This window comes from Actinomadura sp. 7K507 (assembly GCF_004348425.1).
In the GTDB taxonomy this organism is placed as follows: Bacteria; Actinomycetota; Actinomycetes; order Streptosporangiales; family Streptosporangiaceae; genus Spirillospora.
The window spans coordinates 1-57,671 of record NZ_SMKK01000013.1; the positions used below are offsets into that span (position 1 = coordinate 1).

The following is a 57,671-nucleotide window of genomic DNA, read 5'->3' on the forward strand; positions in this document are numbered from 1 at the left end:
AAGTCGATGAGGGCTTTCGCGCCTTCAAGAGACGGCGTGATCTGCCACATGGGGTTGTGGTCGCGGTCGAAGAGGCCCGCGGCGACGGGGGACGCCTTGGCCATCACCTTGAGACCTTCTTCGATCCATTCGCGGTCGGTCTTGCTGGCGTTGTCCGGCTGCTCGAAGTACAGCTGCTGACGTTCCTTGGCCAGGTCGAGGCGCTCGCCGCGGCCGGAGAGGAACACGTCCTCGATGAGGCCGTTGTCCTCGCAGAAGCGCAGGAAGACCGTGTTCAGCACCCAGGCTACGGCGGACTGGGTGACCTGATCCTCCAGCCACGTCTCATACGTCGCGGCGGCGCGGGAACGGCGGACGGCGTCGTTCCACTCCCGGTCGAGCGGCACGGCGAACCGGGGTTCCCCCGCCCGCTCGCGTAGATCGTTCTCCAGCGCCCTGACCCGTGGCTTCAGGTCGTTGAGCAGGGCGTCCGGGTCGATCATGAAGCACTCCTCGTGTCTTGCAGGGCGAACCCGCCGGGGACGGCGAGCTGCTCATTCTCTCCCATGGCGCGGACGACCGTGTGGTCCAAGGCCGCCTCGCGGCTGGGGTCGAACATCGGGCAGAACAGCCACAACGCGTGCGGTCCCTCGTCCGGCGCGTGGGCGGCGAGCTTGAGGCGGGTCAGCAGCTCCATCCCGCCCGCGTAACGGGCGAGGGGAGTGGCGTCGTGCAGGAGCACCGCCCCGGGTGAGGTCCGGACCTCGTCCTCCATGCGGTCCCAGACGAGGGCGACGAGCTTCTCGAAACCGGCGCGGGCGGTGGGAGAGGCGTTGGGCGAGTCCGCCGCGAGGACCGTCTCCCAACGGGGCTTGCCGCGTTCGGTGACGATGCCCCGGAGCGTCGTGAGGAACGCCCGGTTCACATTGATCGCGGTGACCTCGGGCATCCTGGTCAGGACGCTCAGCACGGACGTCGACTCGTCCATCCACGCCTTCACGGCCAGGAACCCGCCTTCCTCGGCCGCGCCGGCGAGGCGCGCCCAGGTCTCCGCACTCGGCGAGGCGGTCCCGAGCCTGGTCTTCGCACCGGGCCTGCCGCGTCCGCTGAGCGGGGTGAGCAGGGAACGGCTCGGCAGGACGTAGCGGGGCTCGCCGTCCTCGTCCCGGGTGACGTTGACGGTGATGTTCAGGTCGCGCTGGAGCAGCATGCGAAGCTCATCCGGCTCGGGGAGCGCCGCGATCTCGGGGAAGCGGGCCAGGACGCGGCCGCGCAGCTCGGCGGGGCGCAGGCCGGGCGGCCCCAGGTAGCTCGCGGCCTGCGCGAGCTGGAGCGCCTTGCGGGGCGCCAGGTCGCGCGGATACAGCTCCAGCCGCGCGGTCATCGCGGCGTTGCGGGACGCGTCCGCGGCGAGCGACACCAGGTCCAGGTCCGACAGCGGCGCCATGCCCTCCGGGCGCGGGACGCCGTTCAGCTCACCGAGCACCGACGCCGTCGCGGGCAGGGGCGCCGCGTCGGGCAGGTCGACGACCGCGTCGGCGCGGCGGCCGATGTCGACGGCGTAGTCGAGCAGCTCCTCCTCGGTCGGGGCGGACGTGTCGCCCTCCGCGACGGCGGCGATGATGACGCGGTCGCCGACGCGGCGGCGGGCCAGGCGCGGATTGTCGAGATGCTCCTCGGCCTCCACGGCGGCGCGCAGGCACGCGCCCGCCAGGGCGCGGCGGGCGGCGGGATCGTCCAGTTCGGAGCCCCGGCCGCCGAGGAGCGCGGCGCCGAGCCGGTGCGCCTCCATGATCCGGCCGTGCGCCTGGAGCACCTCGAGCACGGTGGCGCGCAACGCGGTGACGGCCGGGACGCTCTTGATCCACCGCTTGCGAGCGCTGCCGAGGAGGCGGGCGACGTGCGGCTGGCTGAGCTCCACCTCCGCCGCGACCGCCGCCTGCGACGACCACTGCGGGACGGGGGCGGCCTCCCCGTCCTCCGGCAGGCCGAGGACCGCCCTGATCACGCGGATCTCGGTGCTGGTGCGCCCCACGTCCTTCGGCACGAGCTGCTCGGCGACTTCGTCCAGGCTCAGCGTGCGCAGATTGGCGGTCGTGGGGGCGCGCTCGTCGCGTTCGGCGTCCCCGGCCTTCTCCGCGATCGCGAGCTGCCGCCGCCACTCGCGGGCCCGCTTCACCAGCTCGTTGCGCGGCCCGAGCCCCACCCCGCGAAGCTTCTGGATCCGCGCGGACGGGACCTTGCTCAGTTCCCCTACCGTCGACACCTCGAGCTGCTGCAACGCCGTGGACAGCGCCCGGGACGTCAGGCCGGCGGCGACGAGCGGGGTGTCGGCGGTCACGGCGGTCGCGGCCTGCTCGCGGGCCGACTCCGGGTCGTGCGACTGGTGGTGGACGGTATGCGGCGTCGTCGGGGGGAGCGTCTCGTCCAGCGCCTGGAACACGTCCAGCCAGGCGAACTGCATCTCCCGCAGCGACGCGTGGCGCTGGGCGGCGTCCCGGTGCAGCGCCTTGCGGAAGAAGTCGACCAGGCGCTCGCGCAGTAGCGGGTCGAAACTGTCCTCGGCGAGCTGCGGAACCTCCTCGCTCGCGTCCAGCAGGTGCGGCGCCGCGACACCGTCGCCCCACGACGGAAGCTCCGTGCTCGCCATCTCGTGGAGCGTCACCGCCACCGCGTACCGTTCCGCCGCGTCGTCGTACTCGGGGCGGCGTTCGGTGCCGAGGAAAGGGTCCAGGTACGGGGGCGTCCCGACACCGGTGTCGCGGGCGGCCGCGCCGGCGAGGGAGAAGTCGAACAGGACAAGGCGGCGGCCCTTCTTCGGCAGCTCCCTGATGGCCAGGTTGTCCGGCTTGATGTCGCGGTGCCAGACGCCTTCCTCTCCCAGGTAGCCGACCGCGTCGAACAGGTGGCCGCCGAGGTTCTGCAGGTCGTCGATCGTCAGCCGGCCCTGGCTGCGCAGGAACTGCGACAGCGTCCGCTGCCCGGCCTGCTCCAGGACCAGGACGTGCCGGTCGCCGATCTCGATCGGGCCGCTGATCCACCGGACGATGCGGGCGTCGGTGAGGCGCCGGAGCTGGGTCGCCTCATGCTCCAGGCGTTCGCGGCTCGCCTCGTTCAACGCGACCTTGAGGACATGCTCGTGGCCGTCCCGCTCGACCAGCAGCGCTTTCGCCGTCGAGCCCTTCCCGAGGATCCGGACGACCTCCCAGCCCTGGACGACCGTGCCCTTCACCGCGTCCAGGAGGTCGGGGATCTCCGCCTCGTCCGGTGCGGTGATCTCCTCCTCGACCTGTTCCAGCCAGTCGAGGAACTCCCGCACCGTCTCGTGCCGGTCCACCGGCTGCACCTCGGTCGCGCCCCGGACGAGCTGGTCCATCGTCGGAGTGATGGCGTCCGACACCGACGAGGGCGCGAGCACCCCCTCGTCCGACAGGCGCGCGGCGAGGGCCGCGCGGTCCCGGGCCGGGGGCTGCGCCGTCAGGATCAGGTAGGTGAGCGCGCCCAGGCCGAACACGTCGAGCGGCGTGCCCTGCGCGTCGGCGTTGCCGAACTCCGGCGCCAGGTAGGGGCCGGACGAGCCCTCGATGTGCGCAGCCAGCGGCATCCCGCCCGCGGAACCGGACAGGGTGCTCGGCGTCTGGCCCGCGAGCGCTGTCGGCCGTCCTGACGAACCCGACCCGGGACGCGCGGACACCTGCCAGTCGCAGATCCGCAGCCTCGGATAGCGGCCGTCCATCTCCACGTAGACGCTCCGCGCCGCGAGCGCCCGGTGGAACAGGTGCCGGCGGTGCGCGTGATCGAGGGCGTCGGCGAGTTGCCGGACCATCTCCACCCGCGTCTCGATCGGGAGGTCACCGCCGCGCTCGGCGATGAAGTGGTCGAGCCGCGTCCAGCCCGCGCCGTGCCGGAAGATGACGGCCGGGCCCGCCTCGTGCTCGTCGCTGAACTGCTCCGCCTGGACGATGCCCTCGTGCGAGATCCCCTGCAATGCCAGGTACTCGCGGCGTGCGGCCCTGCGCGTCGACTCCCGCTCCTCCCGGTCGGCCCTCAGCTCCGACAGGTAGATGCGGATGCGGCGCGGCTGGTCGCCCGGCAGCGCCGTGTTCTCGGCGAGGTAGTCCTCCCAGGTGGGGCCCGCGTCGAACGACTGCGGCGCCAGCTCGAAGGGCCCCACCTTGCGGTGCTTGCGCAGGCCCGAGATGCCGACTTTGGTGAGGAGCTTGTGGAGCTGCTTGGAGAGGGCGGGTTCCACGATGTCCCGGTTGTTGCGGGGCCGGCCCCCGAGAAGGCCCTTCCAGATACCGGGCAGGCCCGTCTGCTCCTCCAGGCCGTCCCGCCCGTACACGTTGATCTTCTGCGAGTCGGCGAACAGGCAGCGCAGGTCGGGCGCCGACAGGAACACCGCGGGGCGGACGAACGGGATGCGCAGGTTGCGCATTCCCGGAAACTGGTCGCGGGCCCATTCGAGCTGCTGCCGGAGCTGCTTGCACTTCAGGTCGGTGGTGAACAGCGGGTTCTCGAACGTCCGGGTGCGGTCGTCGCCGTGGAAGATCCACGTGCTGCCGCTGTTGACCGCCCGCCCCGGATGGCTCTTGATCTCCACCAGGAACAGCCCGGCGCGAGTCGCGATCAGCAGGTCCACCTGCGGGACGTGCCCCGACTGCGCCGCGAACGCGAACGTCTGCCACGCCCGGTAGGGCTCCGTGTCCGGCATCTGCGCCCGGACGTGCTGGAGGGCCTCCTCCTCCCAGGTGAAATCGGACCGTGGCCCCCACCACCGGTTGGACAACCCGCGCCACCTCTTCGTCTATGACCCGTACCGCTGACCCGTACGGCACTGACCCGTGGCGGTCAGCATACGACCGCGCGACCACCCCCGTGTGCCCGCTCGAAAAGCTCTGCACTGACCGGTTCTGACTAGGTACCGTTCGGCCATGGCACTGGACAGCCGTCCGCTGAGTAAAATGCTCGCCGCAGTCGCCGAGGGGCACATCCAGCTACCCGATTTCCAAAGGGAGTGGAAGTGGGACGACGAGCACATCATCTCGATCCTCGCGACCGTGACGATGGACTATCCGATGGGCGTCGTCATGACGCTCGCGACCGGTGGCCCCGGCGCACGGTTCAAAACGCGTCCGCTGCAGGGCGTGGTCCCGGGCGACGAGGTCAAACCGGAACGGCTCCTCCTGGACGGGCAGCAGCGGATGACCGCGCTGTACCAGGCGCTCAAATCCGGACGTCCCGTCGACACGGTCGACCAGCGGGATGAGCCGAAAGACCTCTGGTACTACATTCACATCGAGACGGCCATCGACCCGAAGGCCGACCGCGAGTCGGCGATCCGGTCCCTTCCGCACAACAAGATCATTAAGCCGCTGGGGCGGCGTCCCGGCCTTGACCTGTCCACGACCGGCCTCGAATACGAGCACGGCTACTTCCCGCTGTGGTATGTCTTCGATAGCGACAAGATCGAAGAGTGGCAGTGGGGTTACATTCGCGACGACGAGGACCGCCGCAAGCCGCTCTGGAAACAGTTCCGGAAGGTCGTTCTGGAAAACGTCATCGGCTACTCTGTGCCGCTGATCAATCTGGAGAAGGACACGCCCCGCGACGCCGTCTGCACGGTGTTCGAGAAGGTCAACACCAAGGGCGTCCAGCTCACCGTGTTCGAGCTGCTCACGGCGACGTTCGCGGGGGACGAGGACTATACAGCGCGGCACGGGGAGTTCCACCTGCCCGAACACTGGAAGGCCACCCGGGACGAGTTGACCACCGCCTACCCGGTGCTGGCGGGGCTCCAGAACACCGACTTCCTCCAGGCGGTCTGCCTCGCGTCCACTCACCACAGGCAGGGCGCGCCCATCAGCTGCAAGCGGCGCGACATGCTCGACCTGGAGCTTGCGGACTACCTGACATGGGCGCCCCGCATCGCCGACGCTCTGCACTGGGTGGGGGAGTTCCTGACCGACCAGTGCATCTTCCGTTCCGATGACCTGCCGTATCGGACCCAGCTTCCGCCTCTCGCCGCGATCCGGACCGTCCTCGGACGGGAGACCGAGACCCCGGAAGCGCGCGAGAAGCTCGCGCGCTGGTACTGGTGCGGCGTGCTCGGCGAGCAGTACGGCGGAACCGCGGACAGCCGCTTCCCCCGTGATGTCGAGCAGGTCACGGCCTGGCTCCGGGATGGCCGGGAGCCGGAGTCCATCGCGGAGGCCCGTTTCGCCCAACAGCGGCTGTTCACCATGACGAGCCGCAACAGCGCCGCCTACAAGGGGGTCTTCGCCCTGCTCCTTCAGCAGGGATGCATCGACTGGTACTACACCGACAAGCCGATCACCGGCGACCAGATCGCGGACGGCACCGTCGACATCCACCGCATCTTCCCTGCGGCCTGGTGCGACAAGCAGGGGATCAGCACTCAGCGCCGCGACAGCATCGTCAACAAGACGCTCCTGTCGGGTCGCGCGGCGAAGACGCTCGGGAACAACGCGCCCAGCAACGGCCTCACGATGCTGGAGCGCGAGACGGGTATCCGGTCCAACTGGCTGGACGACGCGCTGATGTCTCATCTCCTTTACCCCGAGCATCTGCGAGCCGACGACTTCGCAACGTTCTTTGAGCGGCGTTCGATCGAATTGCTCACCCTCATCGAAACCGTCATGCGGAAATCGACGGTGCCTCCCGGCGAGGAGCCCGCATGACCGGGTTTCTGGAGGAGACCGCCAAGCGCTGCCGCTCGTCCGACCGGGTGGAGATCGGTGTGCGCGAGCTGCTCGGGCACTGGGGGCGCGCCGCGCGCAGCGACGCCGTGGTGGAAGAGATCACGGCCGGGCTGGCATCGCACGGGCTGACCACGGTCCCGGACCTCGCCGACGCGGGCCGGACCGTCGAAATCGCCCTCGTCCCGGAAACGGCGGAACCACGGCAGCAGAGCGAACCCGTGGTGGACGACGAGGCGCCCGTCCGGGTGTCACTGCGCGTGCGGGAGCTGCCGAGTGCGACGGGCGGTGTCACGTCCGTGAGCATCGGGGACACGCTGTCGCAGGCGGAGACCACGATGCTGAGCGACGACTTCTCGCAGCTCGCCGTTCTCGAAGAGGGACGTTTGCGCGGCGCGGTCACATGGGTTTCCATCCATCTCGCCAAAGCGCGCGGCGAGCGTGACGTACGGTCCGCGCTCGACCCGCTGCCAGAGGTACTGAAGTGCGATGACGACCTGCTCAAGCAGGCGCCGCGCATCTGGGGCAGCGGGTTCGCCTTCGTCGAGAACGAGGAGCGCGATCCCGTCGGCATCGTCACGCTCGCCGACCTCGCCGAGCAGTTCGTCGGGCTGGCCAACCCCTTCGTGCTGCTCAGCGAGATCGAGCAGCGGCTCCGGAGGCTGGTTCGCAAGATCTGCACCGTGGAGGAGATGCGGGGGAAGGCGCGCTACCCGAGACGGACACACGGTGCCGACGACCTCATGTTCGGCGACTACAAGAACATCTTCGAGGACGAGGCCCTCTTCGGACGCTGCGGGTGGACGGACATCGACCGGATCGTCTTCGTCGGCAAGCTCGACCGGGTGCGGATCATCCGCAACGAGGTCATGCACTTCAGCCCGGAGGGCGTCCGGGACGAGCACACGCGGGCCCTGAACGCCTTCATCAAGTTCATCAAGGGATTGGACGGCGGCGTATGACCGTTCCCCCGCGGGTGCCGGAGGGGATGTTCCAGTTCACCGCCACCGAGCGGGCCGATCTGCACACGGCGGTCATGTACGCGTTCGGGGAGGCGAACGAGCGGCTGGAGACGTCGCTGACGTTCGACCAGGTACGTGAGCGGCTGCGGGCGGTCGGTTTCTACGCGCCCGTGGACGACGCCGGGCTGGCGCGGGCGCTCGGGCAGCTCGCCACGTGGAAGCTCCTCGACGTCGTCCAGAACCACGCCGGCAGCTACGCGACGGCCGAGGAGTACGAGCGGAAGAACCTCCAGTACTCACTGACGCGGCGCGGTGAAGCGGCGTTCGCGGGGGTGCAGCATGCGCTGGCCGTGCTCAGCTCGTCGGGGGCGTTGCAGACGGCCGTGCTGGACGCCATCGCCGACCGGCTCGGGGAACTGGGCGAGCTGCTCAAGGACGATGACCCAGGCGTCAACCGCAGGATCTTCACGACGCTGCAAGAGCTGGAAGGGCACCTCGACGCGCTGCGCAACAACACCAAGTCGTTCAACGGTGAGCTGCAGCGGCTGATGCGTGCGGAGGGCGCCGACCTCACGACGTTCAACGACGTCAAGAGCGCGACGGTCGCCTATCTCCAGGAGTTCGTGACCAACCTGGACGTGCGCGCCGACGCGATCAACGCTGCTCTGGAAGAGGTGGAGCAGCGTGGCGTGAGCGTTCTGCACAGCCGGGCGCTGGAGGGGGCGGAACTGCCGCCGTTGCAGGGCGCCGAACCGGCGGTGGCGTGGCTTGCCGCACGCAGGGCCAAGTGGGACGGGCTTCTCCTGTGGTTCCGGCCGGAGGAGGGCACGCCGCGTGTGCGGCAACTCCATGATGTGGCCCGTAGGGCGATCGTTTCGCTGCTCCAGGTACTCGACCGGATCACCGAGTCGCGGCGGCGTTCCTCCAGCGCCGCGTCCGACTTCCGGACCCTTGCCCGGTGGTTCGCCAACGCGCCGTCCGAGGACGACGCCCACCGGCTGTGGGGGACGGCGTTCGGGCTGACCCCCGCGCGGCACGCCCACCTCACCCACGTGGACTCCGAGCCCATCCCCACGGCCGCGAGCTGGGCCGAGACGCCGTCCGTGGAGGTGTCTGCTTTGCTCCGCACCAGCGGCCGCACGGAGCGGATGGGGCGGACGGCCAAGGTCCGCGACGTCCAGGCGTTGCGTGCCGAGCGGCGTGAGCGTGCCCGGCGGGAGCGGGCGGAACTGGAGGCGGCCTGGCAGTGGCTCGCCACGGACGGCACGCTGCGGCTCTCCTCGTTCGGGCGGCTCGAACACGACACGCTGCGGCGGCTCCTCGACCTGATCGGGCGGGCCCTGGCGGCGCGTCCCGGCTCGGAGGGGCTGCGGCGGGCGCTCACCTCGGACGGCCGCATCGAGGTGAGACTGTGGCCGCCGCCGGACGGGCGTGTCGCGGAACTGCGCACGGCGAGGGGGCGCTTCCAAGGCCCCGACTACCTGGTGGACATCCGGTTCCTCGCGGCCGGGCCGTCGCGCAAGGTGTCGGGCGCATGAGCAGGCTGGCGAACCAGCTTGTCCAGGCGGAGAAGGAGGAACTGGCGCGCGCGATCCGGCTGCTGCTCGGCCGCCCGCTGATCTCCCTCCACGCCGATCCGGACGACTTCGACCTGATCCGGCGCCGGCACGCGTCCCTCGCGCCGTGGTTCGACTACTTCTGCGGCTGGCGGCTGTTCCTGGAGCCCCGGCTCGGCTACGCCCGGCTGGTCAAGGTGCGGGGCGACGCGGACCCGTCCCGTCCCGCGAGGAGGAGGCGTTCGGCACGCGCGCCGTTCGACCGGCGCCGGTACACGCTGCTGTGCCTGGTCGCCGCCGAGGCGCTCGCGGCGCCGGTCACCACCATCGGCATGCTCGCGCAGCGGGTCGTGCAGGCGGCCGCCGCCGACGACGGCGTCCCCGCCTTCGACCCCGTCCGCGGGGACGAGCGGGCCGCCTTCGTGGACGCACTGAAGCTGCTGGAGCACCACGGCGCGGTGATGGCGGTCGACGGTGCGACCGACGCCTACCTCGACAGCTCCGAGGCCAAGGTCCTCTACCGGGTGGACGCGCCACGGGTCATCCGGCTGCTGTCCGCACCGGTCGCGCCGTCTAGCCTCCCGGAAACGGGCTGGCCCGACCTCGGGGAACTCACCGCCGAGCGGCGCTACGGCTCGGACGAATCCACCGAGACGCAGCGGAACCTGTGGGCGAGGCATTCGCTGCTGCGCAAACTGCTGGACGACCCGGTCGTCTACCGGGAGGATCTCAGCGAGGCCGAAATCGCCTACGCGGCGTCGCCGACCGGCCGGCAGATCCTTCGCCGGGCGGCAGAGGAGGCCGGGCTCGAGTTCGAGGAACGGGCCGAGGGCTACCTGCTCGCCGACCCCGACGCGCTCGCCACGGATTCCAAGTTCCCCGACGACGGAAGCCACGCGAAGGTCGCTGCCCTCCTGCTTCTGGACCAGCTCATGCACAAGGGGCCGCTGCCCTCGGCAGAGCTTGCGGAGGAAGCGGGGCGGCTCCTCGCGAGCCGTCCGCGCTGGGCCATGGCCTACCAGTCCGATGGCGGCGCCGGGCGGCTGGCCGACGACGCCTTCGCCGTCCTGTCCGGGTTCGGGCTGGCGAGGCTCGAAGACGGCGCCGTCCGCGCCATGCCCGCCGCCCACCGCTACACCGTCGACCGCGAGGAGCCATGACCGTCACCGAACTCGTCCCCGCGGAGGCCCCGGCTCCGCGCTGGCGGCCGACGCGCGCCGGGATCCTCAACGTCTGGCGCTACTACGACGAGGTCTTCGAGTTCCACAAGGGACGGCTGCTGCTGCGTGGCCCCAACGGCAGCGGCAAGTCCAAGGTGCTCGAACTGCTGCTGCCCTACCTGCTGGACGCGAGCCTGAAGCCCAGCCGGCTGTCCACGTTCGGCGGCAGCGAACGCACCATGCACTGGAACCTCATGGGGGACGGCCACACCGGCAAGACCCGCGTCGGCTACGTCTGGCTGGAATTCGCCGACGGCCCCCGCCGGTTCACGTGCGGCGCCCGGTTGCAGGCCACCACCAACACCAAGAACGTCACGGTCGCGTACTTCACGACGGAACGGCGCATCGGCGTCCCCAGCGGTCTGACCCTCACCGGCGACGGAGGCCAGCCCCTGACCCGCGCCCACCTCATCGAGGCCATCGGCCAGAACGGGCAGGTGCACGAGTCGGCGGACGCCTACCGCACCACCGTCCGGCGGACCCTCTACAGCGGCCTGACCGAGCAGCGCTACGACTCCCTCCTCACCGCGCTGCGGCAGCTCCGCACCCCCAAGCTGTCCGAACGCCTCGACCCCGGCCTCCTGTCGGACCTGCTGTCCAGCGCGCTTCCGCCGCTCGGCGAAGGGGAGATCCACGAGATCGCCGAGGGCTTCGAGCGGCTCGACCGGCAGCGCGAGGAACTGCGGAGACTGGACGGGCACGTCCAGGAGGCCGACCGCCTGGCCAACCGCCAGCGCACCTACGCCCAGCGCGTCCTCCGCGCCGCCTCCGCCCGCGTCATCTCCGCGACGAGCGCGATGGACGGCCTCACCGCGAAGGCCCGGACGGGCAAGGAGAACCACGAGAAGGTGTGCGCCGAGCGCGATACCACTGTGGCGAGCCTTGAGAAGGAAACGGAACGAGGACGCGCGCTCGGTGCCCGCATCGACGGGCTGAAGGAGAGCGACGCCTACCGCAAGGGCCGTGAGCTGGCCGATCTGCGCGAGCGCGCCCGCAGGGCGGGGCAGGCGGCGGCGAACGCGCGCAAGACCGCCGACCGGCACACCGAGGACGCGGCGCGCAGGCGGAAGGAGGCCGGCGACGCGCGTTCGGATGCGGCCACCCAGCGGTCGCTGACCGGCCAGGCCCGCGCGGACACGTGGCGCGCGGCGGAGCGCGCGGGCCTCACGGCGGTGCACGAGGAGGCCGCGGCGGCGGTCGAGGCGGGCGGCATGGACGGCGTCCAGCGGGCACGGGGGCTGCTGCGCGCGGCAGTGGCGAGCCGGGAAGGGCAGATCGGCAAGCTGCGGGCGGCGCTCCGGGACCATCGCGCGGCTGTGGAGCGCCGTGCCGAGGCCGAGGCCGACCGCGACGAGAGCAGCACCCGGCTCGACGAGGCGATCGCCGAACGCGACGCCGCCGCCACGGCGTACGAGGGGCGGCTCAACGCACTCGCGGTGAAGATCGAGACGTGGGCGCGCTCCTGCGCACAGCTTTCCTCCCTCGATGCGGACGCGCTGGTCGGGTCTGTGGAGGACGAGCGCGAGTGCGACGAGCTGATCCTCGAAGCGCGGATGCGGGCGATGGACGCGTTCGCCGCCGAGGAGGCGGTGCTGCGCACCCGGCGCGACGCCCTGACGGAGCGGGCCGCCGAACGGAAACGCCGGCGTGACGACCTCGCCCGGAAGAAGGCGCTCGAACCCGACGCCCCCGGCACCCGTCCCGCCGACCGCACCGGACGGCCCGGCGGTCCTCTCTGGCGCCTCGTCGCGTTCGCCGGCGACATCGCCCCGGACGTGCAGGCCGGAGTCGAGGCGGCGCTGCAGGCCGCCGGCCTTCTCGACGTGTGGGTGATGCCCGACGGTGGTCTCCTGCGCGAGGAGCACGACGCCTTCGCCGCGATACTTATCGCTCGTCCCGCGCCCGGCGCGAGCCTCGCAGGGGTGCTCGCCCCGGAGCCCGGGACCGGCGTCCCGCCGGAAGTGCTGCGTGCCGTGCTGTCGGGCATCGCAGTCGCCGGGAACGCTCTGGAGACCGACCACCCGGCCGTCATCGGCATCGACGGGTCCTGGCGCCTCGGCACCGTGACCGGCCGCTGGGCCAAGCCGGAGCCGGCCTACATCGGCGCCACCGCCCAGGAGCGCGCCCGGCAGAGGCGCATCGCCGAACTGGACGAGGAGATCGCCGGGCTGGAGGGCGAGCAGGCGGCGTGCGAGGAGGAGTTCGCGCGTGTCCAGGCCGCCCGGGGCGTGCTCGACGCCGAGCTGGGCGACCGTCCGCCGCACCGCCCCCTCATCGAGGCGGCGGACCTCCTGGACGCCGCGCGCCGCAAGACCGGGCAACGCGGTGACGAGCTGGAGCGCGACGTAAAGCGGCTGCGCGACCGTGAGGCGGCCGTGTCCACCGCGCTGCGCGCCCTTACCGCGCTCGGCGCCGAACACGGGCTCCCGGTGAGCGAACCCGCCCTGGACGCCTTGGCGGACGCCGTACGCGACGTCCGGGAGAACGGGAACGTGTGGGTCCAGCACTGCGAGGCTCTGCTGTCCGCTGAGTCGCGGGCCGCGTCCGCGGAAGGTGTGGCGGCGGACTACGAAGCGACCGCCGCCGAGTCCGCTGACCGTGCGCGGGAGGAGTCCGAGGCGGCCTCGGAGCTCGCTGAGAAGGTCACCGCCATCGACGCCTCGCTCGGTGCCGAACACCGGGAGGTCCTGGAGAACCTGCGCGCTGCCAGAGAAGAGGCCGAGCAGTGCAGGCTGCGTGGCGAGTCGCTCCGCAAGGAACTGATCAAACTGGAGAAGAGCATCGGGGGCCTGGAGGAGGCCGTGCGTACCGCGGAGGAGGTGCGGGACGAGGCGGTCGCCGGCCGGGACCGGGCCGCGGCACGGTTCCGTCATCTGGTGGCAGGACACCTGCCGGACGACGCCGGTGTCGGGGTGACGCTCGCCGCCGAAGACGGTGTCAAAGCCACGCTGGAGTGTGCTCGGGCGGTCGGGACGTCCTTGGAGAAGACACCGCATGAGCCGAAGAACGTCCGCGACGCGGAGGCCAGGCTTTCGGAGGCGATGCACCATGCGCGGGACGTCCTCGCTGACCAGGCCGACCTCGAACTCGTTCAGGACGATGACGTCCAGGTGCTCACCGCCACGATGAACGGGGTGCGCGTCGGCGCGGCGGAGCTGAGCGCGGCCCTGCGCGAGGAACGCGACCAGCGCCGCCGGGACATCACGGACAAGGAACGCGACCTGTTCGACCGGACGCTCGCCGGGGACACCCGCAGGCATCTCGCCGACCGCATCCGGCAGGCGACCGACCTCGTGGACGGGATGAACCGCCGGCTCGAACGCGTCCGGACGGCGTCGCGGGTGGCGGTGCGGCTGGTCTGGCAGGTCGATCCGCAGCAGAGCGCCGGGATACGCGCCGCCCGCGACCTGCTGCTGCGCGACCCCACCGGGCTCAACGACGAGGACCGGGAGGCCCTCTACCGGTTCTTCCGCGACCGAGTGGAGGAGGCGCGGGCCGCGAACACGGCGGCGAGCTGGGAGGAGCAGCTCATGGAGGTGCTGGACTACACGGCCTGGCACCGCTTCACCGTCCGGCTCGAACGCGGCGACGGGAAGGGATGGCAGGACCTCACCCGCAAGCTCCACGGCGCGCTGTCCGGAGGCGAGAAGGCCATAGCGCTGCACCTTCCGCTGTTCGCGGCCGTCGCCGCGCACTACCAGACCGACCCCGGCTGCCCCCGGTTCATCCTGCTCGACGAGGTGTTCGTGGGCGTGGACACCGCCAACCGCGGACAGGTCTTCGACCTGCTCGTGAACCTGGAACTCGACCTCGTGCTGACGTCCGACCACGAATGGTGCGACTACCGGGAACTCGACGGCATCGCCATCCACCAGCTCATCACCGGCGACGGCGACGACGCCGTGACGACCGCGCGCTTCGTCTGGGACGGGCACCGCACCGAAGCCGCGGACGAGGAAGCGCTGATATGACCGTCCCCGGAAGGCTTCGTGCCGCCGACCTGAAACCGCTGTGGACGGAGCTGCACCGGCGCTTCTCCGCCGGCGCCCACGTCAGCCGCGTCACGCTCAGGGGATTGGACGACGACCAGCGCGCCGCCCTCGCCGACCTGCTCGGGATGGACCGCTATCCGCCGTCCACCGTCCCGGTCGCCGTGGCACGCCTCGACGCCGTCCTGCTGGAACTCACCGGCTCCGATACGAGGACGGTCACCGAGGAGATATGCGGGCCGATCGGCGACCGCGCACGCGACAGGAGGAACCAGGAACGCGAACGGAACGCGCTCTGGAAGTGGCTGGAACGGCATCCCGTGGTCACGGCCGAGCCGGCCCTGCTCGGGTGGGTCGCGGACGTCCGCCGCCAAGGGCTCGTCGCGGCTTCGGTTCCGTCCACGCGCGCTCTGCTCGAACAGGCCCTCGGCGTGCTCGCCGCGCTGCCGTCGGACGGCAGGCCGCTCGCCTCCTTCGCCACCGGCGTGCTGGGTGATTCGCATGCGCTGGACGACGGGCGGCGGCTGCCGGGTCTCGTTCTTCGCGCTCAGGCGGCGCTCCACGGGGCCGAGCCGCCGAGAGACGCTCGGGAGCGCAGAGCGCTGTGGGAAAGCGCGGGCGTCGAGTGCGACGCGCTGTCCACGACCGTCCTGGTCGCGGGCTTGAGGCCGCTCGGAGGCGGCGTCCTAGCGCGGGCGCTCCGGTTGTGGGCGGACGCGGGCCGGGCATGCGTGGTGACCCTCCAGCAGCTCCGTGACCCGCCCGATGTGCGCTTGGACGCGCCGGAAGTCTGGGTGACGGAGAACCCGACCGTGATCGCTCTGGCCGTGCGGCGGTTCGGTGACCGGTGCCCGCCGCTGGTGTGCTCGTCGGGCTGGCCGAACAGCGCCGTCATCGAGCTGCTGCGCGAGATCGGCCGGTCCGGGACGGCGCTCCGCTACCACGGCGACTTCGACGGCGAGGGACTGCGGATCGCCGCCTACGTCATGGCCAAGACCGGCGCCCGTCCATGGCGGATGTCGTGCGGCGACTATCTCGCGGCACTGGACGCGGCGCCGAAGCCGCATCCGCCGCCGGGCCGGGTGACCGAGGCGCCCTGGGACGATGGTCTGGCGCAGGCGCTGCGGACCCATGACGCGGCGGTCCTTGAGGAGGCCGTGGCCGGTGCGCTCCTCGACGATCTGAAGGCGGCCTCTCCAACCGGTTAACTCTGTGTCACTGATTGATTGCTCTACGGGGTTTGCGGGGAAGGACCCTTCGCGGTGCTGATTCGAGGCGCGCGGAGGCGGTGCTCCCCATGGGCGAGATCCCGACACTTCCCACGACTGTCGTCCGGCCTGGCGACAAGCGGTATCCGGCGCTCAGCCGGGGGTTCAACCAGCGGTGGATCGCCGCGCCGGAGTACGTGCGGCTGGTGCGGACGCCGGAAGAGGCCCGGGCGGCACTGGCCGAGGCCGTGAACGAGGTCCCCGCGGACCCGGCGCGGACGCGGATCACGGTGAAGGCCGGCGGGCACTGCTACGAGGACTTCGTCTGCGGCGCGGACGTGCGGGTGATCCTCGACGTCAGCCCGATGTGCGGGGTGTCCTACGACAGCGCCATGCAGGCCTACTGCGTGGAGGCCGGGGCGACGAACTGGCACGTCTACAGCCACCTGTATCCGGTCAGCGGGAAGGCGCTGCCCGGTGGGTCGTGCTATTCGGTGGGGCTCGGCGGGCACATTCCGGCGGGCGGGTTCGGGCTCCTGTCGCGGCAGCACGGGCTCACCGTCGACTACCTCTACGCCGTGGAGGTGGCGGTGGTGAACGCCGATAAGACCGTCAGACTCGTCGTGGCCAGACGAGACGACGAGGACGAGCGCCTGGCCGAGTTGCTGTGGGCGCACACCGGGGGAGGCGGCGGGAACTTCGGCGTCGTGACCCGTTTCTGGTTCCGGGGGTTGCCCGAGCCGCCGAAACAGGTGCTCCTGACCGCGCTCGCATGGGACTGGAAGGACTTCACCAAGGACGAGTTCGCCGGACTCGTGACCGCGTACGGGGAGTACTTCCACCGGCACCAGGACGCGGCCTCGGCGTCGGGAAAGCTGTTCGGGCTGCTCAAACTCAACCATGTGAGCAACGGCCAGATCGGGCTTCTGGCCCAGGTCGACGTGGACGACCCCGACGGGCCGCAGGCGATGACCGACTTCATCCAGGCCGTCGATGGCCGGATCGGGCCGCCGGCGACGAAGATGAGGTCGGTGATGGGCGAGCATTTCGTCCACATGGACATCCCCCGGGTGATGCCCTGGCTGACGGCCGCCCAGGCGCTGAACGCCAGCGGGGAGAACCGCTGCGGGAAGTACAAGTCGGCCTACCTGAGGAAACCGTTCACGGAACAGCAGATCAGCGCGATGTGGGCCTACCTCGGCAAGGAGGAGTACACCGGCTACGTGAACAAGCAGGCGCTGATCCAGGTCGACTCGTACGGCAGCGCCATCAACAGGCCCTTGCACGACACGGCGGTACGTCAGCGCGATTCCGTTCTGAAGCTCCAGTACCAGGTCTACTGGACGAGGCAGGACGCCGACGAGGACACGCACATCGCATGGATCCGCGACACCTACAAGGCGACGTTCGCCGAGACGGGCGGCGTGCCCGTGGCGGGCGGCGACGCCACGGACGGCTGCTACATCGGGTATCCCGACGCCGACCTGAACGACGGCCGGTGGAACGAGTCGGAACAGTCCTGGGAGACGCTCTACTACAAGGACGCCTACGCGAAGCTGCAGGGGATCAAGCGGCACTGGGACCCGCTGAACGTGTTCCGGCACGCGCAGTCGATCCGGCCCGGACCGGAATCTTGACCGGAACCCCGTGACGCGGAGTCACGGTTCATCTCACCTTTATTGCATTCGTTGACAATACTTGCGGGTGTGACTGCGGGGACAGTAGCTTCGTCGAGCGAGTGGATGGAGTGCCGGGCCCAGGCGGCCTGAGCCGGCTGGGGAGTCCATGAAGAAGCGTACCGACCGGAAGATCGCCATCGCGGGCACCGCGGCGGCGGCCGTGCTGCTGCCCGCCGTCATGGTGGGCCTGGCGCAGGCCGGCGTAGGGGTGCCGAAGGGCAACTCGGAGGCCGCCGGCAACTCCGATCCGGTGCCCTCGTTCGGCCCCGCGACGCAGCCTTCGGCGCCCGGGGCGTCGGCGTCGCCCTCGAAGCGGGCGAAGCCGGCGAGCCTGCCCGAGGTGCCGGCGGGCACCGACCCGTTCGGGACGGGCGGCTCGCCCGCGCCCAACGACCCCGACCGCAACGCCGCCAACCACGGCAAGAAGCCGAAGCTGCCGCCGGGCAGCGGGTCCGGCAAGTACGACAAGGCGCCGAACGGCGCCACCATCACCGGTATCAAGAAGCTCAACCCGCGGATCTTCGACGTCACCATCGCCTCTCCCGCGCTGGGCGCGAAGGTGAAGACCCGGGTGATGACTCCGAAGGGCTGGAAGGCCGGCTCCGCCAAGACGTGGCCGACCGTGTACGCCTACCACGGCGGCAGGAACAACTCCTCGTCCTGGATCAAGGACTCCGACATCGAGCAGGTCGTCGGCCCGTACAACGCGCTGGTCATCATGCCCGAAGGCGGCTCGAACGGCTCGTACGCCAACTGGTACAACGGCGGCAAGGGCGGCATCCCCGAGTGGGAGACCCACCACATCCGCGAGGTCATCCCGCTGATGGAACGCAACTTCGGCGCCGGGTCGACCCGCGCGGCGATCGGCCTGTCGTCGGGCGGGCAGGGCGCGATCATCTACGCCGAGCGGCACCGCGGGCTGTTCAAGTACGCCGCGTCCTACAGCGGCGCCCTCAACATCAGTGCTCTCGGCATGCCGGCCATCCTCACGAGCATGAACGGGGACGCGGGTACCGCGATCTGGGGAGACCCGATCACCGCGCGGGCCAACTGGCGCGCCCACGACGCGACCGTGAACGTGGCCAAGCTCAAGGGCGTCGGCGTCTACGTCTCGTCCGGCAACGGGCAGCCCGGCCCCTTCGACGACCCCAACACGCCGCCCCACCATGCGGGCCGCATCGGCGAGCAACTCTCCGGTGTGATGACCCAGAACTTCGTCGCGGCGGCGAAGAGGGCGGGCGTCCCGGTCACCTCCAACCTGTACGGGCCGGGCATGCACAACTGGAAGTACTGGAAGCGTGAGCTGAGGCGCAGCTGGCCCACCATCGCCTCCGCCATCGGGGCCCGCAAGTCCTGACGCCGCCGGGCCCGGCCAGTAGCGTGTCCGGCGATGAAGGGATTCGCGCGGCGGGAGTTCCAGCTCGTGCTGCTCCGCCGGATGGCCGACTACCAGCCGGGCCTCGTCGAGGACGCGATGCGCGAACTGGGCGCGTCCCGGACCGAGATGCGGGAGGTCAACGCCCGCTGGCAGCGCATCCTGCGGTCCCGTTCGTTCCCGCGCGGCCTGCGCCGCTACGAGGCCGTCCTCGGGCCGCCCGCCGGGACGCGGGAGCAGCGGATCGGCGACGTGGCCTGCGACGTCGCCTGGTGGCCGCCGCTGCCCCTGTGGCCCGGTCTGCGCTTCGAGATCATGATGGCGCCGGGCGGGCCGGTCCTGCACGAGTGGCTCGTCCGCGGCGAGGGCGTCCCCGCACCTCGGCTGGACACCGTCGGCGACCTCGTTCCGTGGTCCTGCGTGGTCGGCGACGTCGACGGGCGTTTCGGGACGGTGGCCCAGCAGGACGGCGACGTGCCGAGCCGCTGGCACGCGACCCTCACCACGCCCGACGGCACCTTCGCGGCGCACTTCGTCTGGGGCCTGCTACAGACCGTCACCAGCATCTGAAACATTGAGGCGGGCTTGGCGGTTTCCGAAAACGGAGATTGCGCACATGTCCCTAGCGTGAAAGGCATGCGAGCTTCGAGGGGTCTGCCATGCCCGAGATGAACGGATTTCCCCCGGGTTACGCGTCATGGGCGGAGCTGGCCAGCTCGGACATGGGGAAATCCAGGGACTTCTACGGCGCGCTGTTCGGCTGGGACACCTACACGCTGACCGCCCCCGAGGTGGGGGAGTTCGAAGTGTTCACCCTCGGTGGCATCCAGGGACCCGAGATCGGCGGGATGTACGGGCTCGCCGACGACTCGCTGCGCTCGGCCTGGACGATCTACTTCCGCACCGACGACCTCCCGGCCACGCTCGACGCGGTCCGCGCCGCCGGCGGCCAGGTGCTCCTCGAACCGATGAACCTCGCCGACCTCGGCCGGCTGGCCCATTGCACCGACTCCCAGGGCGCCGACTTCGCCCTCTGGGTGGCCTACAACCTCAAGGGCGCCGGCGTCGTCGACGAGCCGTCCGCGATGTGCTGGGTCGAACTGGCGTGTTCCGACATCGAGGAGGCCCGCCGCTTCTACGGCGAGGTCTTCGGCTGGAAGGCCGTCGACCGCCCCTACGCCCGGCCCGTCTACACCAACTGGAAGGTCGGCGACTGGGCCGTGGCGGGCATGGTCTCCCTGGACGAGCGGTGGCCCTCGGACGGCCTTCCCCGCTGGACCCCCTACTTCTGGGTCTCCGACTGCGACGCCTCCGCCGCGCGGGCCGCCGAACTCGGCGCGCGCGTCCGCATCCCGCCGACCGACATCGAGCCCGGCCGCTTCTCCATCCTGACCGACCCCGCCGGCGCCCGCCTGGCCATCTTCACCCCCGCGGCCCCGGACCTGCGCGCGTACAAGGAAGCGCCCTGACCCACGGTCGGTCACCCGCCTGCCGGCGTTCCGGTGCGCCGCGCGCCCGCGGGCCAGATGACGTGCACGGTCACGCCGGCCGTGCGGGCGTTCTCGACGACCTCGGCGGTCCCGCCGGGCCCCTGCGCCGGCGTCCCGTCCCAGACGGCGATGAGATGGTCGGCGCGGTCGAGCATCTTCACGCCGGCGTCGCGGTAGGGGCCTGGGCCGGGTCGGGCGTGCGCCAGCGCGCGAACGCGTGACGCGCGTGCCTTCAGCTCCTCGAAGCCGCCCCGCGCCGGGGTGCCCAGCGCCGCGGCGTAGCCGGTGGCGGGGACGATGACCTCCAGATCGCCGCCCAGTTCCAGGACGGCGCGAGCGAAGATCTGGTCGGCGCCGGCGGCCAGGCACGACACGCCCGTGAACTCCCGCGCGGGTCGTGCGCGGAGCCGCCCGCGGATCGCGGCGTCCACCAGGGCGGTGGTCCGCTCGTCGAGATCCCGGTGACCGGTGATGGCGATCCGCATGGGCCTCCTCCGTCGCGCAGGGTGATTCAGGCGTGGGACGCCCACCAGAGGGTGTGTTCCCGGGAGATGGCCTCCTCGACCTCGTCGACGAAGTGCGCCCATTCCGGCTCCGAATCCGGCCACTCGACCCGCGAGGCGACCTCGGCCAGCTCCTGTGCCGCGATGCCGTACGCGGTGGCGAGCTGCTGATGCTGGCGTGTCTGCACCCAGGCCAGGCCGCCCGCCGCGAGGGCCGCCACGATTCCCGGCAGGTCGAGGCCGAGCATTCCCACCGCGTTGAGGACGGCGGCGATCAGGCCGAACGCCTCCAGAGTGGCCAGGAACACCGACCAGCGCGCGACGCTGCGCCCGTGCTCGGCCGAGCGCCGGCTGTACCAGCGGTACTGGTCCTCGATCCGGCCGGCCCGGTACGCGCGCCTGCGCACGTCCAGGTCGCACGCCCGCAGCTCCCGCATCTCGTCGGTGACCTGGAGCCCGCCGGCGTCGTGGTCGACGACCAGCCGGCTCAGGTTGCCGCGGATCACCGAGAAGCGGTGCAGCAGCAGCGACTCGGCGGCGCGGTCGTCCACGTCGTTCACGCCGAAGGGCTGGCCGGCCACCGCGAACCGCCAGGCCAGGGTCTTGGCGGACTCCGCCGCCGCCCTCGACTCGTACCACTGCCGGTCGGGCCGCTCGGTCAGCAGGTAGACCTCGATGACCAGGCCGATGCCGAGCCCGGCCGCCGCCAGCAGGGCCGCCGCGTCGACCCGGCTCACCTGGAACGTGAGCGTCCCGAGCACGGCGGCGGTGAGCAGCGCTCCGAGCCGCAGCGCGGTCGCGACGAGCAACCGGTGCTGCCCGGTCGCCGCGCTCGTGTCCGCCGCCCGAAAAAGCGCTGGATAATGTGATTCGGCGAGTGCCTCCACACTTCGAGTGGAAAGGCGTCTTTGCCGCGCGTCAAGGTTGTGGGTAAAAGTCCACTCTGGGGGTGTCCCACTGTGGTCACCGGCGCGGTGAACCCGCCCGGCCGGGACGTGCGTCGAACCGGCATCCGGTCACTGACCGAGAACAGATTCTACATCCTTGTTGCGGGGGGCGGGTCACTATGGGAATGTCCCGGGTACGGTTCGTTCGGGCCTGCATAAAGCTTGGCCAGGGACGTCCCAAAAGGCCGCCTGCACGATAGTCGGCCCACGGATGGGCATACTGTCGTCACGTACTGTAACCATGCGAATGGACAACTCATGATCACTATTGAAGAAGCGGGCGCGCCGGAAATCACCGACCTGCGGGACCTGCCTCCGGGCGAACTGGCGGTCGCCCCCGAGACCGCCGACATCGTGGCCAGATTCACCCGCGCGAACGAGATGAACGGGGACGGTTCCGAGGCCGTCCGGGTCGCGGCGTTCAACTCCTTCATCTGATACCACGCCACATACATAACGAACACAACGAACACAACGACGCCATGCCTCCGCCAGCCCTGTTCCGGCAATTCGTGCTCAAGGTGCACAGCAGATGTGACCTGGCCTGTGACCATTGCTACGTATTCGAGCATGCGGACCAGAGCTGGCGGAGGCGCTCCGCCACGATGTCCGTGCAGACCATGGAGCGCGCGGCCGCACGCATCGCCGAGCACGCGCGCACCCACGAGCTGACCGAGGTCTGCCTCGTGCTGCACGGCGGAGAGCCGCTGCTGGCCGGGCCCGACCACCTGCGCGCCCTCATCACGGCCCTGCGGGCCCCGCTCCGCGACGTCTGCGACATCGACCTGCGGATGCACACCAACGGCGTCCTGCTGGACCGGCGGTTCTGCGACCTGTTCCGCGAGCAGGGCCTCAGGGTGGGCATCTCGCTCGACGGTGACAGGGCGGCCAACGACCGGCACCGCCTGTACCGTGACGGGCGCAGCAGCTACGACAAGGTCGTCCGCGCCATCGACCTGCTCCGGGCCGACTATCCCGACCTCTACTCCGGGCTGCTGTGCACCATCGACGTCGCCAACGACCCGATCGCCGTCTACGAGGCGCTCGTGGCGCACGGACCGCCCGCGATCGACTTCCTGTGGCCCCACCACACCCGGGAGCGGCCGCCCCCCGCGCCGTCGCCCGCCTACGGCGACTGGCTGAACGCCATCGCCGACCGCTGGCTGCGGGACGGCCGGCCGGTGCCGGTGCGGGTCTTCGACTCGATCATCAGCACGGCGCGTGGCGGCCCCAGCTTCACCGAGGCGCTGGGGCTGGAGGCCGGCGATCTGCTGGTCGTGGAGACCGATGGCGGCTACGAGCAGGCCGACTCGCTGAAGACCGCCTTCGACGGCGCCCCGGACACCGGGATGGACGTGTTCCGGCACTCGGTCGACGACGCCGGGCGGCACGCGGGCGTCGGGGCACGGCAGGGCGGGCTGGCGGCCCTGTGCGAAACCTGCCGGGCCTGCCCGGTCGTCGGCACCTGCGGCGGCGGGCTGTTCGCCCACCGGTACGCCGCCGACGGCTCCGGCTTCGCCAACCCCAGCGTCTTCTGCGCAGACCTCCGGGCGCTGATCGGCCACGTCCAGGACCGGACCACCCGCGCGCCGCACCTGCTGCCGCCCGCGGTGGTGCGGTCGGTGGCGACGGGGCACGGCGACCGGGCGGCGATCGCGCGGCTCGGCACGGCGCAGGCGGTGAGCCGCCGGAGCCTGATCGCCGCGGCCGGCGCCGCCACCGCCCCGTCGGAGGCGTGGGAGGTCATCAAGCGGATCGGCGCCGCGGACGGCGACGCCTACGACTGGGCCCTGTCGCATCCCTACGTGCGGGCCTGGACCGTGGAACGGCTCCACGCCCTGAACCCGCCGGGCGGCGCGGGGCCGCCAGGCGGACCGGCACCCGATGACGGACTGCTGGCCACCGTCGCGTGCCTGACGGCCGCGCGGGCCGTCCAGAACGTCACCCTGACCGTCCCGGTGCGCGACGGCGCCGTCTACTTCCCGGGGATCGGGCGCCACGAGGTGCCGGGCAGGCGGGAGACCACGGTCCGCGTCGACGCCGGCCGGCTGGATGTCGACGGCGCCGTGCGGTTCGAGCCCGTCCGCCGCCTCACCGCCGGCGCGTTCACCGTCGCGCTCGACGACCTCGACCCGCTCCGCGACCGCCACGACCACCCCGCCGCGGGGCGGCTCGGCGCGGCGGAGTTCGCGCGGTGGCAGACCTTCTTCGCGGAGGCGTGGACGCTCCTGGAGAAGGAGTACGCGGAGTACGCCCCCGCGGTCGCCGAGGCGCTGACCACGATCGTGCCGCTCGACCCGCCCGCGTCCGGTGCCAGCGCCAGCTCGGCGGCCCGGGACGCCTACGGGTCGGTCGGGATCGCGCTGCCGGGCAGCCCGGCGATGCTGTGCCTGCTGATCCTGCACGAGTTCCAGCACGTGAAGCTCGGCGCGGTCCTCGATCTCGCCGACCTCTACGACAAGGCCGACCGCCGCCTGTACCACGCGCCCTGGCGCCGGGACACGCGTCCCCTGGAGGGGCTCCTGCAAGGCACGTACGCCCACGTCGCCGTCGCCGACTTCTGGCTCCGGCGGACCCGGGACCCCGACCCGGGCGTCGCCGCCGAGGCCGCCCGGCACTTCGGCGACTGGTACCCGAAGACGCTCGAGGCGACCCGCACGCTCCAGGAGTGCGGGGCCCTGACCGGGCTCGGCGAGCAGTTCGTCGAGACGATGCGCCGGACCCTGGCGTCCTGGGACGCGCCGGCCCGGCCGTCGAATCGGTAAAACTGCACATTTGACAGGCTGTAATCTCGCCGCTCCTGCCGCTATACATTGATGAAACCTCCGAGGGAGCGGCATGGCGGGAAGAAGGCAGGCGGAAGAGGCGCGCCCGCACTTCTTCTTGAGCTATGCCAGGCCACGCTACCGGCCCGAGGACGGCGACCGCTGGGTGGCCAAGTTCTTCAATGATCTCTGCCAGGACATAAGCCAGGCTACGGGCGCACATAATCCCGGTTTCATGGACAGGCAGATCGGAGTCGGCACCGAGTGGCCGGACCAGCTGGCGGACGCGCTGGCGAACTGCCGGGTCTTCGTCGCGCTGTTCTCCCCCGCCTACTTCACCAGCGCGTACTGCGGCAAGGAATGGGCGGCGTTCCTGAGCCGTTACCAGGCGCAGACCGCCGGGCTGGACAGCCCGCCGGCGATCATCCCGGCGCTGTGGACGCGGATGAGCATGGGAGAGATCCCCGAACCGCTGCACAGCATGCAGAACATCCCGCCTGAGTTCCCGCCCGCCTACGGCACCGAGGGCCTCTACGGGATCATGAAGCTGGGCCGGTTCCGCGAGCAGTACAAGGAGACCGTGCTGCGGCTGGCCACCGTCGTCAAGGACCGGGCCGCCGAGTGCGCCCTTCCCTTCAGCGAGGTCCCGGCGCTGGCGACGGTGCAGAGCCCGTTCTCCGACGCGACGCCCGGATCGCCGCGTCCCGCCGTCCGGCTCACGCTGGCCGCGCAGGCGATCGGTCAGCTGGCACCCGGCCGGGACCCCTACTACTACGGCCGGACGCCCCGCGAGTGGACGCCGTTCCGTACCGAGAAGCACACGATGCCGATCGGCTCGTTCGCCGCGCAGGTGCTCAGCGAGCTCGGACACGAGTCCATCGTCGAGACCGCGGACGAGTCGCCGCAGGACCCGATGGACGCGCCCGGGGTGCTCGTCGTCGATCCGTGGGCGGTCAAGGACCGGGTCATCGGCAAGCGGCTCCAGCAGATCGACGGCGACCGCGACCCGGCCCCCCTCCTGGCGCCGTTCAACTACGAGGATCCGGAGACGGCGGAGCGCGCCGACGCGCTCGGCGCGGACCTGGCGGAGGTACTGCCCAACGCGAGCGCGGTGAAGGGCTCGGCCCCGCGTGTCACCTCGGCCCGAGCGTTCCGCGACGTGCTCCCCAAGGCCGTCAACGAGGCGCTCACCCGGCATCTGAGGACGACCGACGTCCATCCGCCGCAGGCCCCGCCCTCCACATCCCGGCCCACACTCCGGGATCCGGAGTCCTAGGCGAGGAGATCTCCATGGCGAACACCGGAACGATCGTCACCTTCTACTCCTACAAGGGCGGCACCGGGCGCACGAGCGCGCTCGCCAACGTCGCATGGATCCTGGCCGCAGCCGGGCAGAAGGTGCTGGTCATCGATTGGGACCTGGAATCCCCCGGGCTGCACAAGTACTACCATCCGTTCCTCGACCAGGACATCCTGACCTCGACGCCCGGGGTCATCGACATGCTCGACGAGTACTCCTGGGCGACGACGACCAAGCACGAGGACGACCGGCGGGACTGGCACCGTGAATACGCGCGGGTGCTGCGGCACGCGGTGACCCTGGACTGGGAGTTCCCCGGGGACGGGACGCTCGACTTCATCTCCGCCGGACGCCAGAACAGGAACTACTCCTCGCTCACCCGCACCCTGGACTGGGACAACTTCTACGGGCGGCTCGGCGGCGGCCAGTTCTTCGACGCGCTGCGCGAGGACATGCGGCGGCACTACGACTACGTCCTGATCGACAGCCGCACCGGGTACAGCGACATCGCCGACATCTGCACGCTGCAGTTCCCCGACATCCTGGTGGACTGCTTCACGCTCAGCTACCAGAGCATAGACGGCGCCGCCGACATCGCCATGAACATCGACAGGCGCGACCATGTGCGGCCCATCCGCATCTTGCCGGTTCCCATGCGCATCGACTTCGGCGAGAACGCGAAGGTGGAGGCGGGCCGCGCGTACGCCCGCGCGCGTTTCGACCGCTTCCCGCGCGGCATGTCCCGGCAGGACGCGAACGGCTACTGGCTCTCCATCGAGATCCCGTACCGGCCCTATTACGCCTTCGAGGAGACCCTCGCCACGTTCGGGGACGCGCCGGGCTCGCCGAACTCGATGCTCGCGGCGTTCGAGCGGCTCACCAAGGTGATCACCGATGGGTGGGTGAGCGAGTACTCGCCCATCGACGAGGAACTGCGGCTCGCCACCCTCGAACGGTTCACCCGGCGCGGCCCCGCGGAGATCTCCGACGTCCTCATCAGCTACGCCTCCGCGGACCGGCCGTGGGCCGACTGGATGGCGCTGGTGCTCGGCCGCGCCGGGTTCCGCGTCACCGCCCGCAGCGTCGACGCGGCGGCGTACGACGTGCCGGACGACGAGCCCGCCGGGCCCGGTGAGCACACGATCGTTCTCGTGTCACCCGACTCTGTGCATTCCGCGCAGGCGCAGCGGGTGTGGGACCCGCTCGGCGGCCGCACGGCGGCCCCGCACCGCCGGCTGACGGTCGTCCGGGTCCAGGGCGCCGCGCTCGGCTCGGCGTTCGGCGACCGCGTCCCGCTCGACCTCACCGGGCGGGGGGAGCGCGGCGGCGCCGAGGAACTCGTGCGGGCGCTCGGCCGGCCGGGCTACACTTTCGACCACCCGGCCGAGCACTCCCGGGTCGGGCCGCGCTTCCCCGGCGCCGCCCGGACCGCGCCGGCCATCTGGAACGCCGACCGGCGCAACGCCGTGTTCACCGGCCGGGGCCGGCTCCTGGAGGCGATCCGGGACGAACTGCTCGGCGCCACCCGGCGGATCGTCGCGCCGATCGCCCTGCACGGTCTCGGCGGCGTCGGCAAGACGCAGGTCGCCCTGGAGTACGCCCACCGGTTCAAGGCCGACTACGACCTCGTGTGGTGGATCAGCGCGCAGTCGACCGACTCGATCCGCAGCGCGCTCGCCGGCCTCGCCGCCCAGCTGGAACTGCGGGTCGGCGACAGCCTCGCCGACGCCGCCGGCGCGGCGCTGGAGGCGCTGCGCCGCGGCGAGCCCACCTCCCGCTGGCTGCTCATCTTCGACAACGCCGACGACCCCGAGGAACTGGCGTCCTACCTGCCCGGCGGCGACGGGCACGTCCTGATCACCTCCCGTGACCCGGCCTGGACCCAGCTCGCCACGCCGCTGGAGGTGGACGTGTTCACCGAGAGCGAGGCCGCCGAGCACCTGATGCGCCGCGTCCAGGAGATCTCCGAGGAGAACGCACGCAAGATCGGCAAGGCGCTCGGGCACCTGCCGCTGGCGATCGAGCAGGCCGCCGCCTGGCTCGCCTCGACGTTCATGCCGGCGAGCGAGTACCTGGACGAGCTGGAGCACGAGACCGCCTCCACGCTGGAGCGCAGCGGCGAGTCCTTCCCCCAGTCGGTGGCGATGACCTGGAGCGTCACGTTCCGGCAGCTGCGCGAGGCGTCCCCGGCGGCGGCCCGGCTGCTGGAGCTGCTCGCCTTCTTCTCCTCCGAGCCGATCGCGCTCGACCTGGTCTACAGCAAGGAGGCGGCCCGTATCCTGGCCCGCCACGATGAGACGCTCCGCGACAAGCTCGTGATCGGCAAGCACGTCCGGGAGATCAGCCGGTTCGCGCTCGCCAAGGTCGACCAGGGCAACAAGTCCATCCAGGTGCATCCGCTCGTCCAGGCCGTCATCCGGCACGGGCTGGACCCGGACGTCGCCGAGGCGAGCCGCCACGACGTGCACAGGATCCTGCTGGGGGCCCGGCCGCAGCACGGCGACACCGACGATCCGGTCAACTGGCCGAATCTGGAGGAGATCCTGCCGCACGTGAAGCCCTCGGCCGCGGCGCAGTGCGATGACGAGGACGTACGGCAGATGCTCACCGACCTCGTCAGGTACCAGTGGAAGCGGGGCGTGTTCGACAGCGCGATGGCCGCCGGGCGGGAACTGGCCGCCGAGTGGAGCGGGAAGCTCGGCCGCGACCACTGGCAGTGGCTGTTCCTCCACTCGCAGATCGCCAATGTGCTGCGCTCGCAGGGGCGCGTCGACGAGGCGTACGAGCTCGACAGCGACGTGCTGCGGCGGCAGCAGCAGTCGGCGGCGCTGGGCCCGACGCACCCCCACACGCTCATCACGGCGAGCAACCTGGCCGCCGACCTGCGGGCGAAGGGCAGGTTCCAGGAGGCGCTCGCCCTGGACAAGCGCACGTACGAGCAGGCCGCCGAGCCCTGGGGCGAGGACCATCCGCGCACGCTGATGGTCGCGCACAACCTGGCACTCGACTACCGCCTCACCGGTGACTGGCAGAGCGCCTACCGTTACGACAAGCACGCCCTGGAGCAGCGCCGCATCCTCCTCGGCGAGAACCACCCGTACACGCTGTTCTCCGAGTCGAACCTGGCTCGGGACCTGCGGGAGTCCGGGCACTTCGACGCGGCCGTCGACATCCTCCGGGACGTGTACCGCAGGTACCTGGACGTCATCGGCGACCAGATCCTCGACACGCTCCGCACCGGCAAGCACCTCGCGCGGTCGCTGCGCAGGGCGGGTCTCCGGGAGGAGGCGCTGGTGCTGGCGGAGGAGATCTACGCCCGCTACCAGCGGTACTTCCCGGAGTCGCCGGAGACGATGCCCGCCGACCTGGAGGTCGCGGCCTGCATGTCCGATACCGGTGACCTGGTCGGGGGCCGGGACCGCACCCGCGCCGCGCTCGCCAGGTACCGGGGCGTGATGGGCGACGACCACCCCTACACCGCGATGATCGAGAACAACCTCGGATACCACCTGCGCCGCACCGGCGACCTGGAGGAGGCCTGCGACCGCACGGAGCGGGCGTTGTCCGAGCTCACCCGGATGCTCGGCCCCGAGCATCCGTTCGTCCCGCTCGCCGCGGACAACGTCACGAACTGCCTGGGCGACGCGGGGCGCTTCGCGGAGGCCGAGGCGCGGGAGCGGGGCGCGATGGTCATGCTGTCGCGGCTGCTGGGGGACGACCATCCCGACACCCACACCTGCCGGTCCAACCTGTCGATCACGCTGGAGGGGATGGGGCGCGTCTCGGAGGCGAGAGAGCTGCGCGAGCGGGCGGCCGCCGGGCTGCTGGTCCTCGCCGAGAGGCATCCGCACCCGGTCATCGCGGAGGTCCGCGACGGCGTCCGCGTGGACCGGGACCTGGAGCTACAGCCGCTCTGAGCGGTGGTCTCCCGGCCGGGCGAGCCAGGTCAGCACGTCCGGGAGGACGTTGAACGCGCCGAAGTGGGCCGAGCCGGACTGGACGACGACGGTCGAGGTCGGGATCCGGTCGGCGAGCCAGCGGGAGTGCCCGGCGGGGGAGAAGGTGTCGTTCGCGCCGTGCCACAGCATCGTCGGAACGACGATGTCGCCGAGTTCGAAGCCCCACGGCGCGCAGAAGGCGAGCAGGTCGTCGATCCAGCCGTCGGCGGACGTGCGGAACGCCTCCGTGAACGTCTCCAGCAGCATCCTGCGCATCCCCGACTGGAGGACGACGCGGCGGTCCGACTGGGGCAGTCCGGCGTAGAGGTTCGCGACGTGCTGGGCCGGGTTCGCCCGGATCCGGTCGGCGATCGAGTGCAGCCTGGCCGAGACGAGCTGCCCCTGGCCCCGGACGGCCATGTACTCCCTGGTGTTGGACGGCGCCATCCCCTCGAACCAGTCCAGGCCCTCCGCCTGCGCGGGCGCGAGCCCGACCAGCGCCGCGGCGCGGGTGGCCCGGCCGGGGAGCAGGGCCGCGCAGGCGAGGGCGTGCGGGGCGCCGCCGGAGCGTCCGAGGACGGCGAACTCCTCCAGGTCGAGGACGTCGGCGAGCAGCCGCACGTCGGCCGCGATGTCGGCGACGACACGTCCGGCCATCCGGTCCGAACGGCCGTAGCCGGGCCGGTCGAAGGTGATGAGCCGGACTCCGAGCTGGTACAGGACCATGGGCCGCGGCACGGGGCCGAGCCTGCTGCCGGGCGTGCCGTGCAGGAGGAAGACCGGGAAACCGGTCGGGAGGCCCCACTCGTCCACGGCGAGTTCTCGTCCGTCCGCCGTGGAAACGACCTTCGTCAAGATCGTCCTCCGTCCCCCGGGCGCCGGCCGGAAAGGTCCCCGTCCCGCTTCTAGCCGAACTTCTCGGTGCGCGTCAACGGGGGTAAGGGCGTGCTGACGGAGGATCTATCCATCCCTGCCGGTGAGGCGTGGCCCGCCGTCGGCGGCGTGGAGGCGGCCCAGGAGCAGGAGGACGAGTTCGTCGATCAGGTCGTCGAGGCTGGCTTCCACCCAGCCGGCGTCCCAGTCGTGCAGGAGGCCGGTGATGCTGCCGGTGAAGGCGGCGGCGGCGATGCGGTAGTCGCGGGCGGCGATCTCGCCGCGTTCGGCGGCGGCGGCCGCCTCGGCGCAGATGAACTCGATCCAGCGGGCGCGGCGGGCGAGGCGCTGGCGGTCCATCCGGGGGCTCACGCCGATGACCTCGACGAAGGCGATCCGGATGCGGGCGCGGTCGGCGGTGATGCTCGCGGCGTAGGCGCGGAAGAGGCGGGCGGTGCGTTCGGCCAGGGGGAGCCCGGCGACGTCCGGCAGGGTGGTGACGACGGCCTGCTCGGCGGTGTCGTTGACCTCCAGGTGCAGGTCGGCGAGGAGGTCCTCCAGGGAGTTGAACTCCTCGTAGAACTGCCGGGTGGACAGGCCGGCCGCCTCGCTGAGGCCCGCGACGGTGGTGGCCCGGTAGCCGGCGCCGCGGCCGAACAGTTCGAGGCCGGCGTCGAGGAACCTGCGGCGCCGCTCGGCGCGCCGCTCCGCGGCCGACCTGCCGCCGTATCTGCCGGTCGGCGTTGCGCGCCTGCCTGCCACGTCGCTCCCTCCGGCCGCCCGAGACGGCATTTTGCCGCAAATGGGCCTTGTGGCGAGCGGCCTCTTGTCTTACCGTCCAGTAACCAAGTCAGAATACAGCCGTTTTCAGACTGGAGACCAACCCCCAACCGGAGGTCGTCATGCACTCCCTCAGTCTCCGCAGACCTGCCGCGCTCCTCGTCGGCGTCCTCCTGGCGGCGGTGACGGCGCTGGCCGGCGGCGTCACCCCCAGGGCCGAGGCGGTGCAGCTGCGGGACGTGATGGCCGTCGGCAACGGCCAGGGCGGCACCGTCAGCTTCATCGACACCGCCACCTACGAGAACATCGGCTCGATGAACCTCGTGCCGGACCTCCAGGAACGCCTGGACGCGATGAACGTGGTGGAGCGCATCGGCTACGAGGTCGTCAACAACATCCAGGGCTACACCAAGCTCGTCGACGACATGGCCGTATCTCCCGACGGCACGACCATCTACGTCTCGCGGGGCGCGCTGTCGGACGCGGTCGCGTTCGACATCGCCACCAAGGAGATGCTGTGGCGGCGCAAGACCGAGGGCTTCAAGGCCGACCACGCCGCGCTGTCCCCGGACGGGACGAAGTTCGTCGTCAGCGCCACCACGGCGAGCCATGCCGAGGTGATCGACACCGCGACCGGCGAGCTGGTGGCGACCTTCGGCACCGGCGCCTACCCGCACGCCAACGACTACTCGCCCGACGGGTCGGTCCTCTACAACTCCAGCATCGGGATCACCTCGCTGCCCAAGGTCCTCAACGGGCTCAAGGGGTCGAGGGCGGTCACCGCGGTCGACCCGGACACGTTCGAGCACGTGCGCACCTACGAGTTCGATTACGGGATCCGTCCCGCGGTCTTCACGCGCGACAACAAGACCATGTACGCGCAGCTCTCCTACCTCAACGGGTTCGTCGAGTACGACCTGGAGGCGGGCCGGATCAAGCGGACCGTGGAGCTGCCGCTGAGCGACGAGGCCGCCGCGATGAGCCCCGACGACTACCCGCAGAACTCCGCCCACCACGGTATGGCGATGAACGCCGCCGAGAGCAAGCTGTGCATGGCGGGGACGATCAGCGACTACGTCTCGGTCGTCTCCCGGCCCGGCCTGACCACGGACGGGACCGTGCACTACGAGACCGGCGCCCTGCCGTACTGGACGCAGACCGGCCCGAACGGCAATGACTGCTACGTCTCGCTCTCCGAGAAGAACCAGATCTCGGTGATCGACTACCGGACGGCCAAGGAGGTCGCCCGCATCGACGTCGGCCACTACCCGCAGCGGGAGCGCCCCGCCAAGCTCACCCCCGAGGCGGTCGGCTCGCTGGACCCGTCCAACGGCTGACGCCCGCACGTCGCGAGCCCGCACGTCGCGAACCCGCACGTCGCGGACTCGCACCCGCGAACCGGGCCATCGCGCGGCCCGCCGAGCCCCCACCCCCTCGGCGGTCCACGCGGTGGCCCCCGCGCGTCCGGCGCGGTTTGGCGGCCGGTCCGGGGGAACCGTGCCCCGGTGCGAATCGGTGGACTCCGCAATCATCTGATGCCCTTCGCCGGGCGCCGCTACTGGGAAGAGCGCCTCAAGCTGACGGTCAAGGCCGTCATCGCCGCGGTCGTGGCGTGGGTACTGGCGAAGCTCGTGGTCAACGATCCGCAGCCGTACTTCGCGCCGCTGGCCGCGCTGCTCGGCGTGTACCCGACGGTCGTCCGGTCCGTCCGGGAGAGCTTCGCCTACGCGGCCGGGTTCGTGCTCGGCGCGGGCATCGCGATACCGGTCGGGCTGCTGATCGGGCCGACCACGGCCGGGATCGTCGTCGTGCTCGTCGTCGCCATGATGGCCCAGGGGTGGCGCAGGCTCGGCGAGCAGGCGCCCCAGGTGGCGTTCGTCGCGCTCTTCGCGCTGCTGCTCGGCGGGGAGCGGGTGGTCGAGTACACGCTGCCGCGCCTCGCCGACGTCACGATCGGGCTGGCGGTCGGGCTGGCCGTGAACGCGCTGGTCTTCCCTCCGCTGTACCTGCGGCGGGGGGAGTACGCCGTCCAGGAGTTGCGGGACACCCTGACCGATGCCCTGGAGACCCTCGCCGCGGAGGTCGTCGACCCCGAGGAGGGCCATTCCCTGTGGGACGAGCGCGAGTCGCGGCTGCTGGCGGTCCAGGAGCAGGCGCGGTACTCGGTCGAGCAGGGCGAGAGCAGCCTGCGCGCCAATCCGCGGGCGAGGTGGTGGGGGTACTCGGTCCGCTGGCGGGACGTCCCCGGCCAGTGGGCGCCGCCCCGCCAGCTGAACGCGCTCGAGAACGTCATGTCCTACACCCGCTCGATCGCCGGGACCCTGCGCCTGGTGGCGGAAGCCGACGGGGAGGGCCCGTGGGTCGAGGCGGCGTTCCGGCGGGACTTCGCCGCCCTCCTGCGGCGGGTGGCCGGCTTCGTCCCGCAGATGCCCGAGACGCTGGACGAGGAGGCTTTCGCCGAGGCCGAGCGGATTCAGGACGAGCTGGAGACCCCCCATCGCAGCCCGGGGACGGACCCGCCCGGGCTCTGGGACCCGCAGAAGGAGCTCCTGCGGCTCAGCCGCCTCCTGCTCGACCAGGTCCGCCGCCGCGGCGCCTAATGTTCGCAGGATTGTTGACAATTTAGGTTACAAGGCGCAGAGTGTGGTGCCATGAGTGCCGACACCCCGTCCCGCCCCCTTCTGGTGATCAGTGCGCATGCCGGTGACTTCGTGTGGCGCGCCGCGGGCGCGATCGCGCTGGCCGCCGAGCGCGGCGACCGCGCGAAGGTCGTGTGCCTGAGCTTCGGCGAGCGCGGCGAGTCCGCCAAGGCGTGGCGCGAGGGCAGGGGGCTGGAGGAGATCAAGGGGATCCGGCGCGGCGAGGCGGAGGCCGCGGCGGCGGAACTCGGCGCGGAGATCGAGTTCCTGGACGCCGGGGACTACCCGCTGGCCGAGACGCCGGAGCTGGTGGACCGGCTCGTCCGCGTCTACCGGGACTTCGAACCGGCGGTCGTGCTCACCCACACCCTCGCCGACCCCTACAACGGCGACCACCCGGCGGCGGCGCGGATGGCGCTCCAGGCGCGGGTGCTGGCGCAGGCGATCGGGTACGACGCGCCCGGCGAGCCGCTCGGCGCCCCGCCGGTCTTCTTCTTCGAGCCGCACCAGCCGGAGCAGTGCGACTTCAGGCCCGACGTGCTGCTCGACATCACCCCGGTGTTCGAGCGCAAGCGCAAGGCCATGGAGCGCCTCCCCGCGCAGCAGCACATGTGGGACTACTACACCGACCTCGCCAAGCGGCGCGGCGTGCAGCTGAAGCGGAACGCGGGCCCGAACCTGGGGCTCCCGCACAGCACGATGGCCGAGGCGTACGTCCGGCTGTACCCGCAGACGACGGGAGTCCTGGCGTGAGGACGGTCGTCGTCACGAACACGCCGCGCGCCGACGCGGCCGCGGCCGGCGCGCTCGCGGGGTTCGGGGTCGCGACCGTCCACGAGGCCATGGGGCGGACGGGCTATCTCGGGCCGTCCATCCGCCCGGTCCACCTGGGGTCGCGCATCGGCGGGACGGCGGTGACCGTGCTGTCGTGGCCGGGCGACAACCTGATGATCCATGTCGCGGTCGAGCAGTGCCGCCCCGGCGACGTGCTGGTCGTGACGACCACGTCGCCGTCCACCGACGGGATGTTCGGCGAACTGTTCGCGACCGCGCTCCAGCACAGGGGCGTGCGCGGTCTCGTCATCGACGCCGGGGTCCGGGACGTCGCGGAACTGCACGCGATGGGCTTCCCGGTGTGGTCGGCCGCCGTGAGCGCGCAGGGCACCGTGAAGGCGACGCCGGGTTCGGTGAACGTCCCGGTGACGATCGGCGGGCAGGTCGTCCGGCCGGGTGACGTGGTCCTCGCCGACGACGACGGGGTGCTGTGCGTCCCGCGCGAGGACGCCGCGGACGCGATCACCGCCTCGAAGGCCCGCGAGGAGAAGGAGGCCGCGACCCGGGAGGCGTTCCAGCGCGGCGAACTCGGCCTAGACCGCTACGGGCTGCGCGACCGGCTGCCCGGGATGGGCATCGAGTACGTGGAGTACACCGAACCGTGAGCACCGAACCGTGAGGGACCGAACCGTGAGCACCGGCTCGTGAACACCGGCGTTCGCTGCATGGTGATGCGCGGCGGCACGTCCAAGGGCGCGTACTTCCTGGCCGGGGACCTGCCGTCCGACCCGGCCGGACGCGACGACCTGCTGCTGCGCGTCATGGGCACCCCCGACCCGAGGCAGATCGACGGGATCGGCGGCGCCCACCCGCTCACGAGCAAGGTCGCGGTCGTCTCCCCGGCCGCCCGGCCCGGCGCGGACGTCGACTACCTGTTCCTCCAGCTCGGCGTGGACGAGCCGACCGTCTCCGACCGGCAGAACTGCGGCAACCTGCTCGCCGGCGTCGGGCCGTTCGCCGTCGAGCGCGGCCTGGTCGCGGCGGGGGACGGGCGGACGAGCGTCCGCATCAGGATGGTCAACTCGCAGAGCGTCGCGACCGCGACGTTCCCCACACCCGGCGGGGCGGCCGGCTACGACGGGGAAACCGCCATCTCCGGTGTGCCCGGCACCGCCGCTCCGATCCTCCTGGACTTCGCGGAGACGGAAGGGTCGTCCTGCGGGTCGCTGCTTCCCACCGGCCGTCTCCGCGATGTGGTCGACGGCGTCGAGGTCACCTGCGTCGACAACGGCATGCCGGTGGTCGTGGCGGCCGCGTCCGGCCTCGGCGTCACCGGATACGAGAGCCCGGACGAGCTCGACGCGCTGCGCGGCCGCGTCCAGTCGCTGCGGCTCCGGGCCGGCGAGCTGATGGGCCTCGGCGACGTCGCCGCCGCCTCGGTGCCCAAGACCACCCTGCTCGCCCCGCCCCGCGACGGCGGGACGATCTGCACGCGCACGTTCATCCCGCTGCGCGTGCACACCTCGATCGGCGTGCTCGGCGCGGTCAGCGTCGCCACCGCGGTGCTGATGGACGGCGCGGTGGGCCACGACCTCGCCGAGTTCCCGCCGCCGGGCGTCCCGATGAGCGTCGAGCACCCGACCGGCCGCCTCGACGTGCGGGTCGAGCTGGACGGCCTGACCGTGCGCCGGTCGAGCATCGTCCGGACGGCACGCAAGCTTTTCGACGGAACCGTCTTCCCCCGGAGCAGACCATGACCATCAAGCACGAGATCGCCCACGTCGGACACGTCGAGCTGCTGACGCCCGAACCGGAGAAGAGCCTGTGGTTCTTCACCCGCGTCATGGGCCTCACCGAGAACGGCACCGAGGGCGACTCGGTCTACCTGCGGACGTGGGACGACTACGAGCACCACAGCCTCAAGCTCACGGCGCACGGCACGCCCGGCATCCGGCGGACCGGGCTGCGCACGTCGTCCCAGGAGGCGCTGGACCGCCGCGTCAAGGCGATCGAGGACGCGGGCCTCGGCATCGGCTGGCGCGACGGCGACCCCGGCATCGGCCCGGCCTACGTGTTCCGCGACCCGGACGGCCACGAGCTGGAGGTCTACTGGGAGTCGGAGTGGTACCAGGCGCCGCCGGAGCTGGCGCCCGCACTGAAGAACCAGGCGCAGGCGTACCCGGCGATGGGCGTCTGCGTCCGCCGCCTCGACCACGTCAACTTCTTGGCCGCCGAGGTCGAGCCCAGCACCGACTTCCTGAAGGACGTGCTGGGCGGCCACCCGACCGAGCAGATCCGTCTCGACGACGGCACCATCGCCGGACGCTGGGTCACCTTCACCAACAAGTCCTACGACCTCGTCTACACGCGGGACCGGACGGGTAGCAACGGCCGCCTGCACCACATCGCGTTCGCGACCGACACCCGCGAGGACATCCTCCGCGCGGCCGACATCTTCCTCGACAACGGCGTGTTCATCGAGACCGGCCCGCACAAGCACGCCATCCAGCAGACGTTCTTTCTCTACGTCTACGAGCCGGGCGGCAACCGCGTCGAGCTGTGCAACCCGTGCGCCCGCCTCGTGCTGGCACCGGACTGGAAGACCGTCACCTGGACGGAGGCGGAACGAGCGAAGGGCCAGGCGTGGGGTTTGAAGACCATCGAGTCCTTCCACACCCACGGCACGCCGCCCGTCAGCTAGAGAGGCGTTCCAGGAGGTCACGGCTGGCGGTGGCCATCGTGGGCGGGACGTCCAGTTCGTCCAGCATGGTCGTCGCCGCCTCCATCTCCGCGGCGCGGCGCACGGCGTGCCTGTAGGTCCCCGTGACGAGCCGCTCCACGGTGGCGTCCCCGGCGGCCGTCAGCTCGTCGACGATGTTCTGCCGGAGCCAGTCCTCGCAGCCCGCGGCCCGCGCGGCTTCCAGCGCCTCGACGACCGACCCGGCCAGGCCCTTGAAGAAGACGCTGCGGAGCAGCTTGCGGCCGGCCGCCGCCCCGGCCTCCGCGTCCATCACCTCGACGGACGCGCCGAGCGGCGCGAGGACCCGGCGGACGTCTGCGGCGCCGTCGCCGCAGGCCAGCATCGGGGTGCGCAACCCGCGTCCCGGCACCGGAGCCATGATCGCGACATCGGCGAACCGGACCCCGCCCGCCTTCGCGACGGCGTCCAGTTCCCGCTTCAACCCGGGCGACGCGGTGTTCAGATCGGCCCAGACGGCACCGTCGCCGGCCGCGCCGACACCCGCCTTGAGCGCCGCCAGGGCGTCATGGGAGCTGTTGACGCTCAGCACCAGACCGGCCCCGGCGGCGGCCTCGGCCTCGCTCCCCGCCGCGACCATCCCGTCCGGCGCGGGCACCGCCGGGTCGTATCCGCGCACCACCGCCCCGGCCGCGACGAGATCGTTCCCGATCGCGCCGCCCGCCTCACCGAGCCCCAGGACCGCGATGGTCGGCATGACGTTCCTCCTCGATGACGCCCCCTGCTGAGCTACCCTAGATTAGCGACAAAATTGGCGACAATTGAGTGGCTTCATCCGGCCCGTGTCCTGGGGTCCGGTAGGCCGGATGCGACCGAGGGTTCGGAGTGGCCGTGAGTGACGTGGTGGCGGGGATCCGCGAGGCGATCCTCAGCGGCGAGTTCGTGCCGAACCAGCGGCTGATCGAGGCCGATCTGTCCGAGCGGTTCGCGGCCAGCCGCGCCGCCGTCCGCGCGGCGCTGCTCGAACTCGCCAACGAGGGGCTGATCGAGCGCCTCCAGAACCGCGGCGCCCGCGTCCGCGCGGTCTCCCTCGAAGAGGCCGTGGAGATCTCCGAGGTCCGCATGGTGATCGAGGGCCTGTGCGCCGCCAAGGCCGCCGAGCGCGCCGGCGAGGCCGACATCGCCGAGCTGCGGTCCATCGGCGAGGACATGCGCGCCGCCGTCTCGTCCGGCGACGTGTTCGGCTACTCGCGGCTGAACGAGCGGCTGCACGGGCGCATCCGCGAGATCAGCGGCCAGCGGACGGCCGCCGGCGTCCTGGAGCGGCTGCGCGCCCAGAACGTCCGCCACCAGTTCAGGCTCGCCATGCACCCGGGCCGCCCGCAGGTCTCCCTCCCCCAGCACCTGGAGATCATCGAGGCGATCGCCGCCCGCGACCCGGAGACGGCCGAGCGCGCCGCCCGCACCCACCTGCGCAGCGTCATCGAAACCCTCTCCGAGATCGACCGCCGCCGCGCCACCTAGGAACGGCCGCTCCCCGGCGTCCCCCGAAAATCCTTCGCCTCGGCGCGTTCCCCGCCGTTACCGTCTCACTTGCCGCGAGCGACGATCTTGTTCCGCGGCGGTCGTCATCGAGCGAACAGGAGGATTCCGATGACAGCCATGACCCTTGCCCTTGCCAAGGTTCGCAACATCGGAATCATGGCGCACATCGACGCCGGCAAGACGACGACCGCCGAGCGCATCCTGTTCTTCACCGGTGTCTCGCACCGGATCGGCGAGGTCCACGACGGCGCCGCCGCGCTCGACTACATGAAACAGGAACGCGACCGCGGCATCACGATCACGTCCGCGGCCACGACCTGCCGCTGGGCGGTCGACGAGGTGGAACACACCATCAACCTCATCGACACGCCGGGGCACGTCGACTTCACCATCGAGGTCGAGCGGTGCCTGCGCGTCCTCGACGGCGCCGTGGCGGTGTTCGACGGCATCGCGGGCGTCGAGCCGCAGTCGGAGACGGTGTGGCGGCAGGCCGACCGGTACGGCGTCCCGCGCGTCTGCTTCGTCAACAAGCTCGACCAGGCCGGGGCCGACTTCCACCGGTGCGTCGGCATGATCGGCTCGCGGCTCGGGGCCCTCCCGCTGGTCATGCAGCTGCCGATCGGGTCCGGGCCCGGATTCGAGGGCGTCGTGGACCTGGTCTCCGGGCGGGCCCACGTCTGGTCGGACGACGGATACGCGGTGGTGGACGTCCCGGCGGCCCTGGCCGAGGACGCCCGGCGGTGGCGCGGCACGCTCATCGAGACGGTCGCCGAGCATGACGAGGAGTTCATGGGGCTGTACCTGGACGGCGCCGAGCCGTCGCAGGAGCAGCTGCACGCGGCGGTCCGGCGGCTCACGGTCGCCTCGTCGGTCACTCCCGTGTTCTGCGGCAGCGCGTTGAAGGACAAGGGCGTCCAGCCCCTCCTGGACGCGGTCGTGCGGTACCTGCCGTCGCCGCCGGACATCGAGCCGGCCACGGCCGAGGAACCGCTGTCCGCGCTCGCGTTCAAGATCATGAGCGACCGGTATCTGGGCCGGCTCACCTTCGTCCGGATCTACTCCGGACGGCTGGTGGCCGGGACGTCCGTGCTGAACAGCGTCAAGTCGCGCAAGGAGCGCATCGGCAAGATCTACCGCATGCACGCCGACCGCCGCGAGGAGATCGGGTCGGCGGGCGCGGGCGACATCGTCGCGGTCATGGGCCTGAAGCAGACCACGACCGGCGAGACGCTGTGCGACGACGGGCATCCGGTCGTCCTGGAGTCCATGGACTTCCCGGACCCGGTCATCGAGGTCGCGATCGAACCGAAGTCCAAGGGCGACAGGGAGAAGCTCGGCGCCGCCATCCAGCGGCTCTCCGAAGAGGACCCGTCCTTCCAGGTCCACGACGAGAACGGGCAGACCGTCATCGGCGGCATGGGCGAACTCCATCTGGAGATCCTCATCGACCGCATGAAGGAGGAGTTCGGTGTCGGCGCCAACGTCGGCCGGCCCCGCGTCGCCTACCGCGAGACCATCCGGCGCCGCGTGGACAAGCTCGACCACACGCACCGCAAGCAGACGGGAGGCAAGGGCCAGTACGCGAAGGTGCAGATCTCCCTCGAACCCATCGAGGAGGGGTACGAGTTCGTCAACCGGGTCACCGGCGGGCGGATCCCGAAGGAGTTCATCCCGTCCGTGGACGCGGGCTGCCAGGAGGCGATGCAGACCGGCGTCCTCGCCGGGCACGAGCTGACGGGCGTGCGGGTCACCCTGCTCGACGGTGACTTCCACCCGATCGACTCGTCCGAGCTCGCCTTCAAGATCGCCGGTTCGATGGCGTTCAAGGAGGCCGTCCGGCGCGCGTCCCCGGTACTGCTCGAACCGGTGATGGCCGTCGAGGTCACCACGCCGGAGGAGTACCTGGGAGCGGTGATCGGCGACCTCAACGCCCGCCGCGGCCGGGTCGAGGGGACGGGCGAGCGGGCCGGCGCCCGGGTCGTCCGCGCCCTGGTCCCGCTGTCGGAGATGTTCGGCTACGTCGGGCACCTGCGCGGCAGGACCTCCGGCCGGGGCGTCTTCACGATGCAGTTCGACTCGCACGCCGAGGTCCCGCCCTCGGTGGCCGAGAAGATCATCTCGGCGGGTTGATCCCGCGCTGACCGGGGCCGTGCACGCGGCCCCGGTCAGCTCCAGATCGTCACGTAGACCGGGGGGCGGAAGCGGGACGGGGGGACGCCCGAGCCGGGGGAGCGCATGATGTGCAGGGCCTCGGCGGTGCCGAGGAACCGGCGGAACGAGCCGGACAGGGGCGGGCGGCGGTCGGGCGCCAGCGTCGTGGCGTGCCAGCGGATCTCCACCGGGGTCGCGGGGGTCGCGATGACGCGCAGCTCGCCGCGCTGGACGCGCGGCGCGACCAGGTGCGCGAGAGCGACGGCGAGACCGTCGCCGTCGGCGGCGGCCCCCCACGCGGCGGTCTGGTTGGGGTAGACGCGGACCCTGTCCTCGGGGACCTTCAGGCGGCGCAGCAGCCGGGACGTCTCGCTGGACGGGTCGGTGCCGGACGGGTCGACCAGCCACAGCGGGTGCGGGACGGCCGCGGTGCCGACGGCCACCAGGCTCGCGCGGAACACCGGTTCGCTGACGAGGCCCTGGTCGTCGGCGAGGTGAGGGCCGAGTGCCACGTCCGCCAGGCGGTTGTGCAGCAGGACGGGCATCTCGCGCCCGGCGACGACGCCCGCGCTTCCCTCGACCTCGCGTGCGGAACGGGCGGCGAACGCGTCCAGCAGCGGGGTCGCGACGAACTCCGCGATGGCGGGGACGGCGACGACCCGCAGCGCCTCCGGTGCGCCCTGGGCGGCGCGGACCGCGCCCTCCGCCTCCGCGCCGAGCACCACCATCTGCGACGCGATCGGCAGGAGGCGGGTGCCGCCCTCGGTCAGCGTCATCCCGCCGGGCCCGCGGACCAGAAGAGGGTCGGTCAGGTGCTGCCGAAGCGCGGCGAGGGCCTGGGAGACCGCGGGCTCGCTCACGTTCAGCGCCCGGGCGGCCTCCTTCACCGAGCCGAGCCGGGCGACGAGGACGAACGCGCCGAGCTGCGTGAGGGTCATGCCGCAAGTGTGGGCCCCCGCGACGCCGGGCGTTAAGTCTTTGCTTATTCGGCTGTTGTGCCTGTTCGCGGGCGGGGTGAGAATCCCGCCACATCCCATCCCGAGGGGGCGTCGTGCAGGTACCGGCGAGCTTCGAGTACGAGAAGGCGACGACCGTCGAGGAGGCCCTCGCACTGCTCGCGCGCCACGGAGACGAGGCGAGGGTGGTCGCCGGCGGCCACAGCCTGATCCCGATGATGAAACTGCGGCTCGCCCAGCCCGAGGCGCTGATCGACATCAACGGCGTGGGCGAGCTGTCCCGCATCCGGATCGAGGGCGACGCGCTGTGCGTCGGGGCGCTCGTCCGGCACGCCGAGCTGCTCGATTCGGCGGTCGCGGGGGAGCACTTCCCGATCCTGCACGACGCGGAGCGGGTGATCGCCGACCCGGTGGTCCGCAACCGCGGCACGGTCGGCGGCTCGCTGTGCCAGGCCGACCCGTCCGAGGACCTGTCGGCCGCGTTCGGCGCGCTGCGCGCGTCCGCGGTGATCCGGGGCCCGGACGGGGAGCGGACGGTGCCGCTCCGCGAGTTCCACACCGGCCCCTACGAGACGGTCATCGAACCGGGCGAGCTGCTCACCGAGCTGCGGGTGCCCATAAGACCCGGAGGGGCGAGCGCGTACGAGAAGGTCGAGCGGCGCGTGGGGGACTGGCCGCTCGCCGCCGCCGGAGCCGCCCTGTGGATGGACGGCGACCGGATCGCCGAGGCCGGGATCGGGCTGACCGCCGTCCGCGCCGAGCACTTCGTCGCGGCCGAGGCGGAGGACGCGCTGCGGGGCGCCGTGCCGTCCGAGGAGGCGTTCGCCGAGGCCGGGCGGATCGCCGCCGAGCACTGCGACCCCGGCTCCGACCAGCGGGGCCCGGCCGACTACAAGCGCCACCTGGCCGGAGAGCTGACCACACGCGCACTGCGCCGCGCCTACGAGAGGTGGCAGGGATGAACATCACCGTGACGGTCAACGGGCAGCCCTACACCCGCGACGTGGAGCCGCGGCTGCTGCTCGTCCACTTTCTGCGAGACGACCTGGACCTCACCGGGACGCACTGGGGCTGCGACACGTCCAACTGCGGCGCGTGCGTCGTCTGGCTGGACGAGGTGCCGGTGAAGTCGTGCACGGTCCTGGCGGTGATGGCGTCCGGCAAGGAGGTCCGCACCGTGGAGGGGCTGGAACGTGACGGGGAGCTCGACCCCGTCCAGAAGGGCTTTTCCGAGTGCCACGGCCTGCAGTGCGGGTTCTGCACCCCGGGCATGCTGATGACGTCGAGGTGGCTGCTCGACCACCGTCCGGACCCGACCGAGGCGGAGATCCGCGAGGCGGTGTCGGGGCAGATCTGCCGGTGCACCGGCTACGAGAACATCGTCCGCTCCGTCCGGTGGGCGGCCGAGCACCCCGCCGAGCCGGCCGAGCAGTCCGAGGAAGTGACCTCATGAGCGAGAACGGGCACAGCGACAACGGGCACGGCGGGAACGGGCAGCATGGGTTCGGCAGGGTGCCGCGCAAGGAGGACGCCCGCTTCATCCGCGGCCAGGGCAACTACGTCGACGACATCAAGCTGCCGGGGATGCTGTACGGGGCGGTGCTGCGCAGCCCGCACGCCCACGCCCGGCTCCTCTCGGTCGACACCACGGCCGCCGAGGCGCACCCGCAGGTCAGGGCCGTCATCACCGGGGAAACCCTCTCCGGCCTGAACCTCGCGTGGATGCCGACGCTGTCCAACGACGTCCAGGCCGTCCTCGCTACCGACAAGGTGCGGTTCCAGGGACAGGAGGTCGCGTTCGTCGTCGCCGAGACGCACTACGCGGCACGCGACGCGCTGGAGCTGATCGACGTCGACTACGAGGCGCTGCCACCGGTGATCGACGCCCGCACCGCGCTGGACGACGGCGCCGCGCTCATCCGCGACGACGTGGAGGGGCGCACCGACAACCACATCTTCGACTGGGAGGCCGGCGACGGGGAGCAGACCGACCGGGTCTTCGACGACGCCGAGGTGGTCGTCGCCCAGGACATGCTGTACCCGCGGGTGCATCCCGCGCCGCTGGAGACGTGCGGGATCGTCGCCGACATGGACAAGGTGACCGGCAAGCTCACCGTCCACACCACCACCCAGGCGCCGCACGCGCACCGCACCGTCTACGCGCTGGTCGCCGGGCTGCCCGAGCACAAGATCCGGGTCATCTCGCCCGACATCGGCGGCGGCTTCGGCAACAAGGTCGGCATCTACCCCGGCTACGTCTGCGCGATCGTCGGGTCCATCGTCACGGGACGCCCGGTCAAGTGGATGGAGGACCGGTCGGAGAACCTGATGACCACGTCCTTCGCCCGCGATTACCACATGCGCGGTGAGATCGCCGCGACGCGCGACGGCCGCATCCGCGGGATCCGGGTGAAGGTCCTCGCCGACCACGGCGCGTTCAACGGCACCGCGCAGCCGACGAAGTTCCCCGCCGGGTTCTTCCACGTGTTCACCGGTTCCTACGACATCGAGGCCGCGCACTGCGCCGTCACCGGCGTCTACACCAACAAGGCGCCCGGCGGCGTCGCCTACGCCTGCTCGTTCCGCATCACCGAGGCCGCCTACCTGGTCGAGCGCATGATCGACCTGCTGGCGGCCGAGCTGGACACCGACCCCGCCGTGCTGCGGCTGCGCAACCTGCTGCGCTCCGAGCAGTTCCCGTACTCGACGGCGACGGGCTGGGAGTACGACTCCGGCGACTACCCCCGCACGCTGCGCACCGCGATGGACATGGCCGGGTACGACAAGCTGCGCGCCGAGCAGGCCGACCGGCGCGAGCGCGGCGACGGCCCGCTGATGGGCATCGGGATCAGCTTCTTCACCGAGGCGGTCGGCGCGGGCCCGCGCAAGCACATGGACATCCTCGGGCTCGGCATGGCCGATGGTGCCGAACTCCGCGTCCACCCCACGGGGAAGGCCGTGCTGCGCATCTCCGTCCAGACGCAGGGGCAGGGCCACGAGACGACGTTCGCGCAGATCGTCGCGCATGAACTCGGCATCCCGTACGAGGACGTCGACGTCGTGCACGGCGACACCGACCAGACGCCGTTCGGGCTCGGCACCTACGGATCGCGGTCCACGCCGGTGTCGGGCGCGGCGACGGCGGTGGTCGCGCGGAAGGTGCGCGAGCGCGCCCGGATCGTCGCGGGCGCGATGCTGGAGGCCGCGCCCGAGGACCTCGAATGGACGCCGGGACGGTGGACCGTCCGCGGCGACCCGTCGTCCGGCGCCACGATGCAGGAGATCGCCATGGCCGCGCACGGCAGCCTCGAACTGCCGGAGGGCGTGGAAGGCCACCTCGACGCGACCACCGTCTACAACCCGCCCAACCTCACCTACCCGTTCGGCGCCTACATCGCGGTCGTGGACGTCGACCCGGGCACGGGCAAGGTCACCGTCCGGCGTTTCATCGCGGTCGACGACTGCGGTGTCCGGATCAACCCGACGATCGTCGAGGGGCAGGTGCACGGCGGGCTGGCCGACGGGGTCGGGATGGCGCTCATGCAGGTCATGGCGTTCGACGAGGACGGAAACCACCTCGGCGCGTCGTTCATGGACTACCTGCTGCCGACGTCGATGGAATGCCCGTCCTGGGAGCTGGGCGAGACCGTCACCCCGTCCCCGCACCATCCGCTCGGGGCCAAGGGCGTCGGCGAGTCCGCGACGGTCGGGTCGCCCGCCGCGATCGTCAACGCCGTCGTGGACGCCCTCCAGCCCTACGGCGTCCGGCACGCCGACATGCCGCTCACCCCGGCGAACGTCTGGCGCGTCATCCAGGGACGGCCCTTCCGCACGGACCTGGCGATCCCATGACGGACAAGACCGAGATCCTGCGCCGGGAACGGACGCCGTACGTGCTAGCCACGGTCGTCCGCGCGGAACGCCCGACGAGCGCGAAGACCGGAGACCGGGCGCTCGTGCTGCCCGACGGGACGATGGAGGGGTTCGTCGGCGGCGAGTGCGCCGAGTCGGCGGTGCGCGACCATGCGCTGGGCCTCCTGCGGTCCGGCGAGTCGACGCTCCTGCGCATCACCCCGGGGGCGGCGGCCGCACCCGTGGACGGGATGGTCACGGTCAGCAACCCGTGCCTGTCGGGCGGGACGCTCGACGTGTTCCTCGAAACGGTGATCCCGCCCGCCCTGGTCCACGTGTACGGGGACGGGCCGGTCGCCCGCGCGCTCGTCGACGTGGGACGCGCCGCCGGGTTCGACGCGCGGCCGGCCGGGGCCGCCGACCCGCCCGGCCCGGACGCGGCGGCGGTCGTGGTCGCCACCCACGGCCGGGACGAGGAGACCGTCCTCAAGGCGGCGCTGGACGTCGGCGTCCCCTACATCGGGCTGATCGCCAGCCGGAAACGAGGCACGGCGGTCACCTCGTCCCTGGAGCACGGTGACCGCGTCCACACCCCGGCGGGCCTGGACATCGGTGCCCGCACCGCCCCGGAGATCGCCCTGTCGGTCCTGGCGGAGATCCTTTCGCACCGTCCGGCCCCGGCCCGTGCGGCCGTTCCGCCCGAACCAGAGGCGGAGGCCCGTCACTGCCACTGAAAGTCACTGCCACCGACGGTTGACGGACGGTCGCGAACCGAATTAGGTTCGGCCGGTACCAGCGGGCGGACCGGAGGCGGCGGATGCAAGCGGCACGGCAGGCATGGCGACGGCTGGAACCGGTGCACAGCATGATCTACTTCGTGCCGGAGGCCCCGGAGCGGTACGCCGCCCTCGGCCTGGACACCTCGTCCGGCTACTTCGCGTCCCGTGCGGCCGCCTTCGGACGGGCGTCCGCCGAGATCGTCACCGCGACGTTCTACAACTTCAACCCGGCCGTCGTCCGCCGCGCGCTCCCGGCGGCCTGGGACGCGGCGAGCCCGGAGCAGGTGCTCGCCGCCCGGACGGACGCCGCCGGCGCCGCGCTCCGCCGCGCGGCCATCGACCGGCTGCCCGATCTCCAGGAGACCCTCGCCCTGGCCCGCCGCGCGGCCGAAGCGGCCTGCGACCACGTCCACGGCCGGCCGCTCTTCGCGGCGCACGCCGCCCTGCCCTGGCCGGACGAGCCGATCCTCCAGCTCTGGTGGGCCCAGACGCTCCTCCGCGAGTTCCGCGGCGACGGCCACATCGCCGTCCTCACCGCCGAGGGCGTCACCCCGCTTGAGGCCCTCGTCCTGCACGCGGGCACCGGCACCGTCCCCACCCCGTTCCTCCAGGCCACCCGGGCCTGGCCCGCGGACGAATGGGACGCCACCGCGGAACGGCTCCGCGGCCGCGGGCTGCTGGACGGCGAATCCCTCACCGCCGCCGGCAAGGACTTCCGACAGCACATCGAGGACCGCACCGACGCCCTGGCCGTCCCCGCCTACTCCGCCCTCGGCGAGGAGGACTGCGAGCACCTCGCCGAACTGGCCCGCCCCTACGGCAGGGCCGTCGTGGACGCCGGCCTCCTGAACCCCGCGTAGCGCGCGGCCGCCACATGCCCTGATCCGGCCGGACGGATCCGCGGCCGGGTACTTGTCGGCGGCCTGGCCGGACGCGGAGGCGGCGCTCCCGCTAGGGTCGGCCGGGTCGGGACATTCTGGTCCCGCCGATCCGCGAGGGGAAGTCCGCAGGTGTTCGAGTCCGTGCTCGTCGCGAACCGCGGCGAGATCGCCGGCCGGATCATCCGCACGGCACGCGCGATGGGGATCAAGGCCATCGCGGTGTACTCGGAGGCCGACGCCGGCCTGTCGTTCGTCGCCGAGGCGGACGAGGCCGTCCTCATCGGCCCGCCCAGTCCCGCACGCAGCTACCTCAACGTGCCCGCGGTCCTGGAGGCCGCGCGCCGGACGAACGCGCAGGCCGTCCACCCCGGCTACGGGTTCCTCGCCGAGAGCGCCGAGTTCGCCCGCGCGGTCGCCGGCCAGGACCGCGTGTGGGTCGGGCCGCCGCCGCTCGCCGTCGCCCGGCTCGGCAACAAGATCAACTCCCGGAACCTGATGAAGGAGGCGGGCGTCCCCGTCGCACCCGGCGTGTGGGAGCCCGTCCCGGACGCCGGCACCGCGGTCGAGGAGGCCGCGCGCATCGGCTACCCCGTGGCGGTCAAGCCCGCCGCGAGCACCGGCGGCGCCGGCATCGGCGTCGCCCACGACGAGGCGGCGCTGCGCGAGGCGTACGAGACCGTCCGCACCCGGGCCGCATGGCTGTTCCACCAGGACGACGTCCTGCTCGAACGGTACGTGGAGGGCGCCCGGCACATCGAGGTGCAGATCTTCGGCCTCGCCGACGGGACCGTCGTGGCGCTCGGCGAACGGGACTGCTCCGTCCAGCGCAACGACGAGAAGGTCGCCGGCGAGACCCCGTCGCCCGGCGTCACCCCGGCGCTTCGCGAGCGGATGCTCGCCGCCGCCGTCCGCGCCGGCGAGGCGGTCGGGTACCGCGGCGCCGGCACCGTCGAATGCCTCGTCGACCCCGCCGCGCAGGAGTTCTTCTTCCTGGAGATGGACACCCGCCTCCAGGCCGAGCACCGCGTCACCGAACTGGTCACCGGCATCGACCTCGTCGAGCAGCAGTTCCGCGTCGCCGCCGGCGAACCCGTGTCGTTCACCGGCGCGGCGCCCCGCGGCCACGCCTTCGAGTTCCGTGTCCACGCCGAGGACCCGCAGCGGTTCTTCCCCAGCGCGGGCAAGATCAAGGTGTGGGAGGAGCCGGTCGGCGACGGTATCCGCATCGACGCCGGATACGCCGAGGGCGCCACCGTCACGACCCACTACGACCCGATGCTCGCCAAGCTGTGCGTCCACGGCGACGACCGCGACCACGCGCTGCGCCGGGCCCGCGCCGCCGTGGACAACCTCCGCATCGAGGGGCTGCCGACGAACCTGCCCTTCCTGCGGGAACTGCTCGACCACCCCGAGTTCGCGGACGGCACCTACGACACCGGGGTGGTGGAGCGCATGCGCACACCGGGGGCGGAACGTTGAGCTACTGCGACCGCTGCGGGGAACCCGCCGCCGAGGGCGACCACTCCGCCTGCCGCACCGCCCTCCTGATGGAGCCGCCGCGCTACTGCCCGCGCTGCCGCCGCCGGATGATCGTCCAGGTCACGCCGCTCGGCTGGACGGCCCGCTGCTCCGAGCACGGCGCGCTGGAGCCGGGGGCCGCGTCCTAGAACGTCAGGGCGTAGGTGAACAGCTTCAGGCCGGGGACGGGCTCCCAGTCGCGGTCGGGGGTGCGGACGAAGCCCATGCGCTCGTACAGGCGGTGGGCGCCGTCCATGTCCGGCTGGGTCGACAGGCGCACGGCACTGAGCCCTGCCGCGCGGGCACGGTCGGTACACGCCCGCACCATGGCCTGCCCCACGCCTTTGCCGCGGGCCTTCTCCCGGACGGCGAGCATCCGGAACTCGGCCTCGCCCGGCCCCGCGACCTCGGCGTAGGGGCTGCCGGGCGGGCAGTACGCGACGGCGCCGGCGACCTCGCCCGCGACCTCGGCGACGAGCAGTTCGGACCCGGCGGCGCGGTCGGCGGCGTCCCGGAGCGTGCCCGCGTACGGGGACGCGGGCGACGTCAGGCCGCCGTCCACGTAGACCTCTACGGTCAGGTCGCCGACAAGCGCGTACTCGTCCGGCCGGGCCGGGCGGACGATCACGGGATCAGACACCGGTGGTCTTGCGGGGGTAGGAGACGTCCGGGTCGGTGGCGACGTTGACCAGGTACGGGACGCCCGAGTCGAACGCGCGGCGCAGCGCGGCCCCGATCCCGTCCGGGCGGGTGACCAGCTCACCGGCCCCGCCGAGCGCCTTCACGACCTCGTCGTAGCGGCAGTGCGGCTGCAGGTCGGCGGCCACGTCGTAGCCGTACAGCATGCGCATCGGGTGTTTCTCCAGCCCCCAGGATCCGTTGTTGCCCACGATCATGACGACCGGCAGGCCGTGCCGCACCAGGCTATCGGCGTCCATCAGCGACAGGCCCGCGGCTCCGTCGCCGAGCAGCAGCACCACCTGCGCGTCCGGGCGGGCCAGCCGCGCGGCGATCGCGTAGCCGAGCCCGGTGCCGAGGCACCCGTACGGGCCGGGGTCGAGCCAGCCGCCGGGCCGCCGCGGCTCGACGTACTTGCCCGCGTAGGACACGAAGTCGCCGCCGTCCCCGATCACCACGGCGTCGTCGTCGAGGACCTTGGACAGCTCCCCGTAGATCCGCAGCGGATGGACCGGGTCGGCGGCGGACGCGAGCAGGTCGATGTCGCCGGCGATGGCGGCGCAGGTGGCGTCGCGCAGGCCGTCCCGCCAGTCCGCGTAGGAGGCCGGGGACACGCCCGCCTTCGCGCAGGCGGCGGCGAGGTCGCCGAACAGCAGGGACAGGTCCCCGGCCGCGGACCCGGCGAGGCGCAGGTGGGTCGCGAGCTGGCAGGGCGCGTCCGCGAGGTGGACGACCTCGGCCGTCCCGTCGCCGAACGAGCCGTAGCCGAGCCGGAAGTCCAGCGGCGTGCCCGCGACGACGACGAGGTCGGCGTCCCCGAACGCGGTGCCGCGGGCGCGGGTGACGAGCAGCTCGTGCCCGGCCGGCAGGATGCCGCGGCCCTGGCCGTTGGCGACCACGGGCAGCCGCAGCTCCTCGGCGAACTCGCGGGCGGCCGCGTCGGCGCCGTCCATCCACACGTCCGAGCCGAGCACGAGGACGGGACGGCGCGCGGCCTTGAGCAGCGCGGCGACGCGGTCCAGCCGTTCGGGGTCGGCGGGGCGCTCCGGCGGCTCGGGGAGCCCGTCCTCGCGGGCCGGGCCCGCCGGGCCGAACAGGTGGTCCATGTGGATGTCGAGGAAGACCGGGCCGCGGTGCGGGGCGGCGGCGGTCGTGAAGGCGCGGGCGATGTCGGACGCGAGCGTGTCCGGCCCGCCCGCCGTCGCCGCCAGCTTGGTGACGGGCGCCAGGAGCGGCGGCTGGTCGAGTTCCTGCAGCGCGCCGGCGCCCCAGCGGCCCAGCGGGGCGCGGCCGCCGAGCACGACGACGGGGGACCCGTTGAAGTGGGCCGTCGTGATGCCGCTGACGCCGTTGGTGACGCCGGGGCCCGCCGTCAGGACGGCCAGGCCGGTGCGGCGGGTGAGCCGCGCCGTGGCCTCGGCCGCGAACACGGCGGTCTGCTCGTGCCGGACGTCCAGGATGCGGGGCACCGCGTCCTTTGCCGTCGGGTCGCCCCCCGTTTCGGCACCGGCCGCCTCGCCGACCGCGCCGTCGTACAGCGGGAAGACGTGCCCGCCCGACAGCGTGAACATCGTCTCCGCACCGTGCCTGCGGATCTCCGCGATCGCCGTGTCGCCACCGTGCCTGGCTCTCATGCACGCACCGTAACAAGCGACCGCTTGCTGCGCAGTAGTAGTTAGAGGGTTGACGACGAACCCTCCCGGGATGTTGATTGGCGGGAAGCCGACCCCCGGAGGCACCGATGCCGGTACCGCGCTCGATCCTCGGCAAGCAGGCACTCGCCGCCATGGACGTCGCCGACATGGACCTGGACGTCATCGCCGGCGCATGGCCGGACGACGTCCGCGGCCATTACGTCGTCAGCACGTCCGATCAGCGGACCCGCCCGCTGCACGCGTTCTTCGGCGACGGGATCATGGCCAGGCTGTCGCTCACCCCCGGCACCGGCGGCGCGCCCGCCGGCCGCTTCGCCTGGCGCGCCCGCGTCGTCGACACCCCGTCGGTCCGGCTGCGGGAGAAGCGTCCCGACCTGTTCACCGCCGGACCGGTCGGCACCAGCTCACCGTGGGGATTCGTCAACGCGGCCAACACCGCGCCGCTGCCGTGGGGCGACCGGCTCTTCGTGACCTGGGACGCCGGACGCCCGGTGGAGGTCGACCCCGTCACGCTGGAGTTCGTCGCCGAGGTCGGGCACCGCGACGACTGGAAGCCGGCCATGGACCAGGCCGTCCTGCCGCTCGTCTCCACCACCGCCCACCCGGTGATCGACCCCGAGCGCGGCTGCCTGTGGAGCGTCAGCCGCGACGTGATCACCGGCGCCGTCGCCGTCATCGGCTACGACGGGACGGGGACCCGCGTCCAGCGCTGGGACGTCGAGAACGCGGTGCTCCCGCAGGCCACGCACACCATCACCCAGACCCGCGACTGGCTCGTCCTCGCCGACACCGCCTACAAGATCGACACCGACGAGGTCTTCGGCGGCGAGCGGACCGTCGCCAACAATCCCGATGGTCCCGTACTGCTCATCCGCAAGGACGACCTGGTTCCAGGGCGCGGAACGGTCTCCTGCAAGCAGTTCCGCATCGCCCCCGAGGTCAACCACTTCTACGCCCGCTACGACGACACCGACGGCGTCCAGGTCGTGATGGAGCACAGCGAAGGCGTGGACATCGGGATGTACCTGCGCGAGGACGACATCGACGTCTACGGCCGTCCGATCGACCCGGCCTTGCGCGGCATGTACTGCCACGGCATGACGCCCGCGCTCACGACCGTCCTGCAGTTCGACCCGGAGACCGGCCAGGTGCGGGAACGCGCGCGCGCCAGCGACCCCGAACGGTGGTGGCAGGCCGAACTGTCCGCCATCGACTGGTGCATCGAAGGGCAGACCGACCCGACCCGCCACCACCTCATCTACCTCGGCTTCCACCCAGAGGCCATCAACCAGCGGGCCATGCGCAACTACGAGGGCCGCATAGACCCGTCGCTGTTCCCCGCAGAAGAGACCCCGGCCGTCCTGGTCACCCACGACCGCGAAGACCTCAAGGCCCTGTCGGAGTGGACGTTCGCCCTGGACGACTACCCCACATCGCCGTCGTTCGTCCCGCGCGGCCGAGGCGGCACCCGCTACGCCGGTACGAACCCCGGCGGCCACGACGGCTACCTGGTCGTCGCCGTCCACAACGACGACCGCTTCCGCATCGAACTCTTCGACGCCGCCGACGTGGGCCGAGGCCCCATCTCCGTCCTGGCCCCGCCCAACGGCACGACGGTGCCGTTCCTCATCCACTCCGCATGGATGCCAGAAGCCAACCCGGCCCCGAACCTCGAACGCCACCGCTTCACCGACGACCTGGACGTCCGCCTAGACCAACTCGACCCCGACCTAGCCGCCACAGCCCGTGAGGTAGCAGCCGACCTGGACGTCCGCTAGCCGTACTCGGTCATGAGGTCGGCGACAGGCGGGCGGGCTTCGGTCCGGGCCTGGCGAGCCCCACCAGCAGGGAGGCCAGGGCGAGGGACGCGGTGCCCCACAGCAGCGGCACGATGCCCGCTCCCTCGACGACCAGGCCGCCGGCGAAGGCGCCCAGGGCGATCGAGCCGGCGAACACGCCCACGTACAGGCCGGTGATGTGCTCGACCCGGTCCGGTGCGGCGGTGGTCATCCACAGCTGTCCCCCCACGGAGAGACCTCCGTAGGCCACACCCCACAGGGCGATCGCCAGGCCGGCGGCCAGCGCGACGGTGCCGAACAGGGCGAGGTTCACCAGAGCGACCGTGATCCCCGTGGCGAGCAGCAGGACGGTCAGGCGCGGACGGCGTCCGGCGGCGGCTCCGGCGGCGAAGTTGCCGATCAGGCCGAACACGCCGTAGAGCAGCAACAGCAGCGCGATCGTGTTCGCCGGCATGCCGGCCAGCTCTTCGAGGGCGGGACGCACGTAGGTGTACGCGGCGAAGTGCGCCGTGACGAGTAGCACGACGACGACGAGTCCGGTGATGACCGCCGGGCGTGCCAAGGAACGGCGCCGCCCGGTCTCCGCCTCGCCCTCCGCGGCGACGGGACGGCGCAGCTCGGGCAGCGCGAGGAGCAGCGCGGCGGCGAGGAGCAGCGCCAGCGCGGTGAGCGCGCCGAACGCGGCCCGCCAGCCGGAGGCGTTCGCCGCCAGCGTGCCCAGGGGCACGCCGAGCACGGAGGCCGCGGCGATGCCGCTGACGGCGAAGGAGACCGCCAGGCCGGCATCGCGCGGTGCGACCAGCCGGGCCGCCACCGCCACCGCCAAGCCCCAGACGGTGCCCATGCCGACGCCGAGGATGATCCGTGAGACCACGAGCATCCCGAAGCCGCCGGCGATCGTCGTCAGGCCGTTGCCGATGGCCAGCACCGCCATCGCCGCGGCCAGCACCACCCGGCGGTCCAGGTGCCCCAGCAGCCGCGGCACGACCGGGGCGGTGACAGCCGAGACCACACCCGTGATCGTCAGGCTGGTACCGGTCGCGCCCGGGGAGATGCCCAGCCCGCCGGCCATCGGGGTGAGCACCCCTACCGGCAGCATCTCCGAGGTCACAACCATGAACGTGCTCAGCGTCAGCACGCCGACCGCGACCCATTGCGGCGGCGAGGTCCGGTCCTGTTCGACGCTTTCCGATGGGGGCGCAGAAGAGATCATGCCCACCAGTCCATTGCCGCCGAGACCCGGGAACAACAGCGATCTCCTCATCGAACGATGAGCCCGACTGATCGATGGGGACGTATGGTCGGAGACATGAGCAACGGGCTTCCGGCGATGCACCAGGCGCATCTGCAGCAGATCGAGTGCCTGCTCGCCCTGGCCGAGGAACTGCACTTCGGTCGCACCGCCCAGCGTCTGGGCTGCTCCCAGTCACGGGTCAGCCAGCTCATCGCCGCCCTGGAGACCCGGATCGGGGCACGCCTGGTCGAGCGCACCAGCCGCCGCGTCCGCCTGACCCGCGTCGGCGCGCAGTTCGTCAAGGAGGTCCGTCCGGCCTACCGCACGCTGCTGCGCACCTTCGACCGCGCCCGCGACCGCGCGATGCGCGGAGCCGTCGAAGAGCTGCGGATCGGGTTCACCGGCATGGTCTACGAGGAGATCACCTCCACCTTCCGCGCCCTGCGCGAGCAGCACGGCGTGGCCGTCCACACCCACGACCTGCCCGTCGGCTCGCCGTTCACGGCCGTGATCGACGGCGAGGTCGATGCGGTGATCGCCGAGCTGCCGGTGCACGAGACCGAGCTGACCGTCGGCTTCCGTTTCCCGCCCCAGGACCAGTTCATCGTCCTCAGCGCCGGTCACCCGCTCGCCGGCCGGGAGGCGGTCGACCTGGAAGGGCTCGCCGACTTCGACCTCCTGCACCGCATCGGTGACGCCCCCGGCTACTGGAAGGCCGCGCGCACGCCCCCGGCCACACCCTCCGGTGCGCCGATCCCCTCGACCGCGGGAATCATGACCATCCAGCAGGGCATGGCCCTGGTCGCGTCCGGACACCACGCGATGCTCGCCTGCCGCCCGCTGACCGAGTACCACGCCCGCACCGACCTGCGCTACATCCCCGTCCGCGGACTCGAGGCGACCAGCCGGCTCGGTCTGGTCTGGCGCTCCGGCCGCACCAGCCCGCCACTCGCGGCACTGGCCGACCTCCTCGAACGAGCAAGCCGACCCGAAGCGGAAACGGCGGTGCAGGTGGCGGTGTAGGGCAGACCGCCGATTCCGATCGCCGCGTTCCCCTGGACGGCCCGCTACAAAAAGCGGCCGCCGAAGACTGTGGGGTCCGGCCGCCGTCCCCGCCACGGCCCCGCGCTAGGGTCACGCCTTGTGAGTGTCCTCGTGGTGACCGGGACGTGTACGGGCGTCGGGAAGACCGTCGTCACTGCGGCGCTGGCCGCGGTCGCCGCCACGCGCGGCGCGCCCGCCGCCGTCGTCAAACCCGGGCAGACCGGCGTCCGCGACGGGGAGCCCGGCGACCTCGACGAGGTCCGGCGGCTCGCCGGACTCGACGACGTGCACGAGTTCGCGCGCTTCCCCGACCCGCTGTCGCCCGCCGCCGCGGCCCGCCGCGCCGGCGTCCCGCCCGTCCGGCTGCCCGAGGTGGCCGAACGCGTCCGGGAACTGTCCGGCGACCGCCGCCTGGTGCTGATCGAGGGGGCGGGCGGCCTCCTCGTCCGCTACGACGACGAGGGCACCACGATCGCCGACTTCGCCCGCTGGCTCGGCGCCGCCGCCGTCGTGGTGGCCCGCCCCGATCTCGGCACCCTCAACCAGACCGCCCTCACCCTGGAGGCGATGGCGCACCGCGGCGTGCAGCTCGCGGGCGTCGTCATCGGCGCGTGGCCGGACGACCCGGACCTCGCGATGCGCAGCAACATCCGCGACCTGGAGACCATCGCGGCCCGGCCGCTGGCGGGCGTCCTGCCCGCCGGCGCGGGCGCGCTGGACCCGGCGGAGTTCCTCCTGGCCGCGCACCGCGGCCTGGCCCCCTCGTTCGGCGGCGCGTTCGACGCCGCCGCTTTCCGTGACAGTTTCGGCCTCGACAAGGAGTAGTACGTGACAGACATCCTCGACGTAGCCCGCCGTCAGGTATTGGACGAGGGCAGGGGCCTGTCCGCCGCCCAGGTGCTCGAATGCCTGACCCTTCCCGACGACCGGCTGGAGGACCTCCTCGCGCTCGCCCACGACGTACGGATGCGCTGGTGCGGGCCCGAGGTCGAGGTCGAGGGCATCGTGTCGCTGAAGACCGGCGGCTGCCCCGAGGACTGCCACTTCTGCTCGCAGTCCGGCAAGTTCGAGTCGCCCGTCCGCTCGGTGTGGCTGAACATCCCCGAACTGGTCGAGGCCGCGAAGGAGACCGCGAAGACCGGAGCGACCGAGTTCTGCATCGTCGCCGCCGTCCGCGGCCCGGACGAGCGCCTCATGTCGCAGGTCCGCGACGGCATCAAGGCCATCAACGACGCCGTCGAGATCAACATCGCCTGCTCGCTCGGCATGCTCACCCAGGAGCAGGTGGACGAGCTCACCGCGATGGGCGTCCACCGCTACAACCACAACCTGGAGACGGCCCGCTCCCACTTCCCGAACGTGGTCACCACCCACTCGTGGGAGGAACGCTGGGACACCCTCCGCATGGTCAAGGAAGCGGGAATGGAGGTGTGCTGCGGCGGCATCGTCGGCATGGGCGAGACCATCGAGCAGCGCGCCGAGTTCGCCGGCCAGCTCGCCGACCTCGAACCCGACGAGGTCCCGCTGAACTTCCTGGCGCCCCGTCCCGGCACCCCGTTCGCCGACCTCCCGCTGGTCGAGGGCGCCGACGCCCTCCGCACCATCGCCGCGTTCCGCCTCGCCCTGCCCCGCACCATCCTCCGGTACGCCGGCGGCCGCGAACTCACCCTCGGCGACCTCGGCACCCGCGAAGGGATGCTGGGCGGCATCAACGCCGTAATCGTAGGCAACTACCTGACGACCCTGGGCCGCCCAGCCGAAAAGGACCTGGAACTCCTCACCGACCTGCAAATGCCCATCAAGGCCCTGAGCCAGACCTTGTGAGACTCACACGACCATGACCATCCGCTCCCGGATGATGCGCCGGATGTGATCGAGCACGACCTTCCCGGGAGTCGGACCGTCTCTTCCAGCGACCAGGACTCCTCGCGGTCAGCGGCGGAGGCGGGTGATGAACTTGTAGCGGTCGCCTCGGTACAGGGACTGGGCCCATTCGACGGGCTGGCCGGTGGTGTCGAGGGCGTGGCGGGAGAGCAGGAGCATGGGGAGGCCGACGTCCACGCCGAGGAGCTGCGCGTCGTGGGGGGTGGCCAGGACGGTCTCGATCGTCTCCTCGGCCTCGGTGAGGTGGACGTCGTAGGCGGTCGCGAGCGTCTCGTAGAGGGAGCGGTGGCGGGGGAGTTCG

At 71.8% G+C, this 57,671-nt stretch carries 44 protein-coding genes and 1 pseudogene (1 of these 45 running past the window's edge); 33 read left to right on the forward strand and 12 right to left on the reverse strand.

The window, feature by feature from the left end; genetic code table 11:
• Both E1285_RS04960 and pglW read right to left on the reverse strand, forming a co-directional pair.
• A pseudogene (locus E1285_RS04960) lies at nt 1–482 on the reverse strand (SAM-dependent methyltransferase); the annotation flags it as partial.
• Nucleotides 479–4,768: a BREX system serine/threonine kinase PglW gene (pglW, locus tag E1285_RS04965; RefSeq protein WP_132148508.1), complete on the reverse strand. Its 4,290-nt coding sequence runs from the start codon at nt 4,766–4,768 to the stop codon at nt 479–481. The gene pglW and the pseudogene E1285_RS04960, both read right to left, overlap by 4 nt.
• A 145-nt stretch (nt 4,769–4,913) precedes the next feature.
• Between pglW and E1285_RS04970 the strand changes: the two genes are divergently transcribed.
• From E1285_RS04970 to E1285_RS05015, 10 genes are all read left to right on the forward strand, one after another.
• Nucleotides 4,914–6,680 (forward strand): DUF262 domain-containing protein, encoded by a 1,767-nt coding sequence (locus E1285_RS04970; RefSeq protein WP_132148510.1) that lies wholly within the window; start codon nt 4,914–4,916, stop codon nt 6,678–6,680.
• Nucleotides 6,677–7,660 carry a CBS domain-containing protein gene (locus E1285_RS04975; RefSeq protein ID WP_132148512.1) on the forward strand — a complete coding sequence of 328 codons (984 nt, stop codon included), beginning with the start codon at nt 6,677–6,679 and terminating at the stop codon, nt 7,658–7,660. The genes E1285_RS04970 and E1285_RS04975 overlap by 4 nt, the downstream gene beginning before the upstream one ends.
• Nucleotides 7,657–9,198, forward strand: coding sequence for a TIGR02677 family protein (locus E1285_RS04980; RefSeq protein ID WP_207946407.1), 1,542 nt, complete (start codon nt 7,657–7,659; stop codon nt 9,196–9,198). Before E1285_RS04975 ends, E1285_RS04980 begins: the two co-directional genes overlap by 4 nt.
• Nucleotides 9,195–10,376 carry a TIGR02678 family protein gene (locus E1285_RS04985; RefSeq protein ID WP_132148514.1) on the forward strand — a complete coding sequence of 394 codons (1,182 nt, stop codon included), beginning with the start codon at nt 9,195–9,197 and terminating at the stop codon, nt 10,374–10,376. Before E1285_RS04980 ends, E1285_RS04985 begins: the two co-directional genes overlap by 4 nt.
• On the forward strand, nt 10,373–14,407 hold the full coding sequence (locus tag E1285_RS04990) for a TIGR02680 family protein (protein ID WP_132148516.1): 4,035 nt from the start codon (nt 10,373–10,375) through the stop codon (nt 14,405–14,407). The genes E1285_RS04985 and E1285_RS04990 overlap by 4 nt, the downstream gene beginning before the upstream one ends.
• The gene (locus E1285_RS04995; protein ID WP_132148518.1) at nt 14,404–15,633 is read left to right on the forward strand and encodes a TIGR02679 family protein; all 1,230 of its coding nucleotides are present in this window, start codon (nt 14,404–14,406) and stop codon (nt 15,631–15,633) included. The genes E1285_RS04990 and E1285_RS04995 overlap by 4 nt, the downstream gene beginning before the upstream one ends.
• Nucleotides 15,634–15,722: 89 nt before the next feature.
• Entirely contained in the window at nt 15,723–17,270 is a 1,548-nt protein-coding gene (locus tag E1285_RS05000) for a BBE domain-containing protein (protein WP_132148520.1), read from the forward strand.
• A gap of 148 nt (nt 17,271–17,418) precedes the next feature.
• The gene (locus E1285_RS05005) at nt 17,419–18,669 is read left to right on the forward strand and encodes an alpha/beta hydrolase family protein (protein WP_132148522.1); all 1,251 of its coding nucleotides are present in this window, start codon (nt 17,419–17,421) and stop codon (nt 18,667–18,669) included.
• A gap of 33 nt (nt 18,670–18,702) precedes the next feature.
• On the forward strand, nt 18,703–19,257 hold the full coding sequence (locus E1285_RS05010) for a hypothetical protein (RefSeq protein WP_132148524.1): 555 nt from the start codon (nt 18,703–18,705) through the stop codon (nt 19,255–19,257).
• Between the two features lie 98 nt (nt 19,258–19,355).
• Nucleotides 19,356–20,156 carry a VOC family protein gene (locus E1285_RS05015; RefSeq protein WP_132148526.1) on the forward strand — a complete coding sequence of 267 codons (801 nt, stop codon included), beginning with the start codon at nt 19,356–19,358 and terminating at the stop codon, nt 20,154–20,156.
• Between the two features lie 11 nt (nt 20,157–20,167).
• On the opposite strand, the gene E1285_RS05020 is transcribed toward E1285_RS05015, so the two are convergent.
• The gene (locus tag E1285_RS05020) at nt 20,168–20,662 is read right to left on the reverse strand and encodes a hypothetical protein (RefSeq protein WP_132148528.1); all 495 of its coding nucleotides are present in this window, start codon (nt 20,660–20,662) and stop codon (nt 20,168–20,170) included.
• A 26-nt stretch (nt 20,663–20,688) separates the two neighbouring features.
• Entirely contained in the window at nt 20,689–21,567 is an 879-nt protein-coding gene (locus tag E1285_RS05025; RefSeq protein ID WP_132148531.1) for a DUF4231 domain-containing protein, read from the reverse strand.
• 318 nt (nt 21,568–21,885) lie between these two features.
• Here E1285_RS05025 and E1285_RS05030 point away from each other — a divergent pair, with 318 nt between their 5' ends.
• The 4 genes from E1285_RS05030 (at nt 21,886) to fxsT (ending at nt 29,609) form a co-directional block, all read left to right on the forward strand.
• Entirely contained in the window at nt 21,886–22,065 is a 180-nt protein-coding gene (locus E1285_RS05030; protein ID WP_132148533.1) for a hypothetical protein, read from the forward strand.
• A gap of 44 nt (nt 22,066–22,109) precedes the next feature.
• Nucleotides 22,110–24,392: an FxsB family cyclophane-forming radical SAM/SPASM peptide maturase gene (locus E1285_RS05035; RefSeq protein WP_132148535.1), complete on the forward strand. Its 2,283-nt coding sequence runs from the start codon at nt 22,110–22,112 to the stop codon at nt 24,390–24,392.
• A 73-nt stretch (nt 24,393–24,465) separates the two neighbouring features.
• Nucleotides 24,466–25,668, forward strand: coding sequence for a TIR-like protein FxsC (locus tag E1285_RS05040; protein WP_132148537.1), 1,203 nt, complete (start codon nt 24,466–24,468; stop codon nt 25,666–25,668).
• A 14-nt stretch (nt 25,669–25,682) separates the two neighbouring features.
• On the forward strand, nt 25,683–29,609 hold the full coding sequence (fxsT, locus tag E1285_RS05045) for an FxSxx-COOH system tetratricopeptide repeat protein (RefSeq protein WP_132148539.1): 3,927 nt from the start codon (nt 25,683–25,685) through the stop codon (nt 29,607–29,609).
• Here the strand turns inward: fxsT and E1285_RS05050 are convergent.
• Nucleotides 29,595–30,485: an alpha/beta hydrolase gene (locus E1285_RS05050; RefSeq protein ID WP_132148541.1), complete on the reverse strand. Its 891-nt coding sequence runs from the start codon at nt 30,483–30,485 to the stop codon at nt 29,595–29,597. The two genes, fxsT and E1285_RS05050, sit on opposite strands and share 15 nt — an antisense overlap.
• A gap of 105 nt (nt 30,486–30,590) precedes the next feature.
• Entirely contained in the window at nt 30,591–31,265 is a 675-nt protein-coding gene (locus E1285_RS05055; protein ID WP_132148543.1) for a TetR/AcrR family transcriptional regulator, read from the reverse strand.
• Nucleotides 31,266–31,405: 140 nt separating this feature from the next.
• Between E1285_RS05055 and E1285_RS05060 the strand changes: the two genes are divergently transcribed.
• From E1285_RS05060 to E1285_RS05085, 6 genes are all read left to right on the forward strand, one after another.
• Nucleotides 31,406–32,620, forward strand: coding sequence for a YncE family protein (locus tag E1285_RS05060; protein ID WP_132148545.1), 1,215 nt, complete (start codon nt 31,406–31,408; stop codon nt 32,618–32,620).
• A gap of 198 nt (nt 32,621–32,818) precedes the next feature.
• Nucleotides 32,819–33,883, forward strand: a complete 1,065-nt coding sequence (locus E1285_RS05065) for an FUSC family protein (protein ID WP_132148547.1) — start codon at nt 32,819–32,821, stop codon at nt 33,881–33,883.
• A gap of 51 nt (nt 33,884–33,934) precedes the next feature.
• On the forward strand, nt 33,935–34,675 hold the full coding sequence (locus E1285_RS05070; RefSeq protein WP_132148549.1) for a PIG-L deacetylase family protein: 741 nt from the start codon (nt 33,935–33,937) through the stop codon (nt 34,673–34,675).
• Nucleotides 34,672–35,361, forward strand: a complete 690-nt coding sequence (locus E1285_RS05075; RefSeq protein ID WP_132148551.1) for a 4-carboxy-4-hydroxy-2-oxoadipate aldolase/oxaloacetate decarboxylase — start codon at nt 34,672–34,674, stop codon at nt 35,359–35,361. Before E1285_RS05070 ends, E1285_RS05075 begins: the two co-directional genes overlap by 4 nt.
• Nucleotides 35,362–35,400: 39 nt before the next feature.
• Entirely contained in the window at nt 35,401–36,453 is a 1,053-nt protein-coding gene (locus E1285_RS05080) for a 4-oxalomesaconate tautomerase (RefSeq protein ID WP_243722570.1), read from the forward strand.
• Nucleotides 36,450–37,397, forward strand: coding sequence for a catechol 2,3-dioxygenase (locus E1285_RS05085; protein ID WP_132148553.1), 948 nt, complete (start codon nt 36,450–36,452; stop codon nt 37,395–37,397). Before E1285_RS05080 ends, E1285_RS05085 begins: the two co-directional genes overlap by 4 nt.
• Here E1285_RS05085 and E1285_RS05090 read toward each other — a convergent pair.
• Nucleotides 37,390–38,151, reverse strand: coding sequence for an NAD(P)-dependent oxidoreductase (locus E1285_RS05090; protein WP_132148555.1), 762 nt, complete (start codon nt 38,149–38,151; stop codon nt 37,390–37,392). The genes E1285_RS05085 and E1285_RS05090 overlap by 8 nt on opposite strands.
• 134 nt (nt 38,152–38,285) lie before the next feature.
• Between E1285_RS05090 and E1285_RS05095 the strand changes: the two genes are divergently transcribed.
• Together E1285_RS05095 and fusA are read left to right on the forward strand one after the other, a co-directional pair.
• Nucleotides 38,286–38,918 (forward strand): GntR family transcriptional regulator, encoded by a 633-nt coding sequence (locus tag E1285_RS05095; protein ID WP_207946409.1) that lies wholly within the window; start codon nt 38,286–38,288, stop codon nt 38,916–38,918.
• A 129-nt stretch (nt 38,919–39,047) separates the two neighbouring features.
• Nucleotides 39,048–41,069, forward strand: a complete 2,022-nt coding sequence (fusA, locus tag E1285_RS05100; protein ID WP_132148557.1) for an elongation factor G — start codon at nt 39,048–39,050, stop codon at nt 41,067–41,069.
• Between the two features lie 35 nt (nt 41,070–41,104).
• On the opposite strand, the gene E1285_RS05105 is transcribed toward fusA, so the two are convergent.
• The gene (locus E1285_RS05105; RefSeq protein WP_132148559.1) at nt 41,105–42,028 is read right to left on the reverse strand and encodes a LysR family transcriptional regulator; all 924 of its coding nucleotides are present in this window, start codon (nt 42,026–42,028) and stop codon (nt 41,105–41,107) included.
• Between the two features lie 113 nt (nt 42,029–42,141).
• On the opposite strand from E1285_RS05105, the gene E1285_RS05110 reads away from it, so the two are divergent.
• The 7 genes from E1285_RS05110 to E1285_RS05140 all read left to right on the forward strand — a co-directional run bounded on the left by E1285_RS05110 (nt 42,142) and on the right by E1285_RS05140 (nt 49,225).
• Nucleotides 42,142–43,008: a xanthine dehydrogenase family protein subunit M gene (locus E1285_RS05110; RefSeq protein ID WP_132148561.1), complete on the forward strand. Its 867-nt coding sequence runs from the start codon at nt 42,142–42,144 to the stop codon at nt 43,006–43,008.
• The gene (locus tag E1285_RS05115; RefSeq protein ID WP_132148563.1) at nt 43,005–43,499 is read left to right on the forward strand and encodes a (2Fe-2S)-binding protein; all 495 of its coding nucleotides are present in this window, start codon (nt 43,005–43,007) and stop codon (nt 43,497–43,499) included. Before E1285_RS05110 ends, E1285_RS05115 begins: the two co-directional genes overlap by 4 nt.
• The gene (locus E1285_RS05120; protein WP_132148565.1) at nt 43,496–45,898 is read left to right on the forward strand and encodes an aerobic carbon-monoxide dehydrogenase large subunit; all 2,403 of its coding nucleotides are present in this window, start codon (nt 43,496–43,498) and stop codon (nt 45,896–45,898) included. Before E1285_RS05115 ends, E1285_RS05120 begins: the two co-directional genes overlap by 4 nt.
• A complete protein-coding gene (locus E1285_RS05125; protein WP_132148567.1) occupies nt 45,895–46,632 on the forward strand; it encodes an XdhC family protein in 738 nt (245 codons plus the stop codon). The genes E1285_RS05120 and E1285_RS05125 overlap by 4 nt, the downstream gene beginning before the upstream one ends.
• An 83-nt stretch (nt 46,633–46,715) precedes the next feature.
• The gene (locus E1285_RS05130) at nt 46,716–47,537 is read left to right on the forward strand and encodes a hypothetical protein (protein ID WP_132148569.1); all 822 of its coding nucleotides are present in this window, start codon (nt 46,716–46,718) and stop codon (nt 47,535–47,537) included.
• Between the two features lie 150 nt (nt 47,538–47,687).
• Nucleotides 47,688–49,037: a biotin carboxylase N-terminal domain-containing protein gene (locus tag E1285_RS05135; protein WP_132148571.1), complete on the forward strand. Its 1,350-nt coding sequence runs from the start codon at nt 47,688–47,690 to the stop codon at nt 49,035–49,037.
• Nucleotides 49,034–49,225: a hypothetical protein gene (locus tag E1285_RS05140; RefSeq protein ID WP_132148573.1), complete on the forward strand. Its 192-nt coding sequence runs from the start codon at nt 49,034–49,036 to the stop codon at nt 49,223–49,225. Before E1285_RS05135 ends, E1285_RS05140 begins: the two co-directional genes overlap by 4 nt.
• Here E1285_RS05140 and E1285_RS05145 read toward each other — a convergent pair.
• Together E1285_RS05145 and E1285_RS05150 are read right to left on the reverse strand one after the other, a co-directional pair.
• Complete coding sequence (locus E1285_RS05145) at nt 49,222–49,716, reverse strand: GNAT family N-acetyltransferase (RefSeq protein ID WP_207946411.1); 495 nt, start codon at nt 49,714–49,716, stop codon at nt 49,222–49,224. The two genes, E1285_RS05140 and E1285_RS05145, sit on opposite strands and share 4 nt — an antisense overlap.
• The gene (locus E1285_RS05150; protein WP_132148575.1) at nt 49,709–51,388 is read right to left on the reverse strand and encodes an acetolactate synthase; all 1,680 of its coding nucleotides are present in this window, start codon (nt 51,386–51,388) and stop codon (nt 49,709–49,711) included. The genes E1285_RS05145 and E1285_RS05150 overlap by 8 nt, the downstream gene beginning before the upstream one ends.
• Before the next feature lie 107 nt (nt 51,389–51,495).
• On the opposite strand from E1285_RS05150, the gene E1285_RS05155 reads away from it, so the two are divergent.
• The gene (locus E1285_RS05155; protein ID WP_132148577.1) at nt 51,496–53,187 is read left to right on the forward strand and encodes a carotenoid oxygenase family protein; all 1,692 of its coding nucleotides are present in this window, start codon (nt 51,496–51,498) and stop codon (nt 53,185–53,187) included.
• A gap of 10 nt (nt 53,188–53,197) precedes the next feature.
• Here E1285_RS05155 and E1285_RS05160 read toward each other — a convergent pair whose 3' ends face one another.
• Nucleotides 53,198–54,421 carry an MFS transporter gene (locus tag E1285_RS05160; RefSeq protein WP_132148579.1) on the reverse strand — a complete coding sequence of 408 codons (1,224 nt, stop codon included), beginning with the start codon at nt 54,419–54,421 and terminating at the stop codon, nt 53,198–53,200.
• A 96-nt stretch (nt 54,422–54,517) separates the two neighbouring features.
• Here E1285_RS05160 and E1285_RS05165 point away from each other — a divergent pair, with 96 nt between their 5' ends.
• The 3 genes from E1285_RS05165 (at nt 54,518) to bioB (ending at nt 57,310) form a co-directional block, all read left to right on the forward strand.
• Entirely contained in the window at nt 54,518–55,465 is a 948-nt protein-coding gene (locus tag E1285_RS05165) for a LysR family transcriptional regulator (protein WP_132148581.1), read from the forward strand.
• Nucleotides 55,466–55,585: 120 nt separating this feature from the next.
• Nucleotides 55,586–56,311, forward strand: a complete 726-nt coding sequence (gene bioD / locus E1285_RS05170) for a dethiobiotin synthase (RefSeq protein ID WP_132148583.1) — start codon at nt 55,586–55,588, stop codon at nt 56,309–56,311.
• Nucleotides 56,312–56,314: 3 nt separating this feature from the next.
• Nucleotides 56,315–57,310, forward strand: coding sequence for a biotin synthase BioB (gene bioB / locus E1285_RS05175; protein WP_132148585.1), 996 nt, complete (start codon nt 56,315–56,317; stop codon nt 57,308–57,310).
• Between the two features lie 108 nt (nt 57,311–57,418).
• Here the strand turns inward: bioB and E1285_RS05180 are convergent, their stop codons facing one another.
• A protein-coding gene (locus E1285_RS05180; RefSeq protein ID WP_243722572.1) for a GntR family transcriptional regulator crosses the window boundary here: on the reverse strand, nt 57,419–57,671 show its 3' portion. It continues 551 nt past the right edge of the window; 253 of the gene's 804 nt are visible here — the last part of the coding sequence; its start codon lies beyond the right edge, outside the window; its stop codon occupies nt 57,419–57,421.

Bases quoted from the DNA above. Each gene is read 5' to 3' on its own strand.
- E1285_RS04970 (WP_132148510.1), top strand. From the start codon at position 4,914: ATGGCACTGGACAGCCGTCCGCTGAGTAAAATGCTCGCCGCAGTCGCC.
- E1285_RS04975 (WP_132148512.1), top strand. From the start codon at position 6,677: ATGACCGGGTTTCTGGAGGAGACCGCCAAGCGCTGCCGCTCGTCCGAC.
- E1285_RS04980 (WP_207946407.1), top strand. From the start codon at position 7,657: ATGACCGTTCCCCCGCGGGTGCCGGAGGGGATGTTCCAGTTCACCGCC.
- E1285_RS04985 (WP_132148514.1), top strand. From the start codon at position 9,195: ATGAGCAGGCTGGCGAACCAGCTTGTCCAGGCGGAGAAGGAGGAACTG.
- E1285_RS04990 (WP_132148516.1), top strand. From the start codon at position 10,373: ATGACCGTCACCGAACTCGTCCCCGCGGAGGCCCCGGCTCCGCGCTGG.
- E1285_RS04995 (WP_132148518.1), top strand. From the start codon at position 14,404: ATGACCGTCCCCGGAAGGCTTCGTGCCGCCGACCTGAAACCGCTGTGG.
- E1285_RS05000 (WP_132148520.1), top strand. From the start codon at position 15,723: ATGGGCGAGATCCCGACACTTCCCACGACTGTCGTCCGGCCTGGCGAC.
- E1285_RS05005 (WP_132148522.1), top strand. From the start codon at position 17,419: ATGAAGAAGCGTACCGACCGGAAGATCGCCATCGCGGGCACCGCGGCG.
- E1285_RS05010 (WP_132148524.1), top strand. From the start codon at position 18,703: ATGAAGGGATTCGCGCGGCGGGAGTTCCAGCTCGTGCTGCTCCGCCGG.
- E1285_RS05015 (WP_132148526.1), top strand. From the start codon at position 19,356: ATGAACGGATTTCCCCCGGGTTACGCGTCATGGGCGGAGCTGGCCAGC.
- E1285_RS05020 (WP_132148528.1), bottom strand. From the start codon at position 20,662: ATGCGGATCGCCATCACCGGTCACCGGGATCTCGACGAGCGGACCACC.
- E1285_RS05030 (WP_132148533.1), top strand. From the start codon at position 21,886: ATGATCACTATTGAAGAAGCGGGCGCGCCGGAAATCACCGACCTGCGG.
- E1285_RS05035 (WP_132148535.1), top strand. From the start codon at position 22,110: ATGCCTCCGCCAGCCCTGTTCCGGCAATTCGTGCTCAAGGTGCACAGC.
- E1285_RS05040 (WP_132148537.1), top strand. From the start codon at position 24,466: ATGGCGGGAAGAAGGCAGGCGGAAGAGGCGCGCCCGCACTTCTTCTTG.
- fxsT (WP_132148539.1), top strand. From the start codon at position 25,683: ATGGCGAACACCGGAACGATCGTCACCTTCTACTCCTACAAGGGCGGC.
- E1285_RS05060 (WP_132148545.1), top strand. From the start codon at position 31,406: ATGCACTCCCTCAGTCTCCGCAGACCTGCCGCGCTCCTCGTCGGCGTC.
- E1285_RS05065 (WP_132148547.1), top strand. From the start codon at position 32,819: ATGCCCTTCGCCGGGCGCCGCTACTGGGAAGAGCGCCTCAAGCTGACG.
- E1285_RS05070 (WP_132148549.1), top strand. From the start codon at position 33,935: ATGAGTGCCGACACCCCGTCCCGCCCCCTTCTGGTGATCAGTGCGCAT.
- E1285_RS05085 (WP_132148553.1), top strand. From the start codon at position 36,450: ATGACCATCAAGCACGAGATCGCCCACGTCGGACACGTCGAGCTGCTG.
- E1285_RS05090 (WP_132148555.1), bottom strand. From the start codon at position 38,151: ATGCCGACCATCGCGGTCCTGGGGCTCGGTGAGGCGGGCGGCGCGATC.
- fusA (WP_132148557.1), top strand. From the start codon at position 39,048: ATGACAGCCATGACCCTTGCCCTTGCCAAGGTTCGCAACATCGGAATC.
- E1285_RS05105 (WP_132148559.1), bottom strand. From the start codon at position 42,028: ATGACCCTCACGCAGCTCGGCGCGTTCGTCCTCGTCGCCCGGCTCGGC.
- E1285_RS05115 (WP_132148563.1), top strand. From the start codon at position 43,005: ATGAACATCACCGTGACGGTCAACGGGCAGCCCTACACCCGCGACGTG.
- E1285_RS05120 (WP_132148565.1), top strand. From the start codon at position 43,496: ATGAGCGAGAACGGGCACAGCGACAACGGGCACGGCGGGAACGGGCAG.
- E1285_RS05125 (WP_132148567.1), top strand. From the start codon at position 45,895: ATGACGGACAAGACCGAGATCCTGCGCCGGGAACGGACGCCGTACGTG.
- E1285_RS05130 (WP_132148569.1), top strand. From the start codon at position 46,716: ATGCAAGCGGCACGGCAGGCATGGCGACGGCTGGAACCGGTGCACAGC.
- E1285_RS05150 (WP_132148575.1), bottom strand. From the start codon at position 51,388: ATGAGAGCCAGGCACGGTGGCGACACGGCGATCGCGGAGATCCGCAGG.
- E1285_RS05155 (WP_132148577.1), top strand. From the start codon at position 51,496: ATGCCGGTACCGCGCTCGATCCTCGGCAAGCAGGCACTCGCCGCCATG.
- E1285_RS05160 (WP_132148579.1), bottom strand. From the start codon at position 54,421: ATGATCTCTTCTGCGCCCCCATCGGAAAGCGTCGAACAGGACCGGACC.
- E1285_RS05165 (WP_132148581.1), top strand. From the start codon at position 54,518: ATGAGCAACGGGCTTCCGGCGATGCACCAGGCGCATCTGCAGCAGATC.